A 57671-nucleotide genomic window follows, 5' to 3' on the forward strand; every position below is an offset into this window, starting at 1 on the left:
CGGCCGCGGACTTCAAGGTGCCGTGGTGGTACCGCGCCGATCTCAAGGTCGCCGACGCGTCGCAACGGACCTACCTCGACGTCAGCGGGGTTCTCTCGAAGGCCGACATCTGGGTCAACGGCACCCGGGTGGCCACCAAGGACGAGGTCAACGGCCCCTACACGAACCACGACCTGGACGTCACCGCGCAGGTGCACGAGGGCGTCAACAACGTCGCGTTCAAGGTCTACCCGAACGACCCGAACAACGACCTGTCGATGGGCTGGATCGACTGGGCGCAGACCCCGCCGGACCAGAACATGGGCCTGGCGCGCGACATCGTCGTCCGGCACAGCGGGCCGGTCGCGCTGCGCGGCGCGCACGTCGTCACGAAACTGAACGTGCCCGCGCTCGACCACGCCGACCTCACCGTCAAGGCCGACGTCCGCAACGACTCGAACGCCGCGGTCCGCACCACGGTGTCAGGCACCGTCTCGGGCCGTCCGGTGAGCCAGGACGTTTCGCTGGCCGCGCACGAGAAGAAGACCGTCACCTTCCCGGTGATCGGCGTCCACAAGCCGCAGGTGTGGTGGCCGGCCGGCCTGGGCGGCCAGCCGATGCAGCAACTCGACCTCACCGCGAGCGTGGGCGGCACGCCGTCCGACGCGAGCCGCTCCAGCTTCGGCATCCGCGATGTCAAGGCGACGCTGAACTCCAGCGGCGGACGGCAGTACACGATCAACGGCAAGCCGCTGATGATCAAGGGCGGCGGCTGGTCCCCCGACTTGCTGCTGCGCTGGGACGCGGGCCGCGCGGCGGACAAGCTCGCCTACGTCAAGAACCTCGGCCTCAACACCGTCCGGCTGGAAGGCCACATCGAGCCGGACGCCTTCTTCGACCTCGCCGACCGGATGGGCGTGCTGACCATGCCCGGCTGGGAATGCTGCGACAAGTGGGAAGGCCAGGTCAACGGCGACGAGAAGGGCGAGCCGTGGACTGAGAAGGACTACCCGATCGCCAAGGCGTCGATGACCGCCGAGGCCGAGCGGCTGCGCGACCACCCGAGCGTGCTCTCCTTCCACATCGGCAGCGACTTCGCGCCGGACGCGCGGATCGAAAAGGGCTACCTCGACGCGCTGAAGGCGGCCGACTGGCCGGCCGGCATCGTCTCGGCGGCCTCGGACAAGGCGTCGCCGCAGCTGGGCAAGTCCGGCATGAAGATGAACGGCCCGTACGACTACGTGCCGCCGAACTACTGGTACGACAAGGCGCACAAGGACGCGGGCGGCGCCTGGAGCTTCAACTCCGAGACCAGCGCCGGGCCGGACATCCCGACGATGGACACGCTCAAGCGGATGATGTCGCCGGCCGAGCTGGAAACGCTCTGGAAGGACCCCGCCGCGCCGCAGTACCACCGCTCCGAATCGGAGACCTTCGCCGGGCTGAAGCTCTTCGGCGACGCACTGGCCGCCCGGTACGGCAAGCCGACCAGCCTCGAGGACTTCGTCCGCAAGGCACAGCTGGCGCAGTACGAGAACGTCCGCGCGGAGTTCGAATCGCACGCCCGCAATTTCACGGACAAGTCGAACCCGTCCACCGGGCTCATCTACTGGATGCTCAACAGCGGCTGGACCTCGCTGCACTGGCAGCTGTTCGACGCGTATATGGACCAGAACGGCTCGTACTTCGGGGCCCAGAAGGCGAACGAGCCGCTGCACATCCAGTACTCGTACGACACGAAGTCGGCCGAGGTGGTCAACTCCACCGGCAAGAAGGCGTCCGGCCTGACCGCCACGGCAGAGCTGTACAACACCGACGGCACGAAGAAGTTCTCCAAGACCGCCAAGGACCTGTCCGTCAACGGCGGCGGCGCGCACGCCAAGGCGCTCGACATCGGTTCGGTCAGCGGGCTCTCGTCCACGTATCTGGCGAAGCTGGTGCTCACCGACTCGTCCGGCAAGGAGGTCAGCCGGAACGTGTATTGGCTGTCCACCAAGGAGGACAAGCTCGACTGGGCGAAGACGGACTGGTACTACACGCCGACCACGGCCAGCGCCGACCTCACGGGCTTGTCGAAGCTGGGCGCGGCGAAGGTGGCCGCCACGGCGACCTCAGTCCCGGGCGCGGACGGCACCACCGTCACCACGGTGAAGCTGACCAACACCTCGTCGGGCAAGACGCCGGCCTTCATGGTCGACACGCACCTGGTGGACGCTGCGGGCAAGCCGGTGCTGCCGGTGACCTGGACGGACAACCAGGTCAGCCTGTGGCCAGGCGAATCGGTGACCGTCACCGCCACCTACCGCACCGCCGACCTGCACGGGTCCGCGCCGTCGGTGCGGGTCGCGGGCTGGAACACCGGGACGCAGACCGTCCGCGGGTAGGCAGCGCAGCACGTCCGTGAAGGGAACTTTGAGGGACTCTGAGTCCCTCAAAGTTCCCTTCACGGCTTTCGTCAGCTCCAGAGCTCCCGCTGCTCGCGGTCCGGATCGGACACGGTGGTGCTGACGTCGTCGAACAGCCGGGTCACCCGGCTCTCCGGCGTGTAGGCGGGCCAGCCCGGGTCGCCGCCCGCGACGAACCGGACCCAGGTTTCGACCATCTCCGTCGCGATCGCCTGCCGCCGCCGCGGGTCCGGGCGGGAGACCGCGAACAGGAACCGCCAGTTCGGGTTGCCGATGTCGTCGAACACGAACGGCAGGTCCAGCCCGTGCACCGCGCCGAGGCCCTTCCCGCGCGGCGCGATTCGCCAGTCCAGCCGGTACATCCACGCGGCGCCGCCCGCCGCGTGCTGGCTCTCCGCGAGCCGGATCGCCGGCAGCCACCAGTCCCCCGCCGTGCGGACCTGGTTCACCAGCTGGTCCTCCGGCCAATCCGGCAGCAGCGGCCGGTACGCCTCGGTCATCTTGGCGATGTCGTCCGGTTCGAGCATGGTGGAGCCGGTGCCGAGCAGCTTCGCGCCGCCGGTTTGCAGCCAGGCGAACAGATCCTGCTCGTCGGCCGTAGTACCGGCGAGGAGGCGGACGTCCCGCGCCGCTCCGGCCGCGATCGCCTCGCCGGGCCGCCGTGGCAGAAGATCGCCGTCGATCACCACGCGGTAGGGCCCCAGCGTGCCCAGCTTCGCGGTAAGACGTTGCTGCGCGGGCAAAATCTCCGCGACCGGCAGAGTGGCGAGGTGCGCGCCGCCGACCTCGGCCAGCATCGCCTCGCCGACCGCTTCCGCTTCGGCCGGCGTGTGGACCACGGAACCGACGCCGGTCCCGCTCTGCACGATCGCCTGCCGGAACAGCCCGCGTGCGGCCGGGACCGCCAGCAGGGTCCCGACCGTGCGGCCGCCGTTGGACTGCCCGGCGAGCGTGACCCGCCGCGGGTCGCCGCCGAACGCGGCGATGTTGTCGCGAACCCACCGCAGAGCCAGCACTTGGTCGTGCAGCGAGAGGTTCCCGTCGGAAACGCCGGGCAGCCGCAGCAGGCCGAGAACCCCGAGCCGGTACCCGACGGTCACCACGACCACGCCCCGCCGGGCGTACGCGGACGCGTCGAACTGATGCGGCGAGCCCATCACGCCTCCGCCGCCGTGGATCCACACCAGCACCGGGTACGAACCGGGCGCGTGCGGCGCGTAGACGTTGACGTGCAGGCAGTCTTCCTCGCCGGTGAAGCGTTTCCCGGTCACTTCCGGCTGAGGCGCCTTCGCGGCGAACTCCGTCGCGTCGCGCAGCCCGGTCCACTCCGCGACCGGGACCGGCGGCCGGAACCGCAACTCCCCGACCGGCGGTTCCGCGAACGGCACCCCCAGGAAAAGCCCGACTCCGTCCCGCACCGCGCCGCGGACAGCACCGGCCCGCGTCTCCACCGTCGTCACGCCCGGCAGCCTAACGCCGGTCCGCGCGGGTGCTGCGCGAGCGCAAGCCGCATGATTGTCCGGTGGAGATCGCAGCGGAATTGGTGGCGCTCGTCCTGACGGTCCTTCTGGTGACCGTCTTCGCGCGCCGGGTGGACTGGTCGGCACCGCTCTGCCTGGTCGCCGTCGGCGTCGCGGCGTCGTTCGTTCCCGGGCTGCCGCACTACGACCTCGACCCGGAAGTCGTCCTGATCGGGCTGCTGCCGCCGTTGCTGTACTCGGCGTCGATCCAGACCTCGCTGGTCGCGTTCCGGAAGCTGCGCGGGCCGATCATGCTGCTGTCGGTCGGGCTGGTGGTGTTCACCGCGCTCGGCGTCGGCGTGGTCGCCTGGCTGGTGGTGCCCGGCTTGCCGCTGGCCGCCGGGATCGCGCTGGGCGCGGTCGTCGCTCCGCCGGACGCGGTGGCGGCCAGCGTGGTCGCGCGCCGGGTCGGCATGCCGCGCAAGCTCGTCCGGCTGCTGGAAGGCGAAAGCCTCTTCAACGACGCCGCCGCGCTGGTCGCGCTGCGAACCGCGATCGCGGCGATCGCGGGCGCCGTCAGCATGTGGCAGGTCGGGCTGGACTTCCTGGTCGCCGCGGTCGGCGGGATCGTGGTCGGCTTCCTGGTCGGGCTGATCGTCACGTATCTGCGGAAGCGGCTGGAGGAGCCGATCACCGACACCGCGCTGTCGTTCGCGGTGCCGTTCGCGGCATACCTGCTCGCCGAGGCGGTGCACGGGTCCGGGGTGCTCGCGGTGGTGGTCACCGGCCTCATCCAGGGCCACCAGGCGCCGCGGATCCAGTCCGGTCCGTCGCGGCTGGCCAGCCGGCTGAACTGGGAGACCGTCCAGTTCCTGCTGGAGAACATGGTCTTCCTGCTGATCGGCCTGCAGGTGCGGCAGATCCTGCACGAGGTCGGCAAGAGCGGCCTCTCCGCCGCGCAGCTGACCGGGATCTGCGCCGCGGTGCTCGCCGCGACCATCCTCACCCGGATGGCCTGGATGGCCGGCATCGGCGTGGTGAAGCGGTTCCTGAACCGTTTCGGGCTGGAACGGGGCAAGGTCTGGCCGTGGCGGTACTCGGCGGTGATCGCCTGGGCCGGGATGCGCGGCGTGGTCACCCTCGCCGCGGCGTTCGTCCTGCCCGCGGACACCCCGCAGCGCGCGGTACTGGTGCTGGCCGCGTTCACCGTGGTAGCCGGGACGCTGGTGGTGCAGGGCATGACGCTGCCGCCGTTGATCCGGCGGCTGCGGCTGCCCCGTCCGGATCCGGCGGAAGACGCGCTGCAGGAAGCCGCGGTGCTGCACGACATGACCCGCGTCGCGCTCGTCAAGCTGGAGGAGCTGCGCCGCCCGGAGGATCCGCCGGAGGTGATCGAGCGGCTGCGCGACCGGCTGCAAGACCGGTCCGACGCCGCGTGGGAGCAGCTCGGCCGGCAGAGCACACTCGCCGAAACGCCGAGCGACGCCTACCGTCGGCTCCGGGTTCAGCTGCTCGACGCCGAGCGCGAGCAGTTCCTGAAAGCGCGCGACGCGGGAACCGCGGACGACCTGGTCTTGCGCCGCGTGCTGGCCCGGCTCGACATCGAAGAATCCATGCTCGACCGCGACGAGGAGGAACCGCCGATGGAAGGCCGTGAGCTCAGCACCCCCGCCGCCACCGCCGGATCGTGCAAGCACCTCAGCCACGAATGGCCGGAGCGCGCACCCAGCTCCCCGGATTCCTGCGCCGAGTGCATCAAGGCCGGGACCACCTGGGTGCACCTGCGGATGTGCCTCAAGTGCGGGAATGTGGCCTGCTGCGACTCTTCGCCCGCCAAGCACGCGTCGCAGCATTTTCACGACACGCTGCACCCGGTGATGCGCAGCTTCGAACCGGGCGAGACCTGGCGGTGGTGCTTCGTGGACAAGCAACTCGGCTGAGCAAGCAGGTTAGGGTCGGGTCATGAGCACCCCCGAGCAGGAAATCGAGTACCGCCAGCACCGCTTCCGCCCGCCGGCCGGCGCCACCGAGATTTTCCTGGTGCGCCACGGCGAATCGATGCCGCAACGGGTCAGCGAGCCGTTCGACCTCGTCAACGGCCAGGCCGACCCCGACCTCGCCCCGGAAGGCCGCGAGCACGCCGCGCGCGTCGGCGAGCGGCTGATGTCGGAACGGATCGACGCGCTCTACGTGACCACGCTGCGCCGCACCGTGCAGACCGCCGCGCCGCTCGCGGAGAAGCTCGGCCTCACTCCGGCGGTCGAGCCTGGCCTGCGCGAGATCCACCTCGGCGAATGGGAGAACGGGCTATTCCGCAAGAACAGCGCCGACGGGCACCCGCTGATCGAGCGGCTGTGGACCGAGCAGCGGTGGAGCGTGCTGCCCGGGGCGGAGGACGACGAAGCGTTCGGCGAGCGGATCCGCGCCGCGCTGACCCGGATCGCCGAAGCGCACCCGGACCAGCGGGTGGCGGTGTTCACCCACGGCGGCGTGATCGGCGAGGTGTTCGCGCAGGCCAGCGCCACGCCCGAGCGGTTCGCGTTCCTCGGCGCGGACAACGGATCGGTGTCGCACCTGGTGATCCACGGCGGCAGGTGGATCATCCGCCGGTTCAACGACACGTCTCACCTGGCCATGCCGCTCGGCTGAGGCCGCGGCTCGGCGCGGCGGATCGCCCCCGCCGCGACGAGCTGCACCGTCACCAGCACCGCGACCGATTCGGCGGCCAGCAGGCTGATCAGCACCAGTACCTGGGTAGTGCCCGCCTGCACCGGGCCCGCGCCGCCGAGCAGCACGCCGACATAAGCGCCCGGCAGCGTCACCAGGCCGACGGTGCGGGTCTGATCGAGCGCCGGGATCAGCGCGTGGCCGGCGGACGGACGGCAGATCTCCAGCGCGGCTTGCCGGGGCAGGAAGCCGAGGGCCAACGCGGCCTCGTACTCGCCGTGCCGCAGCTTGAGCTCGTCCAGCGCGCGACGGGCGGCTTGCGAAGTGGCGGTCATCGAACCGCCGATCACGATGCCGGCGACCGGGACGACGGCGATCGGCTTCGGCGGGACAACCCCGGCGCCGAGCACCAAAGCGAGCACCGGGACCACGCCAGCCGCCAGCGCGAGCGCGACCCAGGCCAGCTGGCGGCGAGCGCCGATCCGACCGGCCGAGGTGACCGCTGCGATGGAGAACATGGCGAGGACGAACAGCCCGGTCAGCCAGTCCGACCGCAGGATGACCGTGATGATCAACGAGACCAGGGCGAGCTGAGCCACCGCCCGCACCGCCGCGACGAGCACTGCCCGGCCCTGGCCCAGCTGGCCGAACCGGACCACCGCCGAGCCCGCGAGCGCCAGCACCGCGAGCACCGCGATGAGGGCGGGGCCGAACCCGATCGCACCGTTCACGACGGTGATCCTGCCGCAGATCCGGCTCTCGCGAGCGCAGCAGCCGCCCTGGCGCGCCCCGGCGCGCTCGCCCCGGGCCAGGGTTCTTCGCTGCATAACCCTGCTCGGGGACTGTCCGTGAAGGGCCCCTTGAGGGACTTGGATTCCGTGAAGGGCCCCCTGAGGGACTCGGATTCCGCGAAGCACCCCCGATGGACTCGGGTTCCGTGAAGCGCCCTGACGGATTTGGGCACAGGCTTCAGCTCCGTCAAGGACCCCATCCCAGATCGAGGTTCCGTGCGAGCCCTCCCGGGCTTCGCCGGGAAAGCGGACCGGCGGTTCCGCGAAGGAGCAGCCTCAGGCGGTGCAGCTGAGCTGGCGGCCGTCCCCGGCCACGGCTTTCTCCGCGACGACGCGCCCGTCGACCCGGATCCGGCATGCCAGCGACCCGGTGCTCTGCGCGACCAGGCTGGTGAACACCGCCTGTCCGGCGGGCACGGACCGCTGCACGGTCGCAGACCAGGGCAGGTGCACTTCGACCTGCTGCTCGAGGTCTCCGCCCTCGGCGACGTAAGTGAGGTTGTGCGCGACATCGTCGCCGGTCAGCTCGTAGACGACGGTCCGGGTGATCTCGTGGACGACCGCCGGTTCGACGGGTGCCGCGGCGGGCGGAGCGGCGCGGCCGGGCGCGGTCTTGGGCATGACGTACCAAGCGACCGTGACCGCCACGGCGATGACGCCGACCACGACCACGACGCTGCCGAGCGGCCGCAGCCGGCCCGGTTCCCCCCGGGCCGTCGTGGACCGGGTCGCGCCAGGAACACCCATGGAGAGGTCTTCTCTTCTCGAGCGCACTTCCCGCGAGTGCGACGTCTGGTTCTTCGCCAGGCGATCACACGGTGTTAGCCAGTTCGGAAAAAACAACCGGTTTTCACCCTGTCGGGGGTAATGCGAGGTCGCACGGCAGTACGGCCAGCACAGACGATGCCGATCACGCCGGCGTTCCCGCCGCAACACCGAAGGCGATCAGTCGACCAGGCCCGCTTCGGACAGCATCCGCAGCACCCGCTGCCCGGCCGGCGGGCACGCTCCGGCGTCCTCGGCGCGCAGCCAGGCGGCCTCGGCGATCTCGGCCGCCGGCTCCGGTTCGCCGGTGTGGTCGGCGGTGTAACAGGTCATCCGCACCCGGCGGCCGTCGGCGAATCCGTCCGCCTGCTCGTCGAGCAACGCGAAGAACCGGAAGCTCAGCGGGTCCAGCGCCACGCCGAGCTCCTCCCGGATCTCCCGGCACAGTCCCGCGACGTCGCCCTCGCCGGGTTCGCGTTTGCCTCCGGGGAGGTAGAACTTGGTCTTGCCGGTGGTCCGGACGGACAGCAGCCGACGGTCGCGGACGTGGACCCAGGCCAGTGCGTCGATCGGGGTCATGGGACGCATTCTGTCGTACCCGGGGGGCATGATTCCGGGGTGTACCGCGAAAGCCCGCCGCCCGCCGCGCTGCCCGCTGCCGTGCGCCGTCTCGTGCGTTGCGGCTGGGAGTCGGTGGAGGCCGGCCCGAAACGCATCGTCCCGGACGGCTGCGTGGACCTCGTCGCCGGCGGCGGCGAGGTGTTCGTCGCCGGACCGGACACGACCGCCTGGACGTCGGTGTTCCCGCCCGGCGCCCCGGTGCGCGGGCTGCGGTTCCGCCCGGGTGCGGCGGCCGCGGCGCTCGGAGTGGGCGCGGACGAGTTGCGCGACAGCCGCGTCCCGTTGGGACGGCTGTGGAACCGCCGCGGGGAGGCGTTGGCGGACCGGATCCTGAGCGGGGCCGATCCGGGCGCGGAGCTGGCTGCGGTCTTGGCTGAGGAGGTCGTGTCCGCGCAGCGGTTGCCGGACGCGGAGGATCCGGTGGTGGCGCGGATGCTGGCGCAGCTTTCCGCGACGGGTCGTCCGGGCCGGGAACAGCTCGCGCCGGCCGGACGGAGCGAGAGGCAGGTGCGCCGCCGGTTCACCTTGGCCGTCGGCTACGGGCCGGCCGTCTACCGCCGCGTGCTGCGATTTCAACGAGCCGTCGCGCTCGCACCTGCCGCACCGAGTCTGGCCGAACTGGCCGTCGCAGCCGGATACGCCGACCAGCCGCACCTCTCCCGCGAATGCCGCGCGCTCACCGGGCTTACGCCGGGCGCTTATTTCGCGCTGCGGTCGGGCGTCTCCCGCCGCCCAGTCCGGCCGACGCGCCGCGCCCCTTGGCCGAGGCTTGTCACTCTGCCGCCAACTCCTGTTGCCGCGCAAGAAAATGCGCGGTATCCGCGGTAGCCGGGTACAACGCCCGGTAATGTGCGTAGAACTCGTCGTACCTATCCGCCCGCGCCGGGTCCGGCGGCACCGTCTCCGCGACCGGGTTCCACGTCTCGATGTCCGGCTCCAGCCCGACCGCAACCGCCGCCAGGAACGCGTCGCCGAAGCACGCGCCGATCGTCTCCGTCGGCAGCACCTGCGGCATCCGGGTCACATCGCTCACAATGCCGGTCCACACGCGGCCCTGCGTGCCCCCGCCGACCGCGACCAGCCGCCGCACCGAAGGGCCCATCGAGGAAAGGTTGTGCCGCACCCCGTAAGCCGTTCCTTCCAGCGCCGCGCGGTACAGCTCCGCCCGGCCGTGCGCAGTCGTCAGCCCGGCGATCAACCCGCGCGCCGCCGGATCCGGCACCGGCGTCCGTTCGCCGGCGAAGTACGGCAGCATCAGCAGACCGCGGCTCCCGGCTGGCACCTTCGCGGCAGCGGCGGCGAGTTCGGCGAAATCGCCGTCGAAGAGGCCGCGCAGCCAGTCGGTGATCGCACCGGACGTCGCCATCCCGGCGGCCAGCGAGTAGCTGCCCGGGAACACCCCGCGCGTCGCCCACAGCCCGGGCGACCGCCGCGCCTCGGCGACCGCCTGGACCAGGAACATCGTGGTGCCGTACATGATCATCGTGTCGCCGGGTTCGCGCACGCCCGCGCTGGTCGCCTCGGCCCACGCGTCGACCGTCCCGCAGGTGACCGGAAGCCCGGCGGGCAGGCCGGTCTCCGCAGCCGCCGCCGCGGTGACCGTGCCGGCCACGTCGGTCGGCCAGGCCAGCCGCGGCAGGTCGATCCCCGGCGCGACGAGTGCCGCCCAGTCCCCGGCCCAGTCGCCGGTGCGCAGGTCGTACATCGGGTCGCACTGGCTGGCCGAATGGTGGTCGAGCACGTACTCGCCGGTCAGCCTCTGGACCAGATACGAGCTCGCCATCAGGAACTGCCGGGTTCGCGCGGCGACCTCCGGCTCGTGCCGGTACAGCCACCGCCACTTCGGGCCGACCGCCTGGCTGGACAGCGCGCTGCCGCATCGCTCCACAATGGACTCTTCGCCGAGTTCCGCGGTCAGCTCGGCGATCTCCGCGCTCGCCCGGGTGTCGATGCCGTACAGGATCGCCGGGCGCAGCGGCCGGCCGTCGGCGCCGGCGGGCAGCAGCACCGGCCCGATGCCGCTCACCGCCAGTCCGGCCGGAACCGCGCCGCCGGACAGCAGTTCGCGCACCAGCTCAGCGAACCCGGCCCACCAGACGGTCTCGGCGTCGTGCTCGAACCAGCCGGGGCGGGGACGGGAGGTGCTGTGCGGGCGGCTCGCGCGCGCCAGTACAGTGCCGTCCGCACCCACGAGGACGCCTTTGGAGCTGGACGTGCCGATATCGATGCCGAGCAACGGGCCCGGTCGCATCGCAGCACCCCCGGTACTCGGACGGTAAACGATTACCTGGGACGGTATTCTGAGGTCACCGGGGTGTCAATGAAGCAAGCCGAGGAGCCGCGATGGCCACGATCAGCGATGTCGCCGCCCGCGCGGGCGTCTCGACCGCGACCGTGTCGCGGACCCTGAACGGGAAGTCCACAGTGGACCCCGAGCTGGCCGCACGGGTGCTCGCCGCCGCCGAGGAGCTCGGCTACCAGCCGAACGGGCTGGCGCGGAACCTGCGCCGGCAGGAGACCGCGGTCCTCGCGCTGATCATCTCCGACGTCGAGAACCCGTTCTTCACCTCGATCGCGCGCGGCGTCGAGGACCTCGCCCAGATCTCCGGATACTCGGTCGTGCTGTGCAACTCGGACGAGAACGAGGACAAAGAGCGGCAGTACCTGGACGTCGCGCTCCAGGAACGCGTCGCCGGGGTGCTGCTTTCCCCCACCGGCCCGGCCACGAACGTGACGCGGCTGCAGCGTCTGGGCATCCCGGTCGTCGCGGTCGACCGGCCGTTGCCCGGCACCGGCGGGGACCAGGTCCTGGTCGACACCCGCCGGGCCGCCCGCGAGGCCGCCCGGCACCTGGTCGCGGCCGGCTACCGGCGGATCGCCTGCCTGACCGGCCCGGACGGCGTCCGCACCGCTGACGACCGGCTGGCCGGTTACCTCGACGCGATCGGCCGGAAGAACGCGCTCTACCGCCGCACCGAGTACCGCGCGGAAGGCGCCCGCCGCGCCGCCGGCGACCTGCTGGACCTGCCCGCTCCGCCGGACGCGCTGCTCGTCGCCAACAGCACGATGACGATCGGAGTGCTGGAAGCGCTCGCGAGCCGCGGCCTCCGTGCCGGCCGCGATGTCGGGATCGTGTCCTTCGACGACGCCCCGTGGACCACCTTGGTCGACCCGCCGCTGACGGTCGTCGCCCAGCCGGCGTACGAGATCGGCCGGGTGGCGGCGCAGCTGCTGCTGGCCCGGATCGCGGACAGCACCCGCGCGCCGGTAACGACGACGCTGGAGGCGCAGCTGATCGAACGGCAAAGCTCCCACCGCTGACCCGACCCGCAGGGCCGCGAAGGGCCGCTTGGGGGAATCTGATTCCGGCAAGGGGCCCTTCACGGACGGGCTCGCCAGAACTTCGTCCAGCCGCGGACCCGGCCTTGCCGCGCCGCCGCGTCCGTGCGGGCCGCGGAATCCGGGGTGGGAACGACGTGCCTGGCGGACCGACGAAGCCCGTCGATCCGCCAGGAACGCCCCACCCCCTGTCCCCCCAGCTTCCGCCGCGGAACGGCGGAGCGCGGGCCGCACAAGGGCGGGAAAACGATTACCAATTCGCAACGTAAAACCGGCGGCGCCGAGTGTCAAGAACACGAAAGCCTGGACAAGCCACCCGGTGCGGGGCAGACTGTCCGGAAATCGCCTACGCATCGTGTTGACTGCTGTGCGATAAGTGTCGATCTCTGGTGAATTCACCCACAAATCGGCGAGAAACCGCACGAACCCGCACATCCGCGCTAGTCTGGGCGCATGTCGATCGCGCTGGAGAACGTCCTCGCCAGAGCCGGGCTCAAGGCCGATGCGAACGAGTTCCTCACCCTGGTGGAGGACGCGGCCCGTCGGTTGTCCCCGCCCAACCCCGACCCGTCGCACTACTTCTCCCCAGACCAGCAAGCGGCGCTCTCCGACGTGGGCCTCGATCTGCGCCCGCGCGACGAGTCGGAGCCCGACTTCCGCGCGCGCACGGTCGCCGCGCACGCGGTGCTCGCCGATTCCGCGCTGTCGGTCGGCCAGGCCGCGGAGATGCTGAACGTCGACGACAGCCGGATCCGGCACCGGCTCAAGGAAGGCCGGCTCACCGGCTGGAAGGACCAGGGCTGGCGGCTGCCCGCGTGGCAGTTCAACGGCTCCGGCGTGCTGCCCGGTCTCGAGGTCGTGCTGCGCGCGGTGCCCGACGACCAGCCCGCGCTGGTGGTCGCCGCGTTCATGAACACCCCGCAGGCCGACCTGGTGATCAACGATCGCCCGGCCACGCCGCGGCAGTGGCTGCTCGCCGGCGGCGACCCGGAGCCGGTCGCCCGGCTGGTCGCCACGCTCGGCGAGCCGTTCTGACCAGACGGCGCCGAACCGCGACACTGAACGCCGGCGCCGAACCCTGGCACTGAATCTCAGCTCTGACCTTCGGCATCGAACCTCGGCGCGGCGCACCGCCGAGCCCACCGGCCGGGCAGGCCCGCCGCCCTGCCCCGCCGGAGCTGCCCCGACACAGGACGGACGACCTCCCCCGCATGGCCCGGCTCCCCTCGCCCCCGGCGCGGTCGGCTCTGGTCAAAGGGCTGGACCGCGATCACGACGTGGTCGCGGTCCAGCCCGAGACCCGGCTGGCCCGCATCTTCACCGCACACGGCAACCACCCGCAGCAGTGGAACACCTTCCGCTACACCGGCCCGCTCCCGCACGGCCGGTTCGACCAGCAGCATCCGGGCCGGGGCAGCGTCCCGGTCACCGACCCGGCGAACGGGGTGCTGTACTTCGGGCTCACCGTGCGCACCTGCGTCGCCGAGGTGTTCCAGACGACGTCCACAGTGGACCGGTCGACCCGCGGGCCGCGGCTGGTCGTGGTGCGCCCGACCCGGGTGCTGCGGCTGCTCGACCTGACCGGTCTGTGGCCGACCCGGGTCGGCGCGTCGCAGGAGATCTCCAGCGGGCCGAAGAAGACGACCCAGGCGTGGGCGCGCGCGATCCGCGGGGCGATGCCGGACCTCGACGGGCTGTGGTACCGCTCGTCGATGGACGCCGGCGAACCCTCGCTGTGCCTGTGGGACCCACCGGCCGGCGCGGCGCTGCCGATCGCCCCGGACGTCCTGCTTCCGCTGGACCATCCGGGGCTCGACGTGCCGCTCGGCCGGGTGTGCGAAGAGCTGAACTACACGCTGATCAGCTGAGGTGGCGCGACCACCAGTCCAGCACCGCCTCGAACCGCTGCACCCGGTGCCTCGGCTTGCCGGAACGGGTCAGCTCGTGCCCTTCGCCGGGGAACAGCAGGAACTCGGTCTCGACTCCGGCCGTGCGCAGCGCCACGAACTGCCGCTGAGCCTGCTCGAGCGGGCACCGCCAGTCCTGCTCGGAGTGCACGACGGCGAACGGGATCCGCACGTCCGCGGCGTAGGTCAGCGGGCTGCGCCGCCGCTGTTCCTCCTGGTCCGGGCCGACGTAGCCGTCGGTGAAGAAGTAGCCGATGTCGGAGCTGCCGGCGAAGGAGTCCCACGCGTTCACCGCGCGCTCGCTCCACGCCGCACGGAACCGGTCTGGGTGCTTCGCGGCGACCCAGCTGGTCATGAACCCGCCGTAGGAGCCGCCCATGATGCCGGTCCGCGAGGCGTCCAGGTCGGGCCGTTCCAGCGCCTTGTCCAGCAGCGCGAGCACGTCGTCGACGTCGACCGTGCCCAGGTGGTGCACCACCGACGTGCCGTGCGCCTGCCCGTATCCGGCCGAGCCGCGCGGGTTGCCGAGCACGACCGCGAACCCGGCCGACGCGTACACCTGCGCCTCGTCGAACACCGTCCATTCCTGCTGGGTGAACGGCCCGCCGTGCACCACCCGCAGGACCGGATGCGGGCCGTCGCCGTCGGGCAGCACGAGCCAGCCGTGCACCGGGTACCCGTCCGGCGCGGTCGTCTCCAGCTCCACCACCTCGCAGAGACCCTTGTCCCGCAACGGCTTGGAGTAGTCCGTCAGCGTGCGCGGACCGTCCGCCGACAGCACCGCCAGATCGCCCGCGGACTCCGGGCCGGCCACGACCGCGACGATCGTTTCGCCGTCCGCCGCGAACCCGTGCACCGCGGACTGGCCGGCGTGCAGCACGCGCAGGTCCGCCAGCACCGCGTTCTTCGCGGCAGCCGAGACCGCGCGCAGCTCCACCGCGCCCCGGTTGCGGACCGCGAACAGCAGCTCGTCGCCGCGCGGCACCGCCGGACCGGAGCCCGGCTCGATGTCGACGCTCTCCACGTCCGTCATCCGGCGCAGTTCCCCGCCGGGCGCTACCGCGTACAGACCGTTGTTCGACGCGACCACCACGCCGTCCTCGTGCGTGGTGCCGAAGAAGTAGAGCGTGCCGTCCGGGCCGTACGCCAGCTGTTCCGCCGAACCGGGGCACTGGGCCAGCACTTCGGGCGCCCCGCCGTCGACCGGAAACGCGACCAGGTCGTCCTCGAGCGTCTCCACCCGGTCGAAGTCCCGCGGCACGACCACGACGACCCGCTCGCCGTCCGGCGTCCAGACCGGCCCGTCGACGCTGTACTCGCGCGGCGTCACCGCGGCCGGCTCGCCCGGCTCCTGTGTGTCGAGCACGAACAGCCGCCGCGGCCGGTCGCGCAGGAACCCGACGTTGTCGATGCGGTAGTCGAACCTTGTGATCCGGCGCGGGGCCTCGCCGCCGGGCTCCGGCGCGCGGCCCTCCGCGTCCTCCACGCCGTAGCGGCCCGGCTCGGCTTCCCGCGCGGTGAACGCGATCCACCGCGAATCCGGGGCCCACACCGGCTCGCCCGCGCCGAGCGGCAGCGAGGTCAGCTGCCGGGATTCGCCGCCGCCGGCGGGCATCACGTGCACCTGCGAACTGCCTTCCGCGCCCTTGCCGTCGCCGGTGCGCAGGAAAGCGACCCAGCGTCCGTCCGGCGAAATCGCCGGCGCGGAGTCGCGCGGCCCGTGCGTCCACGGCGTCTCGCCGCCGGACAGCGAGATCCGGCGGATCGAGCTGCGGTACTTGTCGGCTTCCAGGTCGGGGCTGCTCACCGCGGCGAGCAGCAGGTCCCCGCACAGCGTGGGACGGCCGGGAACGGCGAGGACTTCGATGTCAGCAGGACGCATGCCGCCGACCGTACCCGATCTTTAGCAAGGCAAACGACCTCTTTTCCGGCTACTGGGCCCCGACCGCCCGCCGCTCGTCACGCTTGGCTTTGGCCAGGCTCAGCACAGTGGTCACGGTGAGCACCACGACGATGACGCCGAGGGACATCCAGTTGTTGATGTCCAGCCAGGCCGGCGCGACGTGGTACTCGTGCAGCGCGTGCACCACCAGCTTCGCGCCGATGAAGGCGAGGATCACCGCGAGGCCGTAGCTGAGGTAGACCAGCTTCGTGACCAGCCCGCCGAGCAGGAAGTACAGCTGGCGCAGACCCATCAGCGCGAACGCGTTGGCGGTGAAGACCAGGAACGCCTCCTGGGTGATGCCGAAGATCGCCGGGATCGAGTCGACGGCGAACAGCAGGTCGGCGGAGCCGATCGCGACGATGACCAGCAGCATCGGCGTGATCTTCCGCCGGCCGCCTTCCTTCACCAGGTACTTGTGGCCGCGGTAGTCGTCGGTGACCGGGAAGAGCTTGCGCACCCAGCGGGTCAGCGCGTTCTCGTGGTACTCCTCTTCCTCGCCGCCGCCGCGCAGCATGCTGATCGCGGTCCAGACGAGCACCGCGCCGAACACGAAGAACACCCAGACGAACTGGTTGATGAGCGCCGCACCGACCGCGATGAACACGCTCCGCATGGCCAGCGCGAGCAGGATGCCGACCAGCAGCACCCGGTGCTGGTGGATCGCCGGCACCTTGAACGAGGCCATGATGACCATGAAGATGAAGAGATTGTCGACGCTGAGCGAGTACTCGGTGATGTACCCGGTGAAAAACTGGACGCCGGGGTCGTGCCCGGCGAAGAACCACACGCCGGCGCCGAACAGGACGGCGCAGCCGATGTAGAAGATCACCCAGCGAGCCGCCTCGCCGGTCGTCACCTCGTGCGGCTTGTGGTCGACGATCACCAGGTCCACGGCGATCAGCGCGAGCAGTCCGCCGACTGTCGCGAGCCACAGCCACAGGGGCACGTTCATTTCAGGAACCTCCGGATAGTGCGTAGCAGCAACTAACCGGAGGTCTCTTCCGCCGTTTTACCGGCCGGCGATGCCGGGAACCGCCGCGATATCCCTCGCACCGGTCACGTGTTGACGACATCGCCGCGAAGGAATACTCCCCTCACAGCGTGTTCAGTCTGCCGGTTACCGGCTGCGAACGCCAGCCGAGGTTGCCCGCGTCACCGGACCGGCGGTGTCTTCTTCGTCACTCCGGGCGTCGGACGGGGACCAACACCGCGGGATCGCCATCAAATCCGTGTGAGCCCGGCTGTCCGTTCTCAGCAAAAGCCGAATAACGTCGCAGCGTGCCCCGAATTCCGCTCCCTCGCACCCGCGGCGCCCGGTTGACCGCGCTCATCGCCGTGGTGCTGGTCGCCGTCGCCGCGGTGACTGTCTGGGCGACCCGCGACCGCGGCCCCGCGCCGGTCCGGACGCAGGACGCGTTCGTCTCGATGCCCGCCGCCCCCGGTTCCGCCGACCAGGTCCGGATCGACACCACGACCTATTACCCCGAACGCACGCCCGCGCCCGCGGTGCTGCTCGCGCACGGCTTCGGCGGCGACAAGAAGAGCGTCGACCCGCAGGCCCGCGAACTCGCCCAGCGCGGCTTCGTGGTGCTGGCTTGGTCCGCGCGCGGGTTCGGGCACAGCACCGGCAAGATCGGACTGAACGACCCGGACCGCGAAGTCGCCGACGCCAGCCGGTTGATCGACCGGCTGATCGCGAGTCATGACGTCGCCACCGGCGCGGGAGGCGCGCCGGAGATCGGCGTGACCGGCGCGTCCTACGGCGGTTCGCTTTCGCTGCTGCTCGCCGGCACCGATCACCGGGTGCGCGCGCTCGCGCCGGTGATCACCTACAACGATCTGGGGCAAGCGCTCGTCCCCAACGCCGCCGCGGCGAACGGCCCGTCGGCGACGACTCCGGCGGCCGGCGCCTTCGCGCCGGACGGCGTCTTCAAGAAGAGCTGGGCGGGCATCTTCTTCTCCGCCGGCTCGGGTGCGGCCACAGCCGGCACGCCCTCCGCTGAGGCGCCCGAAGCTGGGCAGGCGACCAACGACAACGGCGGCACCGCGGGCAACGGGGGCAACGGCGGCACCGGGGGCGGCACCACCCCGCAGATCGCCGCGCCGCCTGCCGGCGCCCGGGTGCCCACGGCCGATCCGTGCGGCCGGTTCACCGCCGAGGTTTGCCAGGCGTACACGGAATTGGCGACCACCGGCAAGGCCAGCCCGGCGACCCTCGCACTGCTGCACCGCGTCTCCCCCTCTTCGGTGACCGGCAAGATCACCGCGCCGACGCTGCTCGTCCAGGGCGAGAGCGACACGCTGTTCGGCCTCGACCAGTCCGACGCGACCGCTCGGCAGATCACCGCGGCCGGCGGCTCGGTGCGCACGATCTGGTACACCGGCGGCCACGACGGCGGCACTCCCGGACCTCAGCTGCGCGCGAAGATCGGCGACTTCCTGTGGTCCTCGCTGACCGGACAGGGCGATCCCGGGCACGGATTCAGCTACGACGTGCAAGGCACCCTCCGCGCCAACGGCGCGCCGTCGGTGCGGACCGTCACCGCCGCCGCGTACCCCGGTCTGTCCGGCGCGGGCACCGAACGCAGGCAGATTCCGCTGAGCGGCCCGGTGCAGCCGGTAGTGCGACCGGCTGGCGCGAATCCGTCGGCGGTGAGCGGTATTCCCGGGCTCAACGGCCTCGCGTCCGGCGCTTCGCGGCTGGCTCCGCTGTTCAGCAGCGACCCGCCAGGGCAGGCGGCGCAGTTCGGCACCGCGCAATTCGGCAGCCAGGTGCTGCTCGCCGGATCGAGCACCGTCCGGTTGCAGGTCGCGGCCGATCCCGCGCATCCGCTGCCAGAGGCCGTGCTGTTCGCGAAGCTCTACGACGTCAGCCAGGACGGCACGCGGGTGCTGCCGGCGAACGCGATCGCACCGTTCCGGGTGAGCGCTCTGCCCGCCGACGGCACACCGGTGGACGTGACGGTGACGCTGCCCGGCGTCGTGCGGCCGATCGACTCCGGCCATTCGCTGCGGCTCGTCGTCAGCACTACGGACCAGGCGTACTCGGTGCCGATCCAGCCCGGAGCGCTCCGGATCGGACTCGCCGGCGCGGCGCTCTCCGTGCCGGTCGTTCCCGGCGCTTCGGCCGGCGCGCCGGTCCCGGCCGGTCAGCTGATCGGCATCGGCGCGACGTTGCTGGCCGCCGCCGCCGCGATCACGATCGCCGCGATCCGGCGGCGCCGGGCGCACGACGTCGACCCGGAGCTGGCGGACACGCCGCTGGTGATCAAGGAGCTGCGCAAGCAGTACGCGGGCGGGTTCACGGCGGTGCGAGACCTCTCGTTCCGGGTCGAACCCGGCCAGGTGCTCGGCCTGCTCGGGCCGAACGGCGCGGGCAAGACGACGACGCTGCGGATGCTGATGGGCCTGATCACGCCGAGCGCGGGCGAGATCCGCGTGTTCGGGCACCGGATCACGCCCGGCGCGCCGGTGCTGTCGCGGATCGGGTCGTTCGTGGAGGGGTCCGGGTTCCTGCCGCACCTGTCCGGCAAGGCGAACCTGGAGCTGTACTGGGCGGCGACCGGGAGGCCGGCGGAGAAGGCGCACTTCACCGAGGCGCTGGAGATCGCCGGTCTCGGCGACGCGGTGCACCGGCGGGTGAAGACCTACAGCCAGGGCATGCGGCAGCGGCTGGCCATCGCGCAGGCGATGCTCGGACTGCCGGAGCTGATGGTGCTCGACGAACCGACCAATGGGCTCGACCCGCCGCAGATCCACCAGATGCGCGAAGTCCTGCAGCGCTACGCCGCCACCGGACGGACCGTCGTCGTCTCGAGCCACCTGCTGGCCGAGGTCGAGCAGACGTGTTCGCACGTGGTGGTCATGCACCGCGGACGGCTCGTGGCCTCCGGCGAGGTCGGCGAGCTGGCGGCCTCGAGCGGCGAGGCCACGTTCCGGGTCGACGACCCGGCCGCCGCCGCGGCGGCGCTGAAGAGCGCCGGCGGGGTGTCGGACGTCGAGACCGAAGGCGATCTGGTGCACGCGAACCTCGACGGGCTGCCGCGCGCCGCCGCGGTGGCGGCGCTGGTCCAGGCGGGAGTCGCGGTGGAGCAGGCGGGGCCGCGCAGGCGGCTCGAGGACGCGTTCCTGCAGCTGGTCGGAGAGGATTCATGAGCGACACCAACGGTTCCGGCGGGGTGCACACCGATCCCGCCGCGCTGCAGGAGCTGAGCGATCTGGCCACCGCGGAGCCGGCCGAGGTCGGCCCGGACGGCGCGGTCGCGGGCTACCGGGCCGATCGGACGCTGCGGCTCGGCGTGGAGCTACGGCGGCAGCTGCGCCGCCGGCGGACCCAGCTCGTGCTGGCGTTCGTCGCGGTGCTGCCGTTCATCCTCGTCGTCGCGTTCCAGATCGGGCAGTCCAGCCCGAACCGCCGCTCCGGCGGATTCGTGGACCTCGCGACGGCGAGCGCGCCGAACTTCGTGGTGCTCGCGTTCTTCGTGTCCGGCACATTCTTGCTGCCGATGATCGTCGCGCTGTTCTTCGGCGACACCATCGCGAGCGAATCGTCGTGGTCGAGCCTCAAGTACCTGCTCGCGATCCCGGTGCCGCGGCACCGGCTGCTGCGGCAGAAGGCCGCGGTGTCCGGCCTGCTGTCGATCGCGGCGCTGGTGCTGCTGCCGGTGATGTCGCTGCTCGTCGGGCTGATCTGGTACGGCGCGGGCGACGCGATCAGCCCGACCGGCGACGCGGTCAGCTTCGGCGACAGCATGCTCGCGCTGCTGCTGTCCACTGTGTACATCGTGGTGCAGCTGGCCTGGGTAGCCGGGCTGGCGCTGCTGCTGAGCGTCTCGACGGAAGCGCCGCTCGGCGCGGTCGGCGGGACGGTGCTGGTGGCGATCCTGTCGCAGATCCTCGACCAGATCACCGCGCTCGCGGGGCTGCGCAACTACCTGCCGACGCACTACTCGTTCGCCTGGATCGACCTGATCTCCACCGACATCGACTGGACGAACCTGGCCAGCGGCGTGCTGTCGTCGGTCGTGTACACGACGGTGTTCCTGCTGCTGGCGGGCCGCCGGTTCGCACGCAAAGACGTCACGAGCTGAGCCGGATGTCCGGTACGGTCGGCGCGTGACGACCCACCTCGAACTCGATGCCGACGTCGCCGTGCTGACCCTCGATCACGGCCGCGGCAACACCCTGGACACCGCCACCTGCCGCGACCTGGTGCTGAAGCTCGAAGAAGCCGACGCGGCGGGCGCCCGCGCGGTCGTGCTCACCGGATCCGGCGACATCTTCTCCGCCGGAGTGGACCTGGTGACGCTCGACGCGGGCGGTGCTCGCTACGTCAGCGATTTCCTGCCCGCGCTGTCGGACGCCTTCCTGTCGATCTTCAGCTTCCCGCGCCCCGTGGTGGCCGCGGTGAACGGGCACGCGATCGCCGGCGGCATGGTGCTCGCGGCCGCGTGCGACCACCGGATCGCCGGCGACGGACCCGGCCGGATCGGAGTGACCGAACTGCTGGTCGGGGTGCCGTTCCCGTTGTCGGCGCTGGAAATCCTGCGCTGCAGCTACGGCACGACGCCGCTCCCGGCGCTCATCTACAGCGGGGCGACGCTGACCATGGCCGACGCGCTCGCCCGCGGCCTGGTCGACGAGGTGGTGCCCGCCGAGAACGTGCTCGGCCGGGCCCGCGAACTTGCCACCCGCCTCGGCGAACTGCCCGCGGAGGCGTTCGCGCACACGAAGGCGCAGGTCCGGCAGCCCTACCACGAGCGGATCGCGGAGAACCGCGTGTCCGACGACGCGCAGGTGGAACGGATGTGGCGGTCCGAACCCGCACTCGCGGCGGTGAAGGCGTACGTCGATAAGGTGCTGCGGCACTGACCTCTGCCCGGCCGGTGCCCGGAGACTTTCCGGCCTTGGCTGTGCCCGCACGCCCATTGCTTCGGCCGCATATTTCTGTGAAAGTCGAAGCGAGGGTCCGGGACCGGGGGTGCCTCAGTTCAGAGCGCGCCCCCGGGCCGGGGGTCCGCTTTTCGCCGGTTCGGCGACCGTCAGCGGCCCCTCCAGCTTGACCAGCTCCAGATCGGTTTGCGGGAAGTCGTCGCCGATGCAGAGCAGTGGCTCTCCGGCGACCTTGGCGGTGGCGTAGCTGTAGCAGTCGCCGAGATCCAGCTTCGCCGGATGACGCCCCTTGCCGAACTGGCTGAAAGCATCGGTGGCGGTCTCGCTGTGTTCCTCGGTGAAGGGCACGACCCCGATGCGGTTGTCCTGGACGAACCGGGCCAGGGCCAGCCTGCCTCGGGAACCGAGCCGCACCGTCAGGACAACGCCCACCTCCACCAAGGTCGGCGCGCCGATTCTCGGCGCGGTCGCCTCCGCGAGCCGTTCTTCGAGTCGATCGTGGCCCGGCTCGCGCAGGAGAATCGCGACGATCGCGGAGCTGTCGATGATCACACGCCACCCGGCCCGAATCCGAGAATGTCTTCCCACTCTTCCTTGGAGATCGGCTTCCCCAGTTCCTCGGGCGGGATGAGCGGCCAGATCTCCTCTTCGAGCACCCGGCGCATCTGCTTCAGCCGCTCCTCGGCGTTCTCGTGCTTGCGCAGCTGGTCGCGGCGGAGCTGAAGAGACTCGCGGACCGCGCCGGTCTTCGTGGTGCCGGTCAACTCGGCCACCTCGGCAGCCAGGCGCTCCGCGTCCGGATCTTCGATGTTCATCGCCATGGTGTAATGGCACCCTCAAGGGTGTAATTACTTGATTCCGGCCGCGTCCATCCCGCGCAGCTCCTTCTTCAGGTCGGCGACCTCGTCGCGGAGCCGGGCGGCCAGTTCGAACTGCAGGTCGCGGGCGGCTTGCATCATCTGGTCGGTCATCTGCTGGATGAGGTCGGCCAGTTCCGCGCGCGGCATCCCGGACACGTTCTTGTCGGTGAGCATCCCGGAGCTGCGGACGCGGTCGCCCTGTTCCGGCTTCTTGCCGCGCGAGGCGTTGCGGCCGGAGCCGCCGACAGCGACCGTTTCGTCGGAGTCTTCGGCTTCGTTGTAGACGCGGTCCAGGATGTCGGCGATCTTCTTGCGCAGCGGCTGCGGGTCGAGACCGCGTTCCTCGTTGTAGGCGACCTGCTTCGCGCGGCGGCGGTCGGTTTCGTCGATCGCGTACCGCATCGAGTCGGTGATCTTGTCCGCGTACATGTGGACCTCGCCGGACACGTTGCGCGCCGCGCGGCCGATGGTCTGGATCAGCGACGTGCCGCTGCGCAGGAAGCCTTCCTTGTCCGCATCGAGGATCGCGACGAGCGACACCTCGGGCAGGTCGAGGCCCTCGCGCAGCAGGTTGATGCCGACCAGCACGTCGTAGTCGCCTGCCCGCAGCTGGCGCAGCAGTTCGACCCGGCGCAGCGTGTCGACCTCCGAGTGCAGGTAGCGGACCCGGATGCCCAGCTCCAGCAGATAGTCGGTGAGATCCTCGGACATCTTCTTGGTGAGCGTGGTGACCAGGACGCGCTCGTCCTTCTCCGCGCGGTCGCGGATCTCGTGCACCAGGTCGTCGATCTGGCCCTCGGTCGGCTTCACGACCACCTTCGGGTCGACCAGGCCGGTCGGCCGGATGACCTGCTCGACGAACTCGCCGCCGGTCTGGCCCATCTCGTACGGGCCCGGGGTCGCCGACAGGTACACCGTCTGGCCGATCCGGTCGGAGAACTCCTCCCAGGTCAGCGGCCGGTTGTCGACCGCGCTCGGCAGCCGGAACCCGTATTCGACCAGGTTCCGCTTCCGGCTCATGTCGCCCTCGTACATGCCGCCGATCTGCGGCACGGTCTGGTGCGATTCGTCGATCACCAGCAGGAAGTCGTCCGGGAAGTAGTCAATCAGGGTGGCCGGCGCGGTGCCCGCGCCGCGGCCGTCGATGTGCCGCGAGTAGTTCTCGATGCCGGAGCAGAAGCCGACCTGGCGCATCATCTCGATGTCGTAGGCGGTGCGCATCCGCAGCCGCTGCGCCTCCAGCAGCTTGCCCTGTTTCTCCAGCTCGGCCAGCCGCTCCTCCAGCTCGGCCTCGATGCCGCGGATCGCCTTCTCCATCCGCTCGGGGCCGGCGACGTAGTGCGTGGCCGGGAAGATCCGGACCTCGTCGACCTCGCGCACGATGTCGCCGGTGAGCGGGTGCAGGTAGTACAGCTTGTCGATTTCGTCGCCGAAGAACTCGACCCGGATCGCCAGCTCCTCGTACGCCGGGATGATTTCCACCGTGTCGCCGCGGACCCGGAACGTGCCGCGCGCGAAGGCGATGTCGTTGCGCGAGTACTGGACGTCGACCAGCGCGCGCAGCAGCACGTCGCGCTCCACCGTGCCGCCGACCTCGAGCTTCGTGGACCGGTCGAGGTAGGACTGCGGGGTGCCCAGTCCGTAGATGCAGGAGACGGACGCGACCACGATGACGTCGCGACGGGACAGCAGGTTCATCGTGGCGGAGTGGCGCAGCCGCTCGACGTCGTCGTTGATCGACGAGTCCTTCTCGATGTAGGTGTCCGTCTGCGCGATGTACGCCTCGGGCTGGTAGTAGTCGTAGTAGCTGACGAAGTATTCGACCGCGTTGTTCGGGAACAGCTCGCGCAGCTCGTTGGCCAGCTGGGCGGCCAGCGTCTTGTTCGGGGCCATCACCAAGGTGGGCCGCTGGACGCGCTCGATCAGCCACGCGGTGGTGGCCGATTTTCCGGTGCCGGTGGCGCCCAGCAGCACCACGTCCTTCTCGCCCGCGTTGATCCGGCGTTCGAGATCGTCGATGGCCGCCGGCTGGTCGCCGGCGGGCTGGTATTCGCTGACGACCTCGAACCGGCCGCCGGCGCGAGGCACCTCGGAGACCGGGCGGAAGTCGGACTGGGCGAGGACGGGGTGTTCGGTTGCGAAAGCCACGAGAACCAGGGTAGGCCGGGACACCGACAATTTCCGCGACGGCCGTCCCGGCCTGCGGATGCGACCGCCCCAACGGGAGGAACCGGCGACGCGCGCGGCGGGCCGGGACCGGCCCGCCGCGCCCGGTCAGTTACAGCCGTCGCAGCATTCGAGGCACTCGCAGCATTGGCACCATTCGCAGCAGCTGCAGTCGCAGTCGCCGCAGCTGACGGCGTGCGACTTGCCGCTCCACGGGCCCGGGTACGGGTCGCGGCAGCAGAACTGGCAGGTGCAGCACATGTACGTGGCGATGGCGCAGCCGGAGAAGAAGTTCCGCGACTTCGCCGGGACCGAGAACTTCGGGGACCAGCAACCGCCGCCCTGGCCGTCGGCCGGGCCGTTGTCCTTCGGCGGTTCCGGCGGCGGGCCGTCGGGGCCGTTCGGGCCACCAGGCCCACCGGGTCCACCAGGGCCCCCGGGTCCACCAGGACCCCACGGCCCGGTCGGACCGCCGCCGCCCGGACCGGGCGCGCCCGCGGGCCGGTATCCGGGCGGGACCGGCACCCCGTACCCCGGCTGCTGCCCGTACCCCGGCTGCTGCCCCGGCGCGCGGTATCCCGGCTGGTAAGGCTGGCCCGGCCCGTACGGATTCTGCTGCGGCTGCGGCCCCGGCCCGATCCACCCGGGCGGCGGCTGCTGTCCGTGCAGATCGTGTCCGTGCAGATCGTGTCCGGACAGGTGGTGGTGCCCGAACGCGCGCCGCACCGCCTGGCGCAGTTCGTGCACCAGCAGCGCGTGCACGAGCGCCGCGTCGTCGAACCGGACCTCGCGCAGCGCGAGCTCGACCCCGAGCACCGCGTCCGAGCACAGCCGGTGCGCCTCGTCCAGCGAAGTCCCGGTGACCAGCAACGGGTTCCACGCTCCGCTGGCGGCGTCGTCGTTCAGGTCCTCGACCGCGTCGAGCAGGTGCGCCACCCGTCCGAACAGCCGGCCGGCCTCGGCCAGCGGCGCGCGGTTGCCCGGACGCCCGGCGATCACGGCGGTCTGCGCGAACGCGGCGGACGTGGCCAGCTCAGCCGGTTCGGTCGCCAGCAGCGCCGAATCACCGGTCCGGATCGCGCGTTCCAGCTCGCCCTGCCTGCCGACCGCCTGGGTCAGGACGGTCGTGTCGAAGCCCAGGTCCGCGCCGGTCCGGCCGCCCTGCGCGGCCCAGCGGCGGGCGACCAGCCGAGCCGCGCCGGCCACCGGGCGCCGGGCGAAGGCGCCGTCGCGGTCGGCTACGTGGTCGTCGACCTTGGCCGACGCCAGGACCAGCGACACTGCGGCGGCGAGCCGAGCGCCTTCGCCGATCGCGACCGACGCCGGGCGCATCGCGCGCATCGGGCAGGGGCCGGCGTCGCGTCGGCCCGGGCCTCGCGGAGTCTGCGCTTCGACCAAGGCGGAGATGAGCAACGCGTCATAGTTTGTTACAATTCGGGCGAACTGCCCATGCTGGTCCCGCAGCGCCAGGCAGAGGCCGCACAGGTGCGCCATCCAGTCCGCGTGCAGCCGCCCGGCCAGCCGATGCCGGCAGGGCTTGATGATCCCGAACAACCGCGTGTTCCCCCATTCGTGTCCGAACGAACTCGCGAACTCTAGCGCCTCGACGCGGCGGGAAACCCGGCGTTCGGGCGATTCTCGTGCCGCCGCCGGCCGGGCAGGATGGGCGGATGACCGATCTGCATCCGCCGAAGGTGGAGACCTTCGACCCGGCGGCCCGGGTGAACGTGGACAACAAGGGCATCCGCCGCGAGGTCGAGGAGTTCCGGGAGGAGCCGTTCGGCCTGTACCTGGCCCGGCCGACGCCCGGGCGGGCGCAGTTCAGCTACCTCGAATCGTGGCTGCTGCCCAGGCTCGGCCTGCGGATCACCGACTTCTGGTTCGCCCCCGGCCACGAACGCGACCAGGACTTCTACCTCGACGTGGTGCGGGTGCACCGCGACGGCCCGCGCTGGGTCGCCACCGATCTCTATCTCGACCTGGTGCTCAAGGACAAGGTGTCGGTCCGGGTGATCGACACCGACGAACTCCTCGCCGCCGTCTCGGCCGGGCTGCTGCCCCCGGACGAGGGCGAGTACGCGCTGGAAGTCGCCTACGCCACGGTGGAAGGGCTGGCGTCGCACGGGTACGACCTGGCTGCCTGGCTGGCCGCCGAAGAGGTGGCGCTGGGCTGGCGCAGGCATCCCTGACCCTCGTCCACAAAGGACACCATGACGGAAGCCCCCGCCGAGGAGCGGGGGAATTCCCCCGCTCCGCTCGGCGGTCAGCCGGATTACCCCGGGCGACGCGCCGGGCGAGCATCAGCAGCATGGAACGAACCGCGAACCAGGTGACCGTCGAACTCGTGTCCGCGCTCTACCGCGAGCACGCCGGAGCGTTGCGCACCGCGAAGCAAGCCCAGCTGGCGCATCGCCGGGCGCACCCGTCGATGAAAACCCAGCTGGACGACATCGAAGCCGAGATCACCTACCTGCTGCTGCGGCACCTGCGCCCGGAGAAAGTCGTCGAGATCGGCTCGCTGCACGGCTGGTCGACCAGCTGGATCCTGCGCGCGCTCGCGGACAACGGGACCGGCCGGCTGACCACCGTCGACCTGGTCGGACACGCGGTCGCGACCGTTCCCGCCGAACTGGCCGGGAACCGCTGGGAGTTCCGCCAGGGCGACGCGCGTCACCTGGCCGGTGATTGGCTGTCCGATGTGGACTATCTGTTCATCGACGCCGACCACGGCGCGCGGTTCGCCCAGTGGTACCTCAACCAGGTCTTCCCGAAGATCGACGCGGCGGTGAGCGTGCACGACGTGTTCCACCGCCGCGCTCCCCTGCCGTTCACCGAAGGCGCGGAAGTGCTGCGGTGGCTGGCGAAAACGCAGGTTCCGTACTTCACGGCCGCCCGCGCCCGGGCCAAGGACGCCCACGCCCGGCTCGGCGACTTGCGCCGCGGACTCGGTCTCGACTCCGTGGTCCACACCGGCCGCGACAACCCGATGATCTACTTCCGCGTCCACCGATCGGCGGAGCAAGGCTCTCCGGCCGGCGGAGGCCGGGTCGCGTCGTTCGGTTGATCCTTTCCGCGCCCGGGCGGGATTGTCGAACGCAGCGGCACCGCCGCGAATCGAGGTGGCGGACCTCCGGAAGCCCGACGGCGGCGCGGTTTCAATGCTCGGGCTCGACCGGCGCAGCGACGTCGGCGAACTGCGTCAGCGGCCCGGTGTACAGCGGCAGGATGGCGGGCAGCCGGACCGGCTTCGTGTCGGCGAAGTGCTCGGTCTGTTCGCGGCGACGTGCCAGAAGCCGACCGACCCGGCCCGACTGCTGGATCAGCTCGGGCTGGGCGAGCGGAACAGTCGCTACGGCAGGCTTTGCGGCTCGCCGGCAGCCCGGACGTGGCGGTGCTGGACGAGCTGAGCACCGAACGGCTCGCGGGCTGCTCGGCTTGCCGGAACCGGCGAGCCCGAACCGCGGTTACCCGACACTGGTCGTCCCGTCCGATTCGGCTCGCGCCATCCGGTTAGTCGGAGTAGATCCCCGCCCGCTGATCGGACGCTTCGCCGGCCTACGGCCGTTCGGGACGGCGAGCACTGCAACCGCGAAGCCGAGTGTGCCCGACGGCGCTCCGACATGGCTGGCCAGCGGGAAAGGGCAGTTCCGGCCGGCGTTGAAGAACACCGGAGGCTGACCGGCCGCCCCGCCGTGCAGCGGCTCGGGGCCTCGCCCGTAGGGTGCGGACGAGGCCAGCCCCCGATCTGCCGACAGGGAGCAGGATGGATGCCGTGACCACGGCCGCCGCGCCGAGCACGCCGGACCGCGCACTCGCCGAGTTCGCGCGGCGACCGGTCGCCTTGCTCGCGGCCGGAACCGCCGCCGTACTCCTCGCCACCGCCGGCCGCTTCGGCTATTTCGGCGACGAGCTGTACTTCCTCGCCGCCGGAAAGCACCTGGCCTGGGGTTACGCGGACCAGCCGCCAGTGCTGCCGTGGCTGGCCTGGCTGGCGAACACGATCGCACCCGGTTCGCTCGTCGTGTTCCGCGTCCCGGCGATCCTCGCCACCGCCGCGGGCGTCGTGGTCACCGGGCTGATCGCGCGCGAGATGGGCGGCGGGCGCAAGGCGCAGACCCGGGCCGCCGCCGCATACGCGATCTGCGGCCAGTTCGTCGGCAGCGGGCACTATCTCGCGACGTCCACTGTGGACCCTCTGCTGTGGACGATCGTGTTGTGGCTGCTGGTGCGCTGGATCCGCACCCGGGACGACAATCTGCTGCTCTGGCTTGGCGTCGCCACCGCTGTCGGGCTGAATGTGAAGTTCCTCATCGGCGGCTTCTGGGCGGTGACCGCCGTGACCGCGCTGGTGTTCGGCCCACGCGAACTGCTGCGCCGGCCGAAGCTATGGGCGGGCGCGGCGATCGCCGCCCTCGCTTGCGTGCCCACGCTGATCTGGCAAGCGTCGAACGGCTGGCCCCAGCTCGGCATGGGCGAAGCGGTGTCGCGCGAGGTGAACGATGCGGGCGGCCGGGCGATCTTCGTGCCGGCGCTGCTCGCGGGCGCGGGCCTGGTCATCGGCGCGCTCGGCGTCTTGTACGGCCTGGCGGTGCTGCTCGGCAGCGCGCGGCTGCGGCCGTACCGGTTCCTCGGCTGGGCCGCGCTCGGCGTCTTTGCTCTGTTCTTCGTCGGCAACGGCCGGTTCTATTACGCCGCGGGCACTTTCAGCGTGTTGTGGGCGGCCGCCGCGGTCCACCTGCAGGACCGCCGGCCCGCGGTGTGGTGGCGCTGGGTGCCGACGTGGCCGGTCTTCGCCTTGTCCGCGATCTACAGCCTGCCGTACGCGCTCCCGATCTGGCCGGAGCAATGGCTGGTCGAGCACCCAGAGGTCCCGCGCCCGGCGTACGCGTTGGAAGAGGTCGGCTGGCCCGATCTGACCGCGTCGGTCGCGGCCCAGTACCGCGCGCTGCCGCCTGACCAGCGCACGCACACCGCGCTCGTCACCGGCGGCTATTGGCAGGCCGGCGCGCTCGGCCGCTACGGCCCGGAGCAGGGCCTGCCCGAGCCGTACAGCGCCAGCCGCGGCTTCTGGTACTTCGGCCGGCCGAGCGACGACGCAACCACGGTGCTGTTCGTGGGCCGGGAACCGCAGAAGCTGGCCGCGCACTTCCGGTCCGCGCGGATCGTCGGCGAGGTCGACAACCGGCTCGGCGTGCCGAACTACAGCCGGAACATGCCGATCTGGCTGCTGTCCGGACGGCTCGGCAGCTGGGCCGGGATCTGGCCGCAGCTGAAAGACCTCAAAGCGTGAGACCCGGACTGTCCGCGACCTGGCCCGGGAAGACCTGACCGCGGCCCGCCGTCCGGGGACCTCGCCGCGGCCCGGACAGGCCAGGTCGGGCTCACCCCGCCGTGTCTGGACGCCGAGGTCATCCTGGACGCGCGCGACGACGGTGCCGGCTTCGATCCGGCAGCGGTGCGCCCGCCGTCCTGCGGCCAGCGAGCACGGCCTGCCCGGAATACGCCAGCGCGGAACGGCTCCCCGCACGTCGAACCGGAATCCGGGCAGCGGCACGGCGGTCTCGATGCGGCTGCCCGCCGTCCTGGCTGCCACACTGGACCCGGCCGAGGACGAGGGGACCCGCTGATGACGATCACGCTGCTCATCGCCGACGATCACCCGATCGTCCGAGACGGGCTGCGCGGCATCTTCACCGGCGAGCGCGGTTTCGAGGTGCTGGGCGAAGCCGCGCACGGGGCCGAGGCGGTCACTCTGGCCGAAGCGCTGAAACCGGACGTCGTGCTGATGGACCTGCGGATGCCCGGCACCGGCGGCGTCGCCGCGATCACCGAACTCGCCCGGCTCGGCAACCCGGCGCGGGTGCTCGTGCTGACTACCTACGACACCGACTCCGACGTGCTGCCCGCGATCGAAGCCGGCGCGACCGGCTACTTGCTCAAGGATTCGCCGCGCGAAGAACTGTTCCGCGCGGTGCGCGCGGCCGCGCGCGGCGAGGCGGTCCTCTCCCCCGCGGTCGCCAACCGGATCCTGGGGCAGTTGCGGGCACCGGCACCGGAATCGTTGTCGCAGCGCGAGATCGAGGTGCTGAACCTGGTCGCACGCGGGTCGACGAACAAGGAAGCGGCGAAGAAGCTGTTCATCAGCGAGGCGACGGTGAAGACGCACCTCCTGCACGTGTACGCGAAGCTCGGTGTCAAAGATCGGGCAGCCGCGGTAGCGGTGGCTTTCGAGCGTGGATTGCTCGGTTCACGGCCGTAATGCGCCGCTAGGCCTCCGGAGCCCAGCGCAGAGTCAGGTCCGGCAGGTTCTCCGTGTTGCGCGATCCGTCGTCGCGGTCGAGCACCGTGAACCCGTGCCGCGCGTAGAACGCCCGCGCCTCGGTGTTCTGCTCGAACACCCGCAGCGACAGCCCAGCCGGACTGTGTCGTTTGACCTCGTCGAGCAGCAGCGTGCCGATCCCCTGCCGCCGGAAGTCCGGGCGCAGGTACAGATCGTCGAGCACGTCGCCGTCGAGAGCCGCATAGCCGAGCACTTCCTCGCCCCGCACGGCCATCCAGGTGCGGCATCGCTTGAGGACGAGGTCGCGGACCCAGGCCGTCACCTGCGCGTGGCTGAGCGGCTGCGGCGGCAGGTATGGCATGGCCGCCGACCTGGAGGTCAAATGGATGTGCGCGATCACGGCAGCATCGTGCGCCCCCGCGATTCGGATCCGCACCGGATCGTCACTCACCCCGGAAACCTACAAGCCGGCGGCCGGCCCGCTCCACCGGTTATCTCGCCCGCGCGGCCGCCTGCGCCGCGACCTCGGCGGCGAATTCCGGCGCTGGCAACGGATCCAGCCTCCGTCCGTCGCGAAGGCGCGGCGCGATCCGCTCGGCCGCGGCCTCCCGCGCGCCGACAATCGCTTGGTAAGGCACCAAGCGTCGGTCGCGGACGCGAGCGCCGAGGCTGCCGCGGTCCGCCGGAACGACCTCGACTCGGAGGCCGGCGTCCATCAACTGCTCCGCCGCCGCTTTCGCCGGGAGCAGTTCCGCGTCGCCGACCGGCAGCACCGCGACCTGGACCGGGGCCAGCCACAGCGGAAACGCTCCGCCGTATTCCTCGATCAGCTGCGCCATCACCCGTTCCAGGCTGCCGAGCACGGCGCGATGCACCAGCACCGGCCTGTGCCCCCGACCGTCCGGACCGAGGTATTCGAGGCCGAACCGCTCCGGTTGCTGAAGGTCGACCTGGACGGTCGAGAGGGTCGATTCGCGCCCGGCACCGTCCGCGATCTGCACGTCGATTTTCGGCCCGTAGAACGCCGCCTCGCCTGGCCCGCGTTCGTAGTCGATACCGTCGAGGGCACTCGCGAGCATTTCCGCCGCGTGGTCCCACCGCTCGGCCGCACCGGCGTATTTGCCGCGATTGTCCGGCAGGGAAAGGCGGTAGCGGGCCGGCTTCAGGCCAAGATCGGCATAGCCGACGCGGATCAGGTCGAGCGCGCCGCGCACTTCCGCGCCCACCTGGTCGGGACGGCAGAAAATGTGCGCGTCGTTCAGCTGGATCGCCCGCACCCGGTTCAGCCCGCCGAGTACGCCGGACAGCTCGGCGCGGTACATCCCGCCGAGTTCGGCCAGCCGCAGCGGCAGCTCCCGGTGGCTGCGGGCTCGGGAACGGTAGATCAGCGCGTGGTGCGGGCACAGGCTCGGCCGCAGCACGACCTGCTCGCCGCCGACCTCCATCGGCGGGAACATTTCGTCGCGGTAGTGCGCCCAGTGGCCGGAGAGTTCGTACAGCTCGCGCTTGCCCAGCACGGGCGAGCTGACGTGCTGGTAGCCGGCGCGGCGCTCGATCTCCCGGACGTACTCCTCCAGCACGTGGCGGACGGCGGCACCGGCGGGAAGCAGGTACGGCAGGCCCGCCCCGATCAGCGGATCGCTGCCGAACAGGCCGAGTTCGCGGCCGAGTTTGCGATGGTCAGGCACAGCGGTTCTCCTCGCGGACGGCGAGGCGAGCGACCGCGAAGCAGAGCCCGGGGCACTCGCCCCGGGCTCGATGTTCAGCGCGCCGGGACAGGGTCCGGCGTCGTGGTGGACTGGGCGCGCTTCATGGCGGCGACGGTAACCCGGCCGGCGGTGCGGACGCAGCTGGTTTTCTTCCGGCGATGGTTCCCGCGGCTCCGCAGATCCCCGCGGCTCTGCAAGTTCCCGCGACTCTGCAGGTCAGCCCTGGGTCAGGGCTTCCAGCCGCTTTCCGTCGCCCAGTTCTCCGCGCGTACGAACGCCTCGTTGACCCAGTCCTGCTTCTCGTCGGCGTACTGCTCGACTGTGCCGTCCGCGGAGTGCTTGCGCGCCAGCGTTTCCTTCACCTCGGCGTAGCTGTCGCGCTCCTCCGGATGCGCCCGGATCCAGTCGCGGAACAACAGCGCGAGCCGCCACGCCGGGGTCTCGGTGGACCGGACGTGCAGGTTCACCGGGCGCTTCGGGTCCGCGCTCTGGTGGAAGCGCTTGAGCCACTTGCCGCCGCCGTCCTGCGGGTCGTCCCACCATTCGCCTTCGCGGCGCGGGAAGCCCGCCTCGGCGAGCGCGTCGGCGAGGGCGTCCGCGTCGGCCAGCGTCGGCACGGTGAGCTGGAGGTCGAGCACGTCCTTGGCGGGCAGTCCGGGCACCGCGGTCGAGCCGATGTGGTCCGCACGCACCAGCCGTGCGCCGGCGAGTTGCCGCAGCCGCGCCAAGCGCCGTTCGGCTTGCAGCGGCCAGGTCGAGTCGTACGGCGAGATCACCGGAGAGGCCGGCGGACGCGGCTTGCGCAGCCGGAGGTTCGCTTCGAACGGGACGAGCCGGTCCGCCCACAGTTCGTCGACGTCGGCGAGCACGATGTCCTGCGGGCCGCCGTTGTCGAGCCATACGTCGGCGACCGCACGGCGCTGTTCCTCCGCGGCCTGCGCCCTGATCCGGGCCCGGGCGTCGTCCTCGGCCATGCCGCGCACCTCGACCAGCCGGCGCACCCGGACCTCCACCGGCGCGTCCACGACGACCACCAGGTGATACGCGGGCGCCAGGTTGTTCTCCACCAGCAGCGGGACGTCGTGCACCACGATCGCGTCGTCCGCCACCGCGGCCATCAGCTCGCCGGTGCGCTGCCCGACCAGCGGGTGCACGATCGCGTTCAGCCGCCTGCGCGACTCGTCGTCGGCGAACGCGCGCGCGGCCAGTGCCGGACGGTCCAGCGACCCGTCGGCGGCGACGATCTCCTCGCCGAACGCCTCGGTCAGCGCGGCCAGGCCCGGCGTGCCCGGCTCGACGACCTCGCGCGCGATCCGGTCCGAATCGATGACCACCGCGCCGTGCTCGGCCAGCCGGTTCGCGACCGTCGACTTGCCCGCACCGATCCCGCCTGTCAGGCCCACTCGCAGCATGGCCACACCCTAGCCACGGGCGCCCTCACCCGCTCGGGCGACACCACTGTCCGGTGCATGTGCAGACGCAAGGGCGTCGGCACACCTGACGCGGAAACGCAAGGCCATTTTCGGGCGTTCCGGAACTGATGTGGGTGACACGCCGGTCGGTTCCGCTGTTTTCGCGGGTCGAGTGCGTAGCGTGCCCGGCGGAAGGGTCGCCCACACGGAGGAACCATGGCGGAGAAGCACGTCGGGAAGCATCGGCTCGGCACCCCGGGCCTGATGCATTGCGTCGCGTACCGCCAGGTCGCGGAGGCGCTCGAGGAGTACCGACGGACGTGGTTCAGCGCGCTGCTGGTGCCCGCCAAGCACAGTCTGGCCGGGCTGCGGAAGCGGGCTCAGGCGGCGGCACTGGAGCGGGTCTGGGTCCCGGCGGTGTCGGCTCCGTCTGCTTCCTGAAGTCTTCCGTTCGTGCGGGGCCTGTTCCGGGACACGGATCGGGGAAGGCCCCTGCACGAACCGGTACTGGCGGAAAACCGTCAGACGGCGCGGGTTTCTATCGCGATCTCGTTGCTCAAGGTGCGGTGAACTGGGCATTTGTCCGCGATTTCCAGGAGCCGGGTGCGCTGTTCGTCCGTCAGGTCGCCTTCCAGGGAGATTTCCCTGGTGATTCGGCTGAGCATCCCAGTTTCGGTTTCGCAACGTGCGCAGTCTCGGGCGTGAATGCGGTCGTGGCGCAGCTTGACCACGGTCCGGACGAGCGGGATGTCCTTGCGGTCGGCATACATCCGCAGCGTCATCGCGGTGCACGCGCCCAGGGCGGAAAGCAGCAGGTCATACGGGGTCGGACCGGCGTCGTCACCGCCGGCCGAAGCAGGCTCGTCGGACAGGAAGTCGTGGGTCGCGGTGGCTATGTGCTGGGCGTAGCGGCCGTTGCCGGCATCCGCGACGACTACAGTGCCGGGTTCCGGCTCGATCATGACGGCGGTTCCTCCCGCTGACGGAAAACACGCGTGGGAACGGTCGCGACCAGTGCGCGAAACATTCCCAAGAAGACGTGAATATCGTATCTTCTGCTTGCGAGACGCGGACGCGATTCCCGCGGAGCACCACGCGAAGGGGGTGGGGAACGTGGCCACCCGTCACCTCTCGACCAGGCCGGCGGAACAGCACCAGCGCGGCCGGTTCCTCGACGCAGCGCTGGCCGTACTCGCCGACCGCGGCGTCGCCGGACTCACTGTGCGCGGCGTGGCAGAGCGGGCCGGGGCGTCGACGATCACGGTGTACACCCGGTTCGGCGGGCGCACCGGGTTGCTGGACGCGTTGTACGAGCGAGCCTTCGACGCGCTCGGCGAGGAGCTGCGCACCCCCGCGCCCGCGGACGGCGAAGGCGTCGCGGATCTGCTGGCCCTCGCGCTCGCTTACCGCCGGTTCGCACTGGAGAACCCGGCTCGCTACGGGCTGATGTTCGAGCGGTCGGTGCACGACTACGACCCGGATCCGGAGTTGCGGTCCGGAGTGATCCGCACGACTTTCGCTGAGCTGGTAACGAAAATCAGCCGAGTCGCGCCGGCGGGCGCCGATCCGCAGGAGTGCGGCTACCTGTTCTGGACGGCGATGCACGGGCTGGTCAGCGTCGAGCTCACGATCAGCCTGCAAAGCCCGCTGGACGAATGGTTCCTCGACCCGGCCGACTCGGTGCAGGAAGCGACCTACCGGCGAGGAGTCGGGGCGATGATCACGGGCCTCGGCTTGCACGGCTGATCTGCCGCGACGCCCGCCGGGAGCCGCGCACCCGCCACGACCCCGGAAAAGCCGTGCGGAGCACATCGCGCTCCCGGAAAAGCCGTTGCGTGCACACCGCGTTCCCGGAAGGCCGTTGCGGTGCGCACCGCGCTCCCGTGCCGGCCCAGCTCGCCGTAATGCCCGTCGAAAACAGTCAGGCCCCGGTCCGCGAGGACCGGGGCCTGAACCGTCAGAGACTCAGCGAGTCAGCCGGGAGTGCTCACGCACCGCCGGACAGCTTCTCGCGCAGGGCCGCGAGCTGCTCGTCGCTGGCGAGCGTGCCGCCGCTCTTGGCCTCGACCGGAGCCGACGAGGTGTAGCTCTGCTCGCCGCCTTCGATGCCGGTGGCAGCGTCCGCAGCGGCTTCGGCGTCGGCCTCGGCGGCCTTCTTGACCTGGGCCATGTGCGCCTCGTAGCGGGTGTGCGCCTCGGCGTACTGGCGCTCCCACTCCTCGCGCTGCTTGTCGAAGCCTTCCTGCCACTCCTGCGTGTCCGGGTCGAAGCCCTCGGGGTAGATGTAGTTGCCCTCGGGGTCGTACTCGGCGGCCATGCCGTACTGGGTGGGGTCGAACTCGGTCTCCGGCGTGACGCCCTCGTTCGCCTGCTTCAGCGACAGCGAGATGCGGCGGCGCTCGAGGTCGATGTCGATGACCTTGACCATGACGTCGCCGTTGACCTGGACGACCTGCTCCGGGATCTCCACGTGGCGCTCGGCCAGCTCGGAGATGTGCACCAGGCCCTCGATGCCCTCCTCGACGCGGACGAACGCGCCGAACGGAACGAGCTTGGTGACCTTGCCCGGCACGATCTGGCCGATCGCGTGGGTGCGGGCGAACTGGCGCCACGGGTCTTCCTGGGTCGCCTTCAGCGACAGCGAGACGCGCTCGCGGTCCATGTCGACGTCCAGGACCTCGACCGTGACCTCCTGGCCGACCTCGACGACCTCGGACGGGTGGTCGATGTGCTTCCAGGACAGCTCGGAGACGTGCACCAGGCCGTCCACGCCGCCCAGGTCCACGAAGGCGCCGAAGTTGACGATGGAGGACACGACGCCCTTGCGGACCTGGCCCTTGGCGAGCGCGTTGAGGAACTCGCTGCGCACCTCGGACTGGGTCTGCTCCAGGTAGGCGCGGCGGGACAGGACCACGTTGTTGCGGTTCTTGTCCAGCTCGATGATCTTCGCCTCGAGCTCGCGGCCGACGTAGGGCTGCAGGTCGCGCACGCGGCGCATCTCGACCAGCGACGCGGGCAGGAAGCCGCGCAGGCCGATGTCGAGGATGAGGCCGCCCTTGACGACCTCGATGACGGTGCCCTTGACGGGCTCGTCCTTCTCCTTGAGCTCCTCGATCGTGCCCCAGGCGCGCTCGTACTGGGCGCGCTTCTTGGACAGGATCAGACGGCCTTCCTTGTCCTCCTTCTGGAGAACGAGGGCTTCGACCTCATCGCCGACGGTGACAACCTCAGCCGGGTCGACATCGTGCTTGATGGACAGCTCGCGCGAGGGGATGACGCCCTCGGTCTTGTAGCCGATGTCGAGCAGGACCTCGTCGCGGTCGACCTTGACGATCGTGCCTTCGACGATGTCGCCATCGTTGAAGTACTTGATGGTCTTGTCGATAGCCGCGAGGAAGTCTTCCTCCGACCCGATGTCGTTGATGGCGACCTGCGGGGCCCCGGTGGGGGCGGTCGGGGCGGTGGCGGTGTCGGTGGTCATTAGGCGGGTTGCTCCGGTGGGATGGGTGTCGTAGGTGGTCTTCTGGGCTACCGGTGGTGCACGCGACGGGATCCGCAGCCATGGCATGCGGCGACCCTGCTCAAACGTCCGGCGACCAAACGTTCCACCAGTGAACGACCGCGGCATGACCCGCTGACGGTGCGCGGCCCCGGTGGGTAGTCACCCAGGCAGCGCGAACCCACTGCGCTAACACGTATCGTACGCGGGCCCCCGCGGGGGACACAATCAGGGGCCCCCTCGGCTGCCGGTACCTTCGGCACAACGTTTCCGCCGGTCCGGGCATTCCCGCGAACCCGCCCGGCGCCACCGGAAGAGGAGACCGGACATGCCCGAGCCCGCCGGGGTTCCGGCGACCCCGCCCGGGGACCGCCATGCCAGCGCCGAGCAGCGGCTCGGCACCGTCGGCGTCGCCCACCGCACGGTCGGCGGCGGCGAGGCCGAAGCGGCGAATCTGGCCTGGTGGGACGCGGACGCCGACGACTACCAGGCCGCCCACGGCGGGTTCCTCGGCGACGCCGACTTCGTCTGGTGCCCGGAGGGCGTGCGGGAGGAAGACGCGCGGCTGCTCGGCGACGTGCGCGGCAGGCGGGTGCTGGAGATCGGCTGCGGGCAGGCGGCGTGCTCGCGCTGGCTCGCCGGCGCCGGGGCCGAACCGGTGGCGACCGACCTGTCCGGCGGGATGCTCCGGCACGCCCGGGAGGGCAACGAGCGCACCGGCACGGCGGTCCCGCTCGTGCAGGCGAACGCCGAACGGCTGCCGTTCGCTCCGGCGAGTTTCGACGTCGCGTGTTCCGCGTTCGGGGCGCTCCCCTTCGTGCCGTCGCTGGAGACCGTGTTCGCCGAAGTGCACCGCGTGCTGCGGCCCGGCGGGCCGTGGGTTTTCTCGGTGACCCACCCGATGCGCTGGATCTTCCCGGACGACCCCGGTCCGCAGGGGCTCACCGCGACCCAGCCGTACTTCGACCGCACGCCGTACGTCGAAGTGGACGACGACGGCACCGCGACGTACGTCGAGTACCACCGCACGCTCGGCGATTACGTGCGCGCGATCGCCGCGACCGGATTCGTGCTGGAAGACCTGGTGGAACCGGAGTGGCCGGCCGGGCACACCCGCACCTGGGGCCAGTGGAGCCCGTTGCGCGGCAGGCTGTTCCCCGGCACGGCGATCTTCCGCACTCGGCGCGCCTGACCGGCTACGCTGCGACGGTGAGCTCCGCTGGCCGGTTCGCCGCACTGGACCCGCTTCTTCCGCCGCCCCCCGGGCCGTTCGGCCCGGCCAAGGGCGGCGAGCTGCTGCATGCGACGACCGCGTCCGGCCAACCGGTCGCCGGCGCGGCCCACCGCTACCGGTACGGCCCGGACGACACTCCCCTGCTCTGGTCGGCAGCCGAGGTGTGGCAGCTGTTCCCGGAGCCGGAAACACCTGGCACCGAAGGATTCGACGCGTTGCTCACCGCGCTGCGGTCCTTTCTGGACACTCAGCGGCTCGGAGCCGATTCGTCGTGCGTCGTGAACTGGCCGAGCCGGGACGCCGAAGCCGTCCGAGCTTTCCTCGACCACGGGCTGGTCCCGCTGGCCGCGCTCGCGGTCCGGCGGCCCGCGCCGGCCGAAGAGCTAGAAACGGACTTGGCGATTCGCCTTGCCGGGCCGGAGGATTTCGAAGCGGCGATGGCGTTGTGCACGGCTACGTTCGACTACACCGGACTTGTCGCGCATCGGAAGCGAGAGCAGACCGCCGAACTGGTGCGGCCCGCGGTGCGGCGCGCGCTAGGCGAGGGCATGACCTGGCTCGCGGACGCCGGCGGCGAGGCGGTCGGACTGGCGCAATGCGCGTGGGTGGAGTCCGCGCCAGGCAACGAGGCGGCCGAGCTGCTGCCGCCCGGACGGTGGGGGTATGTGAACAACGTGGTGACCGCGCAGGGAAGCCGCGGCGGCGGGGTCGGACGCGCGTTGATGGGACGGGCGCACCGGGAGCTGCTCAGCCGGGGAGCGGCGGGGACGTATCTGTACTACAACCCGACCAATCCGTTGTCGTCGGTGTTCTGGCATCGGCAGGGGTACCGGCCGTTGTGGACTTCCTGGGAGGTCCACCCGGCCTGGGCACTGCGGTGATTCCTCGGCGACCGTCCCTCGATGTCCCGTGAAGCACTTGACTGTCCGTGAAGGGCCCCTTGAGGGAATCCGAGTACCTCAAGGGGCCCTTCACGGACTTGATCCGGCTGAGCAACGGCTTGGGTGAGCGGCTTGCGCGCGCGACGGGCGCCTGCCACGGCCGCGCCGGACCCACCCTGCGTGGGCGTCGCGCTGCGCGGTCCGCTCTTTGGTGTGACGTCCGGCAAGCCGCCTTGCCCGCCTTGATCAGCAGGGCTAGTTTTTGAACTGACTAGTCAGTTCAAAAACCGTGGAGTGTGTTCTGTGCAGGTCCGTGCCGACCGGGTGTCCCTGAAGGGCCCGCACGGCCCCTTGTTGCCGCCGACCTCGCTCGTCCTCGAGGAGGGCTGCCTCACCGTCGTGCACGGCGAGCCGAGCGTCGGCATCACCGCACTGGGGCTGGCGCTGGCCGGACGGCTCAAGCCGACCACCGGCACCGTGACCGCCGACCCCGCCGGCGATCTGCAGCGGCTGGTGGCGGTCGTGGACGCGCGAGGGGTCAGCGAGCCGGACGAAGCGTTGCCGTTGCGGGTGGTCGTCGGCGAGGAGCTGGCGCTCGCGCACCGTCCTTCCAGCAAGGATGCTGTCACAAAGTGGCTCGGTCAGCACGACGTGGCCCCCTATGCCGACAGCCGGTTCGAGAGCCTCGAGCCCGCGCTGCGCATCCGCCTGCTCACCTCGCTCGCCGCTGAGCGCGACGGCGTCCGCGTGCTCGTCCTGGACGCGCCCGACCGGCACACCAGCACCGTCGAGAACTGGGCGGACGTCGCGAAGGAGCATGCCGCCCGCGGGTTCGCGGTGGCGGTGCTCGCCGCGACCACGCCGGTGACGGCGCTCCCCTGTCTCCCGGCCCGGATCGGCGAGACCGAGCAACCGGACCCGCTGCGGCTGTACACGCCGCCAGAGCCCGAGCCCGCCGCCGAGGCCGAGCCCGTCGCCGAGCAGACCAAGCAGCTCCCGGAAACCGCCGAACTGACCGCCGAAACCGAGACCTCCGAGGGAGACCGGGCATGACTACCCCCCACAAGCGGGCCGGCGGACTGAACGCGTTCCGGATCGCGCTCAACGAGCTGCGCCGGCTGTCCACCGGGACGCTGCCGAAGCTCGCGATGCTCGCGCTGGTCCTGGTACCGCTGCTGTACGCGTCCTTCTACCTGTACGCGAACTACGACCCGTACGGCCGCCTCGACAAGCTGCCCGCCGCGGTGTTCACCGACGACGCCGGTGCGAAGGACTCCGGCGGGGCCGAGCGCAACGTCGGCCGCGAGGTCACCGACGAACTCGTCAAGTCCGGCACCTTCCAGTGGCACCAAGTGTCCGAAAAGGACGCGCGGGACGGCGTGCGGGACGACAAGTACTCGTTCGCCATCGGCATTCCGCACGACTTCTCCAAGGCGCTGCTGTCGTCCGGCAACTTCGAGCCGCAGCAGGCGACCATCACGCTGACCACCAACGACGCCAACAACTATCTGTCCGGCACGATCGCGAAGCAGGTCGCCGACCAGGTCCGCAAGACGATCGCGGAGAAGGTGGGCAGCGAGGCCGCGGACAAGTTCCTCGTCGGCTTCTCCACCATCTACGGCAAGATCTCCGAGGCGACCGACGGGGCCAAGCAGCTCGCCGACGGAGCGACGAAGCTCCAGTCCGGGCAGCATCAGCTGGCCGACGGCGCGAACCAGCTGGCGACTGGTTCGGCCAGCCTCGCCACCGGTCTCGGCACGCTCAAGTCGAGCACCGCGCAGCTGCCCGCCCAGACCAAGCAGCTCGCCGACGGGGCCGGGCAGGTGGCCGACGGCGACCAGAAAGTCGCGGACGCCGCGTCGCTGGCTTCGTCCGCGTCGAGCGATCTGCAGAGCAAGCTCGACGGCTACCGTGCGCAGCTGAACACGCAGCTGCACGACGCCGGACTCTCCGACGGTCAGGTGAACGACATCCTGGCCCGCCTCGACCAGCTGCGCACCCCGGTCAACGACGCGAACGGGAAGATCCAGGCGGCGAACGGCGACCTGCAGAAGCTCGCCGCGGGCGCCCGCCAGGTGTCCGACGGCGCGCACCAGCTCGCCGCCGCCACCCCGCAGCTCACCAACGGGATCTCGCAGGCGTCGGACGGCTCGAACCAGCTGCGCGACGGCGCGGCGAAGCTGAACGACGGCGAGAAGACCGCGGTCACCGGCACCGACCAGCTCGCCGCCGGCGCGACCAAGCTGCACGACGGGCTCTCCGCCGGGCTCGCCCAGATCCCGAACCCGGACGACCCCACGCGCACCGCCACCGCGAACACCATCGCCGACCCAGTCGCGGTCACGTCGAACGGCGTCGCCTCGGCGGGCACCTACGGCGCCGGTCTCGCCCCGTTCTTCATCTCGCTGGCCACCTGGATCGGCGCGTTCGTGCTGTTCCTGCTGATCCGCCCGCTCTCGACCCGCGCGCTCACCGCGGGCGCGTCGCCGCTGCGGGTCGCGCTCGGCGGCTGGCTGTCCTCGGCGGTGCTGGGGCTGGGCCAGGTGATCGTGCTGTTCGCCGCGGTGACCTGGCTGGTCGGGATCCACGTCGCGCATCCGCTGGGCGCGATCGGCTTCGCGTTCCTGGTGTCGCTGGCGTTCACGTCGATCGTGCACGCGCTGAACGCGTTCTTCGGAGCGGTCGGGAAGTTCCTCGGCTTGGTGCTGCTGGTGCTGCAGCTGGTGAGCGCGGGCGGGACGTTCCCGTGGCAGACGATCCCGGACGCGCTGTATCCGCTGCACATCGTGCTGCCGATGGGCTACGCCATCGACGGGTTCCGGCATCTGCTGTATTCCGGCGCGTCGATGCAGATCCTCGGCGACGTCGGGGTGCTGCTGGCGTATCTGGTCGGCGGGATCCTGCTCTCCACCGTCGCCGCGAGGAAGCACCGGGTGTGGTCGGTGTCCGCGCTCAAGCCCGAGCTGAGCCTATGAGGGAAACGACCAAGCAAAAGCTCTTCGAAGCGACGCTGCGATTGTCCGCCAGCCGGGGGCTGGTCGGGCTGACGGTCGACGACATCGCGGCCGAAGCGGGCGTCGCCAAAGGGACGGTCTACTACAACTTCGGGTCGAAGGACGGGCTGGTCGACGCCCTCCTCCGGTTCGGGGTGGACCTGCTGGCCGGGCGGCTCCGAGCCGCCGGAACCGGCGACGATCCGCTGGCGGTGATCGAGCGGCAGGTGGACACGACCCTGGAGTTCATCGCGGAGTATCCGGGGTTCTCGCAGATCGTGGTGAGCGAGCTGTGGCATACGCCGGGGCGGTGGCACGACACGCTGGCGTTGCTGCGGGAAGAGCTCATCACGGTGGTGAAAGCCCAGCTGGAGCGGCTCGGCGCGGCCGGGCGGTTGCCGGAAGGGCTGGACATCGCGACCGCTGCGGCCGGATTGTTCGGGACCATGCTGGTGGTGGCGCTGGACTGGCAGGTTTTCCAGCCCGGCCGGTCCCGGGGCGAAGTGCTGGCATCGGTGATGTTGCTGGTGAACGGGGTCCGACGGGCGGCGTGACCGAGGACTGGCGGCTGCGGTGACCGGGATGGGGCCCGGCTCGCCGGCCGGGCCCCGCGCGGTCAGTGGCAGTTGGCGCAGCAGCCGCAGCCCTTGCCGGTGCAGGCGGAACAGCAGCCGTGGCGCAGAACGGTCTGGAAGAGGCGCTTGAGCATGGCGGGTCCTCCCTGGTTTTTGGCGGCACATGCGCATGTGACGCTAGGTGCGGAGGCGGTTACCCGGGTACCGCTGGACGGGCGGGTGACGGGGTGAATCCTGCGTCGGGCTGGGCTGGGTGCCGTGAAGGGCCCCTTCCGGGACTTGGATTCCCTCAAGGGGCCCTTCACGGCCAGACCGGCTCACGGTCTCCGCCCAGGCGTCACCACAGCACCAGGTGAGACCTGTTCTCTAGTGCGCTGCTTCGTTCCAGGAGCGGCCGTAGCCGACCGAGACTTCCAGGGGCACTGCCAGCTCCGCTGCGGAGCCCATGCCTTCCCGGACCAGCTTCTCCACGTCCGCGCGCTCGCCTTCGGCGATCTCCAGCACCAGTTCGTCGTGGACCTGCAGCAAGACCCGGCTTTCCAGACCCGCGTCGGCCAGGGCGCGGTGGACGTTCAGCATCGCCACCTTGATGATGTCCGCCGCGCTGCCCTGGATCGGGGCGTTCAGGGCCATCCGCTCGGCCATTTCGCGGCGTTGGCGGTTGTCGCTGTTGAGGTCCGGCAGGTAGCGGCGGCGTCCGAAGATCGTTTCCGTGTAGCCCACCTTCGCGGCCTCGCCGACGACCGACTGCAGATAGTCGCGCACTCCGCCGAAGCGGGAGAAGTACGCTTCCATCTGCTCCTTCGCGTCGTCGACCGAGATCTTCAGCTGTTGCGACAAGCCGTACGCCGACAGGCCGTACGCCAGGCCGTACGACATCGCCTTGACGCGGTAGCGCTGTTCCGGCGTGATTTCCTCGGCCGGCACCGAAAACGCGCGCGAGGCGACGAACGTGTGCAGGTCCTCGCCGCTGTTGAAGGCTTCGATCAAGCCCTCGTCCTTCGACAGGTGGGCCATGATCCGCATTTCGATCTGGCTGTAGTCCGCGGTCATCAGTTCGGCGTAGCCTTCCCCGACCACGAACGCGTCGCGGATGCGGCGGCCTTCCTCGGTGCGCACCGGGATGTTCTGCAGATTTGGCTCCACCGACGACAACCGGCCGGTGGCGGCGATGGTCTGCTGCAGTGTGGTGTGGATCCGGCCGTCGTCGGCGACCGACTTGATCAGGCCCTCGACGGTGGTGCGCAGCCGAGTCGCGTCGCGGTGTTCCAGCAGGTGCTGCAGGAACGGGTGCTCGGTCTTCTCGAACAGCCCCTGCAGCGCGTCCGCGTCCGTCGTGTACCCGGTCTTGGTGCGCTTCGTCTTCGGCATCCCCAGCTCGTCGAAGAGCACCACCTGCAGCTGCTTCGGCGAACCCAGGTTGATCTGCTTGCCGATCACCTCGTACGCGGCCTCCGCGGCCTGGGTGACCCGGCTCAGATAGTGCGCCTCCAGCTCGGTCAGCTGGTCCACGTCCACCGCGATGCCGGCCGCTTCCAGTTCGGTGATCACCTCGAGCAGCGGCAGCTCCAGTTCGCCCAGCAGCTTCGCGCCGCCCAGCTCCTCCAGTTCCTTGCCGAGCGCGCCGGCCAGTTCGAAGATCGCGCGCGCCTTCACCAGCTCGGCGGAGATCTCCTTCTGTTCCAACTCGTCCGCGCCGCCGTCGAGCAGGGACAGCTGGCCGTCGCCGTCGCCGGCTTCCGAACGCAGCTCGCGGTGCAGGTAGCGCAGCGCCAGGTCGTCGAGGCCGAATGTGCGCTGACCCGGGCGCGCCAGATACGCGGCGAGCGCGGTGTCCATCGCCAGGCCGCGGAACTGCCAGCCGCGGGCTCGGACCGCGTGCAGGGCCACCTTCAGATCATGGCCGGTCTTGCGGATGTTCCCGTCCGCCAGCCAGGCCGACAGCGCCTGGTCGTCCGCCTGGTCCATCGCGGTGACGTCGACGTAGGCGCCCTCCCCGTCGGCCGCGGCGAACGCGACCGCCTTCAGGTCGGAGCGGACCGAGGAACCGGTGGTGCGGAAGGACAGCGCGACCGGCTCGCCCCCGCCGGCGTGCGCGGTCAGCCACCCGCCGAGCGCGCCCGGCGCGACCGCCGCGCCGGAAACCTCGAAGCCTTCCTCGGCCTCCGGTTCGGCGCTGCTCAGGGTGTCGAAAAGGCGGTCGCGCAGAACGCGGAACTCCAGCTCGTCGAACAGCCGGTGCACCTCTTCGCGGTTCCACGGGCGCAGCTCCAGCTCGCCCGGCGCGGACTCCAGTTCCACGTCCCGGACCAGCTCGGTCAGTTCGCGGTTCAGCGCCACCGACGACAGGTGCTCCCGCAGCGCGGCGCCGACCTTCCCCTTCACCTCGTCGACCCGGTCGATCAGGTCGGCCAGCGACCCGAACTGCTTGATCCACTTGGCGGCGGTCTTCTCCCCCACCCCGGGGATGCCGGGCAGGTTGTCCGACGGGTCGCCGCGCAGCGCCGCGAAGTCCGGGTACTGCGACGGGGTCAGGCCGTACTTCTCCTCGACCGCGTCCGGGGTGAACCGGACCAGATCGGACACCCCCCGCTTCGGGTACAGCACCGTCACCCGGTCGGTGACCAGCTGCAGCGCGTCCCGGTCGCCGGTGCAGATCAGGACGTCGTAATCGTCGCCCGCCTGCGTGGTGAGGGTGGCGATGATGTCGTCGGCCTCGTAGTTCTCCTTGGTGAGCGCCGGGATGCCGAGCACCTGCAGGACCTCTTTGACCAGGTCGACCTGGCCGCGGAACTCGTCCGGCGAGCTGCTCCGGTTGGCCTTGTAATCGGCGAACCGCTCGGACCGGAAGGTCTTGCGGGACAGGTCGAAGGCGACCGCCAGGTGCGTCGGCTTCTCGTCGCGCAGCAGGTTGATCAGCATCGAGGTGAAACCGAAGACCGCATTGGTGATCTGCCCGGTCTTCGTGCGGAAATTCTCCGCGGGCAGGGCGAAGAAGGCGCGGTAGGCCATCGAATGGCCGTCGATCAGCAGCAGCTTCGGCCGCTCCTGTTCGACGGTGGCTCCTGTGGCGTTGGCAACGGTTCGGTTCTCGCTCGGGCTCACGCGGCCGAGTCTAGGGTGAGGGTCCGACACTCTTGCGTGTCGCATAGGTTGAGGAGCAGAGAGTGACCGAGCAGACGGCGGAAATCACGCCGGGCCAGTTCGGGGGCATCGACCCCGAGGCCGCAGGACAGCAGCTGAACGACAAAATCGGGCTGAAGCTCGTCGAGCTGAGCCCGGAGCGGGTCGTCGGCACCATCCCGGTCGAGGGCAACCTCCAGCCCTACGGTCTGCTGCACGGCGGGGCGAACGCGACCGTCGCCGAGGCGCTCGGCTCGGTGCTCGCCGCGCTCAACGCCGGCCCCGAGCGGGCGGCGATGGGCCTCGAACTGTCCTGCACCCACCACCGCGCGGTCCGCTCCGGCACCGTCACCGGCGTCGCGACGCCGCTGCACGTCGGCCGCGGGACCATCACGTCGGAGATCGTGCTGACCGACGACGAGGGCCGCCGCACCTGCACCGCTCGCCTGACGTGCATCGTCCGGGACCGCCCGCCGGGCGCTTGAGCCGATGGAGTTCGGCCGCGCGGATTCGGCCCTGCGGGATCTGACGCACGGCCGCGAGATCAAGCCGGTGCTTCCCGGCCGGGAGGCACCGGCTTGAAGGCGATCTCGCCGCCTCTGCGAAGCCGAGGCAATCAACCATGGCTGTCCCGTCTGCGGGAGCTGTGCGCGCGCTTCGACGTGCCGATCGACCACTCCGGCGTCGGTACGCCCCGTGGCACACGCTGGAGCCGACTCGCTACGGTAAGCAGCGCGCTGGTCGGGCACCGCGACCGGATCAGCCCTCCGCTGCGGCGGCTGCTGGCCCTGGCTGAGCGCACCAGCCGCGAACAGGACTGGTGCGCTTGCGATCCGGTGCGCCGCTGCCTTCCCGAAGCCGGTCTGGACGCGATCACGCTGCCAACTGCCGGCGGAACCATTCCGTGAACGCCGCGTCCACCGCTTTGGCGGACTCGGTCTGCGGTGCCGGTTCGAGGCCGGGCGCGTCCGCGAACGCGTGTTCCATTCCCGGCACGGTCACGAGTTCCGAGCGGTCCCCCAGCACGGAGTGAAGTGCCGCGGACGGCTCGCGGAAGGCGAGGTCGTCCTCCTCCCCCACCACCAGCAGGAGCGGCACGGTCAGTTCGGCGGCCCGCGCGAGAAAGTCGTAGTGCGCCGCTACTGCCCGGGACCGCTCGCTCCACGGGTACGAGGCGTGGTAGATCCGCTCGTTGCGACCGATCACCGGGGCGAGCTGGACGACCGGGCTGACCACCGCGCCCGCCGCGATCTCGACCTCGCCGCGCGCCAGCACCTCCAGCGCGACCGCCGAGCCGGCCGAGCCGCCGAAGACGCCGACCGGACCGTCCACAGGAGACAGCCGGGCGCGCAGATCCGCGATGGCGGCCGGGAATTCCGCCGCCGCCTGCTCGGTGACCGGCTCGTTGATATTCAGTACCGCGTCTTCGCTCGCCAGCCGGAAGAACTCGTCGTACCCGCCTTCGGGCAGCCGGTCCCCGCTCAGCGGCAGTCCGAAATACACCCGCCACGCCGGCACCCCGGTCATCGGCACCGCGGCCGCCATCGCCCGCTCGCTGCACGGAGGCTCCATCAGATGCCAGCCCACGACCAGCGACGCGGGCCCTTCCCGGTCCGCCGGCGGCAACGCCACGAACGGCACTCCCGCCGCCACGCCTTCGACGATTTCCTGCTCCGCGATCCGCACCGGTTTCTCCTTTCCGCCGGGTCTCCTTCCGGTATCAGCAAACCTCCGCGACCCGGGCCAGGTCCACCAGCTTTTTCGGCCGTGAGGACAACCGCTGGTCGCCGTCCCCGCCCGGAAACGCCGTGAAGGGCCCCTTGAGGGAATTGGATTCCCTCAAGGGGCCCTTCACGGACAGTCGGACGCGCGCCTCAGCCGACGCCGAGGTACGCCTCCTTGATGCTGTTGTCCGCCAGCAGTTCCTTACCGGTGCCGGACTTGGTGATCTGCCCGGTCTCCAGCACGTACGCGCGGTGCGCCCGCGAGAGCGCCTGCTGCGCGTTCTGCTCGACCAGCAGCACCGTGGTGCCCTGGCGGTTGATCTCCGTGATGATCCGGAAGATCTGCTGGATGAACTGCGGCGCGAGCCCCATCGACGGCTCGTCCAGCAGCAGCAGCCGCGGCTTCGCCATCAGGGCCCGGCCGATGGCGAGCATCTGCTGCTCGCCGCCGGACATCGTGCCGCCGACCTGGCTCTTGCGTTCGGCCAGGCGCGGGAACAGCTCGAAAACCCGGTCGAAGTCCGGCTGGAGATTCTTCCGGTCCTTGCGCGCGTACGCGCCCATGTCCAGGTTCTCCAGCACCGTCATGCCGGGGAAGATCCCCCGGCCTTCCGGCGCCTGGGAGATCCCGCGTACCACGCGCAGGTCGCCGCGCAGCCGCGAGATGTCCTCGCCGTCGAACCGGATCGAGCCGGCCGAGATCGGCCGGATGCCCGAGATCGCCCGCATCGTGGTGGACTTGCCGGCGCCGTTCGCCCCGATCAGGGTGACGATCTCGCCTTCCTCGACCGTGATCGACAACCCGGACACGGCCTGGATCCGCCCGTAGTGAACGGAAACGTCGGACAGCTCAAGCAGCGTCATCGTCGGGGACTCCCAGGTAGGCGGCGATCACGGCGGGGTTCTCCCGGATCTCGGCGGGCAGCCCGTCGGCGATCTTCTTGCCGAACTCCAGCACCACGATCCGGTCGGTCACGCCCATGACGAGTTTCATGTCGTGTTCGATCAGCAGGACGGTGTAGCCGTCGTCGCGGATCGTCCGGATCAGCCCCATGAGCTCTTCCTTCTCCGCCGGGTTGAACCCGGCGGCCGGCTCGTCGAGGCACAGCAGCTTCGGCTCGGTGGCCAGTGCCCGCGCGATCTCCAGCCGGCGCTGATAGCCGTACGGGAGGTTCTTCGCGCGGTCCGCGGCCCGGTCGGCGATGCCGACGAACTCCAGCAAGGCCATCGCCTTGTCGATCGCCTGCTTTTCCTCGCGGTGGTGCCGCGGGCTGCGCAGCAGGGCGCCGAGCAGGCTGGTGCGGTGCCGGGCGTCAGTGCCGACGACCACGTTCTCCAGCGCCGTCATCTCGGAGAACAGCCGGATGTTCTGGAACGTCCGGGCAATGCCGAGCTGGGTGATCCCGTGCCGGGACGCCTTGCCCAGCGGCTTGCCCTCCAGCAGCACGTGTCCCGAGGTCGGCCGGTAGACCCCGGTCATTGCGTTGAAGCAGGTCGTCTTCCCGGCCCCGTTCGGCCCGATCAGGCCCAGGATCTCGCCGCGGCGAATCTCGAAGGACACCGCGTCGAGCGCCACCAGCCCGCCGAAGCGGACGGTGACGTCGTCGACCTTGAGCAGGGTTTCCCCGTACTCGGCCTTGATCTCCCGGTCCGGCGCGACGACCTCGGCGACCTCGGCCTCGTGCTCGGCGAGCTCCTCGGCCGTCATGTGCGCGACCTCGGCCACCAGGCCGCCTTCGGCCGGGACCTCGGGCCCGGTTCCGTTGCCAGGGACGGTCATGACTTCTCCCCCGGATTGTCGGTGCTGACCTGTTCACCCTTGCCGAGCAGCCGCTGGTACGCCAGCCTGCCGTAGGTGAGCAGCCGCTGCCGCGCGCCCAGGAGGCCCTGCGGGCGAAAGATCATCAGGATGATCAGCGCGACGCCGAAGATCAGGTACTTGTACTCCGCGATCGCCTGGAACCGCAGCGGAACGTACGCCACCACGATCGCGCCCAGCAGCACGCCGACCTTGTTCCCCGCGCCGCCGAGGATGACCGCGGCGAGGAACAGCATCGAGGTGACCACGTCGAACTTCTGGTTGTTCACGAAGCCCAGCTGGCCCGCGTACAGCGCCCCGGAGAGGCCGCCGACCGCCGCGCCGCCGACGAACGCCCAGATCTTGAACTTGAACGTGGGCACGCCCATGATCTCGGCCGCGTCCTCGTCGTCGCGGATCGCGACCCAGGCACGGCCGACCCGGCTGCGCTCGAGGTTGCCGACCGCGAACAGGATGATGATGATGATCGTGACGCACAGGAAGTACCACGGAATGCCGTTGGAGTTGTTGAACAACGGCGTGCCGTCGGCGTTCGTGCCGGGCGGGTGCCCGACCGACTGGAAGCCGCGGTTGCCGCGCAGCGGGTCGACGTTGTCCGCGAGCAGCCGGACGATTTCGCCGAAGCCGAGGGTGACGATCGCCAGGTAGTCACCGCGCAATCGCAACGTCGGCGTCCCGAGGACCACCCCGAAGATCATCGTGACGGCCATGGCGATCGGCAGCACGACGAGGAACGGCAGCTTGGACAGCGACGAGTCCGGACTCGTGAACAGCGCCATCACATAGGCGCCGACCGCGAAGAACCCGACGTAGCCGAGGTCGAGCAGGCCGGCCTGGCCGACCACGATGTTGAGCCCGATGGCGACCAGCGCGTAGCGGGACACCTCGAACATCGCGATCGGGAAGTCGTAGCCGGGCTCGGTGCTGATCAGCGGCGGGTTCAGCACCGGCAGCAGGTAGACCAGCGCCACCAGCGGGATCAGCACCCCCCACTGCTGGACCCGGGACAGGTTGTTCCACCAGTCCGAGACCGGGCGGCGGCGCGTCTTGCCCGCGGGAGCGGCGGGTTCGGTCGAAGTGGTCGTCATACCCGCGCCTTTCCGAGCGACTCGCCGAGAATGCCGGTCGGACGGAGCATCAGGATGAGCACCAGCAGCACGAACGCGACGACGTCGCGCCAGGCGCCGCCGAACAGCGACTGGCCGTAGTTCTCCACGACGCCGAGCAGCAGGCCGCCGAGCAGCGCGCCGCGCAGGTTGCCGATGCCGCCGAGCACCGCGGCGGTGAACGCCTTGATGCCGAGGATGAACCCGCCCTGATACGACGCGCCGGACGGGATCTTCATCATGTAGAACAACGACGCCGCACCGGCCAGCACACCGCCGATGAGGAACGTGAGCGTGATGACGCGTTCCTTGTTGACGCCCATCAGCGTCGCGGTGTCCGGGTCCTGGGCCACCGCGCGGATGCCGCGGCCGAACTTGGTCTTGTTGACGAAGAAGTCCGCGCCGACCATCAGCAGGATCGCCGCGACCACGGTGATGATGGTGACGATCTGGACGCTGCCGCCGAACAGCGAGAAGACCTCGTCGTTCTTCAACAGCCGGATGCTGTTCTCCGGGTTGCCGCCGCGCCAGATGAAGAGGATCTGCTGCAGCACGAACGAAGCGCCGATCGCGGTGATCAGGAAGACCAGGCGGGGCGCGTTGCGTTTGCGCAGCGGCCGGTAGGCGACCCGTTCCAGCACCACCGCGGTGCCGCCGGAGATGGCCATCGAGGCGATCAGCGCGATCAGCAGGAACCCGATGAGCTCGAAGATCGGCAGGTCCGGCGTCGAGCCTGGACGGAAACCCAAGCCGTAGAAGGTGAACCACGTCGCGTAGGCGCCGTAGATGAACACCTCGGAGTGGGCGAAGTTGATGAGCTTGAGCACGCCGTAGACGAGGGTGTACCCGAGTGCTACGAGCGCGTAGATGCTGCCGTAGGCAAGGCCGTCGAACGTGTTGTCCCAGAACTGGTTCAGGAACGATTTCACGTCGAATGTGATCCAGCTTCCGCCGTCGGCAAGGACGAGGGAGCCGAGATGGGTCATCGACACACTAGTTCTCCATGTGGGTCCGGGGTGCGCGCCCGGCGGGATCAGCCGCCGGACGCGCACCCCGGTACTGGGACCGGAAGCGGCTGGGCTACTTGATCTCGGTGTTGCGGACGATCTTGCCGTTCTCCACCTTGTAGGTCCACACGGTGGTGGCGGACAGCTCGCCGTGGTCGTCCCACTTGTAGTGCTTGGTGATGCCCTGGCCGTCGTAGTTCTTCACGAAGTCCAGCAGTCCGGCGCGGTCGGTCTTGCCCGCGTCGATGCCCTTCAGCAGGATCGTCGCGACGTCGTAGGCCTCGGGCGAGTAGGTGCCCGGGTCGACGCCGGTCGCCGCCTTGTAGGCGTCGGTGAACTTGGTGAACTGGTCAGCCGGCACGCACGGGCAGGTGAAGTACGCGCTGGCCGCGGCGTCGCCCGCGCCCTTCACGAACTGGTCGTCCTTGACGCCGTCCGGACCGACGAACTTCGCCTTGACGCCGGCGTCGTTCAGCTGCAGCGCGAACGGAGCGGCTTCCTGGTAGTAGCCCGAGTAGAAGATCGCGTCCGGCTTTTCGCCCTTGATCTTGTTGACCACGGCCGAGAAGTCGGTCTGCTTGGTCTTGACCTTGTCCTGGCAGGTCGCCTTGTCGCCGAGCGCCTTGATGGTCGAGGCGGCGAGGCCGGTGCCGTACTCGGAGTCGTCCTCGATCACGCAGACCTTGTTGGCCTTCAGGTCGCCGGTGATGAACTTCGCGGCGGCCGGGCCCTGCGTGTTGTCGTTGCCCAGGGCGCGGAAGAAGGTCTTCCAGCCGTTCTGGGCGAGCGACGGGTTGGTCGCCGACGGGGTGATGGTGACCAGGCCGGCGGCGTTGAAGATGTTGCCTGCCGCCTTCGACTCGCCCGAGAACGGGAGGCCGATGACGCCGATGATGTCCTTGGTGTTGACGATCTGGGTCACGATGCCGGGCGCCTTGTCCGGAGTGCCCTCGGTGTCGAACTGGTCCAGCTTGACCTGGCAGTTCGGGTTCGCCTTATTGTGCTGGTCGACGGCGAGCTTGGCACCCTTGAGGATGTTCTGCCCGAGCGCCGCGTTCGCGCCGTTGATGGTGCCGGCGTACGCGATCGTGGTCGGCGAGCACTTGGCCTTGCCGTCCCCTGCCGGGTCGGCGGCGTTCGCGGCCGCCGACGGAGCCGCGGCCTGCGGGGCATTGCTGTCGCTGCCCGAGCCGCTGCCGGTCCGCGCCGAACAGGCGCCAAGGGAGATGGCTCCCGCCGCGGCCAGCACGATGACCTTAGTGAGTCGTGCTCTCTGCACTCGTTCCTCCAAATGCCACCCGCCACGCTCGCTGAGAACGGCGGGTCCCTTGCGTGGGACTTCGACTTGGGCGCTGAACGTAGCCGCCGCGTGAGGCGTTGCACAGAGTTACTCCGGGTCTTGTATCCACATCGTGACGGTCGTCACGAGTATTAACCGAAGATTTACACTCGATCGTCTTATTGCAGCGACCGAGTGATTAACCCTGAGTATGCGAACGCCCCTCGATCGGGTCTTGACTGCGCGTCCGATCGATGGGGGAAGTGTAGGAACATCCCCTCCGTCACCGTGACCGACACCACGATCTGTCGGCATCCAAGGTAGCAACCTTGCCCTTTCGCGCAGGGGAGATCAACCCGTACGGGTGGGGGACGGACCGGTTGCGGCAGACGGGTTTCCCTGGTCAGCAGGAGGTTTCGAGGGTTCGCGAAAAGTCCCGGCGGCGACCGGAAACAATCGGGCCCGCATTGACCTGCGGGGACACCCCGGCAAGCCCGGGAACCGGGTCCGGAGGGTGATCCCCCGGTTACCGAGCGGCCCACGCCCGGTCGGAACGCTCCGTTTGCGGCACGGCTTCGAATACCGGCGTTTCCCTGCCAGATTTTCACGACGAGTGACTTCCGCGCGCAGATGAGCGCGGATCCCGGCACGAACCGGCCGGAAGCCGTCCGAAATGGACAGAGCGGGCGCGACCCGAAGGCCGCGCCCGCTCCGCACTGGGCAGTCTCAGCTGCCGATGCTCTCCACAACGGCCTCCGCGACCGCCTTCATCGTCGTGCGCCGATCCATCGCGGTCCGCTGGATCCACCGGAACGCGTCCGGTTCAGTGAGCCCCTGGCGGCTCATCAGCAGGCCCTTCGCCCGGTCGATGACCTTGCGGGTCTCGAGCCGGTCAGTGAGCCCGGCGACCTCGGCCTCGAGCGCCTGCAGCTCGGAGAACCGGCTGACGGCCAGTTCGATGGCAGGCACGAGGTCGCGCTTGGCGAACGGCTTGACCAGATAAGCCATCGTGCCCGCGTCCCGGGCCCGTTCGACGAGGTCGCGCTGGCTGAACGCGGTGAGGATGACGACCGGCGCGATCCGGTCGCCGGTGATCCGCGCGGCCGCCTCGATACCGTCGAGCTTCGGCATCTTGACGTCGAGGATCACGAGGTCCGGCTTGAGATCGGTGGCGAGCGCGATGGCTTCCTCGCCGTCGCCGGCCTCGCCGACCACCTCGTAGCCCTCTTCGCGCAGCATCTCCACCAGGTCGAGGCGGATGAGCGCCTCGTCTTCCGCGACGAGCACCCGTCGCCGCGGCGCGCCGTTCGGCTCGGCAGCCTGTTCGGTCACCGGTGTTCCTCCTGAAGGCTCGGCGGGGCGTCTACGACACGCGGTCACCCGCGAGAGCCCAGCGTACCGGGAACGATCCAGATCCCACGATGGCCTTCACCACGAAGTGGCGGGCATGACACCCAGCACGAGGCGGTAGTCGATCACCGGACCCGGCGCACAGGCGAGCACGGGGATCCCGTAGAGTTTCCGGCACTGCGCCCCCGTAGCCCAACTGGCAGAGGCAACGGATTCAAAACCCGTCCAGTGTGAGTTCGAATCTCACCGGGGGCACGGACGACATCTACACAAGCGAGCGCGCTCGGCTGAGCGGCTTGTGTGTCAGTCATCTGATCCGTGATCCTCTCCGCCACCTCGGCCACGTCCGGAACGTCCCCGGCTGGCAGCGTGATGGCTATCTCGACATGATCGTCGTCCAGCAATCGTACTTCGAGCCGGAGCACTTCGAAGAGTCTCCTCAGCAGCTCCGGCGGCGCGGCGGCCAGTTTGAGGGCAAGCAGGGGCAAGGCGTCGAGCAAGGCTGCCTCGTCCGGGCCGGGCAGCTCCGGCTGGCTCGCGGCATCGGCGTCCAGAGCCTCGACCTGTGTGGAGATCGCTTTCTTCTCCGCCTCCAAGCCGTTGTACGTGGATCGCAGGCCGCGGGTGAACGGATCGTCCGGGTCCCCACTTTGGGCTTGCAGGAGAACCGACTGCTGGCGCTTCTCGACGTCAGCGATGGCGCTTTCCAGCGAGGCACGCTTCCGCAACCGCTCTTCCGCAGCCACTTTGTCCGCCGACGAGGCCTCGCCGAGCAACAGCCGTACCCGCTCCTGCCCGAACACCCGATCGGTCAGGAACTGGACGACCGCTTCGGCAACCGCATCCTCGCGGACGTAGACCGTCTTGCGGTGTCCCGCGTACTTGTCCGCCCTCCCCCGGTTGTTGTTCAGCGGGTGGCAGACGTAGTAGGAGAACCTCGGCCGCTGCGCCCCGAACATGCGACGACCGCAACTGCAGAAGATCAGGCTTCGGAACAGGCCTGTCCGCTTCGCCTCTGGGTGGCTGTTGAGCTCGAGACCGGTCCGCCTTCCCCTGCCGATCTTCCGGCCGGCGTTCATCTGGTCGTACATCCACTTCGGAATCAGCGGTTCGTGCGCTGGCTCGACCGACCAGACCCACTTCTCCGGAGCGTTGACCTTCCCGTGCGCCGACCTCGACGCCCGCCGATTGAAGACTTGATAGCCCGTGTACTTCGGATTGTGGATGATGTCAGCGACGGTGGACTTGCCCCAGGCCCCACGCGCGCGAAGCATCCCCGGCGGCTGAGGAGGCGGGTACCTCGTCAAATCGGCGTTGAGCCGATCAACGATCTCCGGGTATCCGAGGCCCTCGTACCGCCAGAGCGCGATCTGAGTGACCGTCTCGCCGCGAAGGCCGTCAGGCTCAAGCCGGGACTTCGTGAATCCTTTCGCCGCCTTCGCGGGGTTGGGATGGCGATAGGTTTTGGCACGGTAGCCGTAGCAGGGCTTGCCGATGTTCCAACCCTCGCGAACATGGGTGCACAGGCCGCCCCAGGACTGTTCCAGCGTGTTGAGCACTTCGTACTCGGCGACTGACTGGTTGATCCGTCGCTGGAGGATTCGCTGCGCACGGCTCCCCGAGACGGTGATCGGCTCGTTGGCCGCGAACAACGAGACATCCGCCTGCTCAAGCTGCCGTTCGATGGACAGCCCTTCGAACGACCGCCGAGCAACCCGGCTGACACTCTCGCAGATCACAACTTCGAACCGCCGATCGGCTTGCTCAGCCTCCTCAAGCAGGTCCGCGATACCACCGTCGCGGGCAATGGGGATGTCGAAGCGTTCGTAACCCGTCTTCTTCCCGCGAGCGTCGAGCTTCATCCGCCCTGACTCGACGTCATAGAAGTGCGCGACAATCACCCACGCAGCGGGCAACGCGTTCTTCGAGTTGCCAAGCTGGCGGATCAGCGACTGCCTCGGGTCTTGCTGATCGTCGGTCGAGGTGCGGCCGAGAAACGCCACCCGCACTTCTCCCTGCAGCAACGCCGCCGGCATGCCCAGCGGGGACACCGCGTAGTCGGACAGCCCGGACGGGCCGTAGACGGTCTTCGGAGCCCGCACGCCCGACGGTGGCTTCCACGGAATCTCAAGCCCTGGTGACACTTGTTCATTCATTCTTGATCGTCATCCCTTGCCGTTCTGCGCGCCGATTCATCACCTGCCCAGATCAGCAACTCGGAGATAACGAGACCAAGCTCGCCGCGAAGACGATCCGCCGCAGCTCCGTGAATGTAATCGACCTGACCGGAAAACCCGCGGGCATGGCCGCGCGTAAGGCGATCAATATAGCACCACGGTTGACGGCGACTGCCCATTTCAATGGTCGACGTCACGTCGTCCTTCGATTCCCAACTATCCGCAACTGCCCCCGAACCGCGAGCCGCCCGAGACCGACCGAGACCACTCAGACCTGCAGCCGCAGTCAGATCTAGAGGCCAGTCTCGAAAGCCGCCTCGAAAGCAACTCAGCCGATGCTGTCTCCGACTTTCACCGAGACACGGCATCCGAGGCTGGTCTCGATTCGACGAGATAGGAAATTCGATAATTACCTGACGACCTCTCCCAGCAATTCGACTGTTTCGACACCGAGAGGGCTCTGCAGCGCAGTCTTACGGCACTGCGGGTCGAAATCGATCCCGATGAACCGGCACCGATGCTCTCGCGCCGCGAGACCCGTAGTGCCGGTGCGGAGAACACGTCGAGCACCGTCCCGCCCGGCCGGCACCCCAACCGCACGCACCGCAGCGCGATTTCGCGGGTCCCAACCGCCGGGTGGTTCAGGCGGGTGCGGTCCGCCGAGACCGTCCACGCCACCGTCTCGCACACGTTCTCGCCGGGGTGG

At 70.1% G+C, this 57671-nt stretch carries 49 protein-coding genes, 1 tRNA gene and 1 pseudogene (1 of these 51 only partly in view); 25 read left to right on the top strand and 26 right to left on the bottom strand.

From position 1 onward, the window contains the following. On the top strand, positions 1-2363 hold the 3' portion of the coding sequence (locus tag AMYBE_RS0115910; RefSeq protein ID WP_027927695.1) for a glycoside hydrolase family 2 protein. Its footprint begins 298 nt before the window's first position; only the last 2363 of its 2661 coding nucleotides appear in the window; its start codon lies off the left edge, out of view; the stop codon is at positions 2361-2363. Between the two features lie 71 nt (positions 2364-2434). Here AMYBE_RS0115910 and AMYBE_RS0115915 read toward each other — a convergent pair whose 3' ends face one another. Beyond that, the gene (locus tag AMYBE_RS0115915) at positions 2435-3844 is read right to left on the bottom strand and encodes a carboxylesterase/lipase family protein (protein WP_020660385.1); all 1410 of its coding nucleotides are present in this window, start codon (positions 3842-3844) and stop codon (positions 2435-2437) included. Between the two features lie 62 nt (positions 3845-3906). On the opposite strand from AMYBE_RS0115915, the gene AMYBE_RS0115920 reads away from it, so the two are divergent. Together AMYBE_RS0115920 and AMYBE_RS0115925 are read left to right on the top strand one after the other, a co-directional pair. Continuing rightward, positions 3907-5784 carry a Na+/H+ antiporter gene (locus tag AMYBE_RS0115920; RefSeq protein WP_020660386.1) on the top strand — a complete coding sequence of 626 codons (1878 nt, stop codon included), beginning with the start codon at positions 3907-3909 and terminating at the stop codon, positions 5782-5784. Between the two features lie 22 nt (positions 5785-5806). Beyond that, positions 5807-6493 (top strand): histidine phosphatase family protein, encoded by a 687-nt coding sequence (locus AMYBE_RS0115925; RefSeq protein WP_020660387.1) that lies wholly within the window; start codon positions 5807-5809, stop codon positions 6491-6493. Here the strand turns inward: AMYBE_RS0115925 and AMYBE_RS0115930 are convergent. The 3 genes from AMYBE_RS0115930 to AMYBE_RS0115940 all read right to left on the bottom strand — a co-directional run bounded on the left by AMYBE_RS0115930 (position 6469) and on the right by AMYBE_RS0115940 (position 8646). Beyond that, positions 6469-7242 carry an ABC transporter permease gene (locus AMYBE_RS0115930; protein ID WP_020660388.1) on the bottom strand — a complete coding sequence of 258 codons (774 nt, stop codon included), beginning with the start codon at positions 7240-7242 and terminating at the stop codon, positions 6469-6471. The two genes, AMYBE_RS0115925 and AMYBE_RS0115930, sit on opposite strands and share 25 nt — an antisense overlap. 336 nt (positions 7243-7578) lie before the next feature. Further along, positions 7579-8049, bottom strand: coding sequence for an MmpS family transport accessory protein (locus AMYBE_RS0115935; RefSeq protein WP_020660389.1), 471 nt, complete (start codon positions 8047-8049; stop codon positions 7579-7581). Between the two features lie 198 nt (positions 8050-8247). Next, entirely contained in the window at positions 8248-8646 is a 399-nt protein-coding gene (locus AMYBE_RS0115940; protein ID WP_020660390.1) for an NUDIX hydrolase, read from the bottom strand. A gap of 39 nt (positions 8647-8685) precedes the next feature. On the opposite strand from AMYBE_RS0115940, the gene AMYBE_RS41770 reads away from it, so the two are divergent. After that, entirely contained in the window at positions 8686-9516 is an 831-nt protein-coding gene (locus AMYBE_RS41770) for a helix-turn-helix domain-containing protein (RefSeq protein ID WP_020660391.1), read from the top strand. On the opposite strand, the gene AMYBE_RS0115950 is transcribed toward AMYBE_RS41770, so the two are convergent. Further along, positions 9461-10939 carry an FGGY-family carbohydrate kinase gene (locus tag AMYBE_RS0115950; protein ID WP_020660392.1) on the bottom strand — a complete coding sequence of 493 codons (1479 nt, stop codon included), beginning with the start codon at positions 10937-10939 and terminating at the stop codon, positions 9461-9463. The two genes, AMYBE_RS41770 and AMYBE_RS0115950, sit on opposite strands and share 56 nt — an antisense overlap. Before the next feature lie 92 nt (positions 10940-11031). On the opposite strand from AMYBE_RS0115950, the gene AMYBE_RS0115955 reads away from it, so the two are divergent. From AMYBE_RS0115955 to AMYBE_RS0115965, 3 genes are all read left to right on the top strand, one after another. Then, positions 11032-12009, top strand: a complete 978-nt coding sequence (locus AMYBE_RS0115955; protein ID WP_020660393.1) for a LacI family DNA-binding transcriptional regulator — start codon at positions 11032-11034, stop codon at positions 12007-12009. A gap of 471 nt (positions 12010-12480) precedes the next feature. Continuing rightward, positions 12481-13062 (top strand): hypothetical protein, encoded by a 582-nt coding sequence (locus AMYBE_RS0115960; protein ID WP_020660394.1) that lies wholly within the window; start codon positions 12481-12483, stop codon positions 13060-13062. 176 nt (positions 13063-13238) lie between these two features. After that, positions 13239-13895, top strand: a complete 657-nt coding sequence (locus AMYBE_RS0115965) for an RES family NAD+ phosphorylase (protein ID WP_020660395.1) — start codon at positions 13239-13241, stop codon at positions 13893-13895. Here AMYBE_RS0115965 and AMYBE_RS0115970 read toward each other — a convergent pair. Then, positions 13888-15816, bottom strand: a complete 1929-nt coding sequence (locus AMYBE_RS0115970) for a S9 family peptidase (protein ID WP_020660396.1) — start codon at positions 15814-15816, stop codon at positions 13888-13890. The genes AMYBE_RS0115965 and AMYBE_RS0115970 overlap by 8 nt on opposite strands. A gap of 49 nt (positions 15817-15865) precedes the next feature. Continuing rightward, positions 15866-16831 (bottom strand): TerC family protein, encoded by a 966-nt coding sequence (locus AMYBE_RS0115975; RefSeq protein ID WP_020660397.1) that lies wholly within the window; start codon positions 16829-16831, stop codon positions 15866-15868. A 326-nt stretch (positions 16832-17157) separates the two neighbouring features. Here AMYBE_RS0115975 and AMYBE_RS0115980 point away from each other — a divergent pair, with 326 nt between their 5' ends. From AMYBE_RS0115980 to AMYBE_RS0115990, 3 genes are read left to right on the top strand one after another with little or no spacing between them, the layout of a single operon-like run. Then, a complete protein-coding gene (locus AMYBE_RS0115980) occupies positions 17158-20034 on the top strand; it encodes an alpha/beta fold hydrolase (protein WP_027927697.1) in 2877 nt (958 codons plus the stop codon). Next, positions 20031-20969, top strand: a complete 939-nt coding sequence (locus AMYBE_RS0115985) for an ABC transporter permease (RefSeq protein ID WP_020660399.1) — start codon at positions 20031-20033, stop codon at positions 20967-20969. The genes AMYBE_RS0115980 and AMYBE_RS0115985 overlap by 4 nt, the downstream gene beginning before the upstream one ends. 25 nt (positions 20970-20994) lie before the next feature. Then, the gene (locus tag AMYBE_RS0115990; RefSeq protein ID WP_020660400.1) at positions 20995-21750 is read left to right on the top strand and encodes an enoyl-CoA hydratase/isomerase family protein; all 756 of its coding nucleotides are present in this window, start codon (positions 20995-20997) and stop codon (positions 21748-21750) included. Between the two features lie 114 nt (positions 21751-21864). On the opposite strand, the gene AMYBE_RS0115995 is transcribed toward AMYBE_RS0115990, so the two are convergent. The 4 genes from AMYBE_RS0115995 to AMYBE_RS0116010 all read right to left on the bottom strand — a co-directional run bounded on the left by AMYBE_RS0115995 (position 21865) and on the right by AMYBE_RS0116010 (position 26351). Then, the gene (locus AMYBE_RS0115995) at positions 21865-22323 is read right to left on the bottom strand and encodes a type II toxin-antitoxin system VapC family toxin (protein ID WP_020660401.1); all 459 of its coding nucleotides are present in this window, start codon (positions 22321-22323) and stop codon (positions 21865-21867) included. Continuing rightward, entirely contained in the window at positions 22320-22586 is a 267-nt protein-coding gene (locus AMYBE_RS0116000; RefSeq protein WP_245573201.1) for a type II toxin-antitoxin system VapB family antitoxin, read from the bottom strand. The genes AMYBE_RS0115995 and AMYBE_RS0116000 overlap by 4 nt, the downstream gene beginning before the upstream one ends. A gap of 33 nt (positions 22587-22619) precedes the next feature. Continuing rightward, positions 22620-24779, bottom strand: coding sequence for an excinuclease ABC subunit UvrB (gene uvrB, locus AMYBE_RS0116005; RefSeq protein WP_020660403.1), 2160 nt, complete (start codon positions 24777-24779; stop codon positions 22620-22622). Positions 24780-24905: 126 nt separating this feature from the next. Next, positions 24906-26351: a DUF5685 family protein gene (locus AMYBE_RS0116010; RefSeq protein ID WP_020660404.1), complete on the bottom strand. Its 1446-nt coding sequence runs from the start codon at positions 26349-26351 to the stop codon at positions 24906-24908. Between the two features lie 116 nt (positions 26352-26467). Here AMYBE_RS0116010 and AMYBE_RS0116015 point away from each other — a divergent pair, with 116 nt between their 5' ends. The 5 genes from AMYBE_RS0116015 (at position 26468) to AMYBE_RS0116035 (ending at position 31056) form a co-directional block, all read left to right on the top strand. Further along, complete coding sequence (locus tag AMYBE_RS0116015; RefSeq protein ID WP_020660405.1) at positions 26468-26986, top strand: ribonuclease FAU-1 family protein; 519 nt, start codon at positions 26468-26470, stop codon at positions 26984-26986. 119 nt (positions 26987-27105) lie between these two features. Continuing rightward, entirely contained in the window at positions 27106-27861 is a 756-nt protein-coding gene (locus AMYBE_RS0116020) for a class I SAM-dependent methyltransferase (RefSeq protein WP_020660406.1), read from the top strand. A gap of 94 nt (positions 27862-27955) precedes the next feature. Continuing rightward, positions 27956-28204, top strand: coding sequence for a hypothetical protein (locus tag AMYBE_RS0116025; RefSeq protein WP_154676220.1), 249 nt, complete (start codon positions 27956-27958; stop codon positions 28202-28204). A gap of 365 nt (positions 28205-28569) precedes the next feature. After that, positions 28570-30087 carry an ArnT family glycosyltransferase gene (locus AMYBE_RS0116030; RefSeq protein WP_020660407.1) on the top strand — a complete coding sequence of 506 codons (1518 nt, stop codon included), beginning with the start codon at positions 28570-28572 and terminating at the stop codon, positions 30085-30087. 336 nt (positions 30088-30423) lie between these two features. Further along, on the top strand, positions 30424-31056 hold the full coding sequence (locus tag AMYBE_RS0116035) for a response regulator (protein WP_020660408.1): 633 nt from the start codon (positions 30424-30426) through the stop codon (positions 31054-31056). 7 nt (positions 31057-31063) lie between these two features. Here AMYBE_RS0116035 and AMYBE_RS0116040 read toward each other — a convergent pair whose 3' ends face one another. The 3 genes from AMYBE_RS0116040 to coaE form a co-directional block, all read right to left on the bottom strand. Beyond that, positions 31064-31528, bottom strand: coding sequence for a GNAT family N-acetyltransferase (locus tag AMYBE_RS0116040; protein WP_020660409.1), 465 nt, complete (start codon positions 31526-31528; stop codon positions 31064-31066). 40 nt (positions 31529-31568) lie between these two features. After that, the gene (thrS, locus tag AMYBE_RS0116045; protein ID WP_020660410.1) at positions 31569-32765 is read right to left on the bottom strand and encodes a threonine--tRNA ligase; all 1197 of its coding nucleotides are present in this window, start codon (positions 32763-32765) and stop codon (positions 31569-31571) included. Between the two features lie 248 nt (positions 32766-33013). Continuing rightward, the gene (gene coaE, locus AMYBE_RS0116050) at positions 33014-34198 is read right to left on the bottom strand and encodes a dephospho-CoA kinase (RefSeq protein ID WP_020660411.1); all 1185 of its coding nucleotides are present in this window, start codon (positions 34196-34198) and stop codon (positions 33014-33016) included. Between the two features lie 216 nt (positions 34199-34414). Between coaE and AMYBE_RS0116055 the strand changes: the two genes are divergently transcribed. Beyond that, the gene (locus AMYBE_RS0116055; RefSeq protein ID WP_020660412.1) at positions 34415-34639 is read left to right on the top strand and encodes a hypothetical protein; all 225 of its coding nucleotides are present in this window, start codon (positions 34415-34417) and stop codon (positions 34637-34639) included. Positions 34640-34719: 80 nt separating this feature from the next. Here AMYBE_RS0116055 and AMYBE_RS0116060 read toward each other — a convergent pair whose 3' ends face one another. Next, positions 34720-35160 carry an OsmC family protein gene (locus AMYBE_RS0116060; RefSeq protein ID WP_020660413.1) on the bottom strand — a complete coding sequence of 147 codons (441 nt, stop codon included), beginning with the start codon at positions 35158-35160 and terminating at the stop codon, positions 34720-34722. Positions 35161-35311: 151 nt separating this feature from the next. Between AMYBE_RS0116060 and AMYBE_RS0116065 the strand changes: the two genes are divergently transcribed. Next, on the top strand, positions 35312-35944 hold the full coding sequence (locus AMYBE_RS0116065; RefSeq protein WP_027927699.1) for a TetR/AcrR family transcriptional regulator: 633 nt from the start codon (positions 35312-35314) through the stop codon (positions 35942-35944). 241 nt (positions 35945-36185) lie between these two features. On the opposite strand, the gene rpsA is transcribed toward AMYBE_RS0116065, so the two are convergent. Beyond that, positions 36186-37679: a 30S ribosomal protein S1 gene (gene rpsA / locus AMYBE_RS0116070; protein ID WP_020660415.1), complete on the bottom strand. Its 1494-nt coding sequence runs from the start codon at positions 37677-37679 to the stop codon at positions 36186-36188. Positions 37680-38025: 346 nt separating this feature from the next. On the opposite strand from rpsA, the gene AMYBE_RS0116075 reads away from it, so the two are divergent. The 5 genes from AMYBE_RS0116075 (at position 38026) to AMYBE_RS0116095 (ending at position 43359) form a co-directional block, all read left to right on the top strand. Further along, positions 38026-38889 carry a class I SAM-dependent methyltransferase gene (locus AMYBE_RS0116075; RefSeq protein ID WP_020660416.1) on the top strand — a complete coding sequence of 288 codons (864 nt, stop codon included), beginning with the start codon at positions 38026-38028 and terminating at the stop codon, positions 38887-38889. A 17-nt stretch (positions 38890-38906) separates the two neighbouring features. Beyond that, on the top strand, positions 38907-39812 hold the full coding sequence (locus AMYBE_RS0116080; RefSeq protein ID WP_027927700.1) for a GNAT family N-acetyltransferase: 906 nt from the start codon (positions 38907-38909) through the stop codon (positions 39810-39812). Between the two features lie 303 nt (positions 39813-40115). Further along, complete coding sequence (locus tag AMYBE_RS0116085; RefSeq protein ID WP_020660418.1) at positions 40116-40865, top strand: ABC transporter ATP-binding protein; 750 nt, start codon at positions 40116-40118, stop codon at positions 40863-40865. 26 nt (positions 40866-40891) lie between these two features. Continuing rightward, a complete protein-coding gene (locus tag AMYBE_RS0116090) occupies positions 40892-42787 on the top strand; it encodes a YhgE/Pip domain-containing protein (protein WP_027927702.1) in 1896 nt (631 codons plus the stop codon). Further along, positions 42784-43359 carry a TetR/AcrR family transcriptional regulator gene (locus AMYBE_RS0116095; RefSeq protein WP_020660420.1) on the top strand — a complete coding sequence of 192 codons (576 nt, stop codon included), beginning with the start codon at positions 42784-42786 and terminating at the stop codon, positions 43357-43359. Before AMYBE_RS0116090 ends, AMYBE_RS0116095 begins: the two co-directional genes overlap by 4 nt. A gap of 387 nt (positions 43360-43746) precedes the next feature. Here AMYBE_RS0116095 and polA read toward each other — a convergent pair whose 3' ends face one another. Beyond that, the gene (gene polA, locus AMYBE_RS0116100; RefSeq protein WP_020660421.1) at positions 43747-46485 is read right to left on the bottom strand and encodes a DNA polymerase I; all 2739 of its coding nucleotides are present in this window, start codon (positions 46483-46485) and stop codon (positions 43747-43749) included. A gap of 62 nt (positions 46486-46547) precedes the next feature. Here polA and AMYBE_RS0116105 point away from each other — a divergent pair, with 62 nt between their 5' ends. Next, positions 46548-46988: a PaaI family thioesterase gene (locus tag AMYBE_RS0116105; RefSeq protein ID WP_020660422.1), complete on the top strand. Its 441-nt coding sequence runs from the start codon at positions 46548-46550 to the stop codon at positions 46986-46988. A gap of 93 nt (positions 46989-47081) precedes the next feature. Then, the gene (locus tag AMYBE_RS44900) at positions 47082-47411 is read left to right on the top strand and encodes a hypothetical protein (protein WP_154676221.1); all 330 of its coding nucleotides are present in this window, start codon (positions 47082-47084) and stop codon (positions 47409-47411) included. Here AMYBE_RS44900 and AMYBE_RS0116115 read toward each other — a convergent pair. From AMYBE_RS0116115 to AMYBE_RS0116145, 7 genes are all read right to left on the bottom strand, one after another. Next, the gene (locus AMYBE_RS0116115) at positions 47377-48189 is read right to left on the bottom strand and encodes an alpha/beta hydrolase family protein (protein WP_020660424.1); all 813 of its coding nucleotides are present in this window, start codon (positions 48187-48189) and stop codon (positions 47377-47379) included. The two genes, AMYBE_RS44900 and AMYBE_RS0116115, sit on opposite strands and share 35 nt — an antisense overlap. 188 nt (positions 48190-48377) lie before the next feature. Beyond that, a complete protein-coding gene (locus tag AMYBE_RS0116120) occupies positions 48378-49091 on the bottom strand; it encodes an ABC transporter ATP-binding protein (protein WP_020660425.1) in 714 nt (237 codons plus the stop codon). Further along, positions 49078-50007: an ABC transporter ATP-binding protein gene (locus tag AMYBE_RS0116125; RefSeq protein ID WP_020660426.1), complete on the bottom strand. Its 930-nt coding sequence runs from the start codon at positions 50005-50007 to the stop codon at positions 49078-49080. The genes AMYBE_RS0116120 and AMYBE_RS0116125 overlap by 14 nt, the downstream gene beginning before the upstream one ends. Next, a complete protein-coding gene (locus AMYBE_RS0116130) occupies positions 50004-51134 on the bottom strand; it encodes a branched-chain amino acid ABC transporter permease (protein ID WP_020660427.1) in 1131 nt (376 codons plus the stop codon). Before AMYBE_RS0116130 ends, AMYBE_RS0116125 begins: the two co-directional genes overlap by 4 nt. Next, entirely contained in the window at positions 51131-52138 is a 1008-nt protein-coding gene (locus tag AMYBE_RS0116135; protein ID WP_027927703.1) for a branched-chain amino acid ABC transporter permease, read from the bottom strand. The genes AMYBE_RS0116130 and AMYBE_RS0116135 overlap by 4 nt, the downstream gene beginning before the upstream one ends. A 94-nt stretch (positions 52139-52232) precedes the next feature. Beyond that, the gene (locus AMYBE_RS0116140) at positions 52233-53408 is read right to left on the bottom strand and encodes an ABC transporter substrate-binding protein (RefSeq protein WP_020660429.1); all 1176 of its coding nucleotides are present in this window, start codon (positions 53406-53408) and stop codon (positions 52233-52235) included. Positions 53409-54164: 756 nt separating this feature from the next. Continuing rightward, positions 54165-54770: an ANTAR domain-containing response regulator gene (locus tag AMYBE_RS0116145; protein ID WP_020660430.1), complete on the bottom strand. Its 606-nt coding sequence runs from the start codon at positions 54768-54770 to the stop codon at positions 54165-54167. Between the two features lie 199 nt (positions 54771-54969). Here AMYBE_RS0116145 and AMYBE_RS0116150 point away from each other — a divergent pair. After that, a tRNA-Leu gene (locus tag AMYBE_RS0116150) sits at positions 54970-55043 on the top strand. A 617-nt stretch (positions 55044-55660) separates the two neighbouring features. On the opposite strand, the pseudogene AMYBE_RS46865 reads toward AMYBE_RS0116150, so the two are convergent. Continuing rightward, positions 55661-56944: pseudogene (locus tag AMYBE_RS46865) on the bottom strand (recombinase family protein); the annotation flags it as partial. Next, positions 56941-57162, bottom strand: coding sequence for a hypothetical protein (locus AMYBE_RS44905; protein WP_154676222.1), 222 nt, complete (start codon positions 57160-57162; stop codon positions 56941-56943). The gene AMYBE_RS44905 and the pseudogene AMYBE_RS46865, both read right to left, overlap by 4 nt. Between the last annotated feature and the right edge of the window lie 509 nt (positions 57163-57671).

Source organism: Amycolatopsis benzoatilytica AK 16/65 (assembly GCF_000383915.1).
GTDB lineage: Bacteria > Actinomycetota > Actinomycetes > Mycobacteriales > Pseudonocardiaceae > Amycolatopsis > Amycolatopsis benzoatilytica.

What these genes read in the sequence shown, in the direction of transcription:
- AMYBE_RS0116055 (WP_020660412.1), top strand. Translation starts at nt 34,415, where the DNA reads ATGGCGGAGAAGCACGTCGGGAAGCATCGGCTCGGCACCCCGGGCCTG.
- AMYBE_RS0116120 (WP_020660425.1), bottom strand. Translation starts at nt 49,091, where the DNA reads ATGACGCTGCTTGAGCTGTCCGACGTTTCCGTTCACTACGGGCGGATC.
- AMYBE_RS0115935 (WP_020660389.1), bottom strand. Translation starts at nt 8,049, where the DNA reads ATGGGTGTTCCTGGCGCGACCCGGTCCACGACGGCCCGGGGGGAACCG.
- AMYBE_RS0116095 (WP_020660420.1), top strand. Translation starts at nt 42,784, where the DNA reads ATGAGGGAAACGACCAAGCAAAAGCTCTTCGAAGCGACGCTGCGATTG.
- AMYBE_RS0115975 (WP_020660397.1), bottom strand. Translation starts at nt 16,831, where the DNA reads ATGAACGTGCCCCTGTGGCTGTGGCTCGCGACAGTCGGCGGACTGCTC.
- AMYBE_RS0116135 (WP_027927703.1), bottom strand. Translation starts at nt 52,138, where the DNA reads ATGACCCATCTCGGCTCCCTCGTCCTTGCCGACGGCGGAAGCTGGATC.
- AMYBE_RS0116060 (WP_020660413.1), bottom strand. Translation starts at nt 35,160, where the DNA reads ATGATCGAGCCGGAACCCGGCACTGTAGTCGTCGCGGATGCCGGCAAC.
- coaE (WP_020660411.1), bottom strand. Translation starts at nt 34,198, where the DNA reads ATGCTGCGAGTGGGCCTGACAGGCGGGATCGGTGCGGGCAAGTCGACG.
- AMYBE_RS0115965 (WP_020660395.1), top strand. Translation starts at nt 13,239, where the DNA reads ATGGCCCGGCTCCCCTCGCCCCCGGCGCGGTCGGCTCTGGTCAAAGGG.
- AMYBE_RS0116125 (WP_020660426.1), bottom strand. Translation starts at nt 50,007, where the DNA reads ATGACCGTCCCTGGCAACGGAACCGGGCCCGAGGTCCCGGCCGAAGGC.
- AMYBE_RS0115960 (WP_020660394.1), top strand. Translation starts at nt 12,481, where the DNA reads ATGTCGATCGCGCTGGAGAACGTCCTCGCCAGAGCCGGGCTCAAGGCC.
- AMYBE_RS0115950 (WP_020660392.1), bottom strand. Translation starts at nt 10,939, where the DNA reads ATGCGACCGGGCCCGTTGCTCGGCATCGATATCGGCACGTCCAGCTCC.
- AMYBE_RS0116075 (WP_020660416.1), top strand. Translation starts at nt 38,026, where the DNA reads ATGCCCGAGCCCGCCGGGGTTCCGGCGACCCCGCCCGGGGACCGCCAT.
- AMYBE_RS0115955 (WP_020660393.1), top strand. Translation starts at nt 11,032, where the DNA reads ATGGCCACGATCAGCGATGTCGCCGCCCGCGCGGGCGTCTCGACCGCG.
- AMYBE_RS0116130 (WP_020660427.1), bottom strand. Translation starts at nt 51,134, where the DNA reads ATGACGACCACTTCGACCGAACCCGCCGCTCCCGCGGGCAAGACGCGC.
- AMYBE_RS0115985 (WP_020660399.1), top strand. Translation starts at nt 20,031, where the DNA reads ATGAGCGACACCAACGGTTCCGGCGGGGTGCACACCGATCCCGCCGCG.
- AMYBE_RS0115925 (WP_020660387.1), top strand. Translation starts at nt 5,807, where the DNA reads ATGAGCACCCCCGAGCAGGAAATCGAGTACCGCCAGCACCGCTTCCGC.
- AMYBE_RS0116035 (WP_020660408.1), top strand. Translation starts at nt 30,424, where the DNA reads ATGACGATCACGCTGCTCATCGCCGACGATCACCCGATCGTCCGAGAC.
- AMYBE_RS0116000 (WP_245573201.1), bottom strand. Translation starts at nt 22,586, where the DNA reads ATGAACATCGAAGATCCGGACGCGGAGCGCCTGGCTGCCGAGGTGGCC.
- AMYBE_RS0116025 (WP_154676220.1), top strand. Translation starts at nt 27,956, where the DNA reads ATGCTCGGGCTCGACCGGCGCAGCGACGTCGGCGAACTGCGTCAGCGG.
- AMYBE_RS0116015 (WP_020660405.1), top strand. Translation starts at nt 26,468, where the DNA reads ATGACCGATCTGCATCCGCCGAAGGTGGAGACCTTCGACCCGGCGGCC.
- AMYBE_RS0116020 (WP_020660406.1), top strand. Translation starts at nt 27,106, where the DNA reads ATGGAACGAACCGCGAACCAGGTGACCGTCGAACTCGTGTCCGCGCTC.
- rpsA (WP_020660415.1), bottom strand. Translation starts at nt 37,679, where the DNA reads ATGACCACCGACACCGCCACCGCCCCGACCGCCCCCACCGGGGCCCCG.
- AMYBE_RS0115940 (WP_020660390.1), bottom strand. Translation starts at nt 8,646, where the DNA reads ATGACCCCGATCGACGCACTGGCCTGGGTCCACGTCCGCGACCGTCGG.
- AMYBE_RS0115970 (WP_020660396.1), bottom strand. Translation starts at nt 15,816, where the DNA reads ATGCGTCCTGCTGACATCGAAGTCCTCGCCGTTCCCGGCCGTCCCACG.